Consider the following 57671-nt stretch of genomic DNA (forward strand, 5'->3'; position numbering starts at 1 on the left):
GAGCTCGTCACCGGCGGCACCACGGTCTTCCTCACCACGCAGTACCTGGAGGAGGCCGACGAACTCGCCGACCGCATCGCCGTCCTGAACGACGGGAAGATCGCCGCCGAAGGCAGCGCCGAGGAACTCAAGCGCCTCATCCCCGGCGGACACATCCGCCTGCGCTTCACCGACCCCACCGCCTACCAGACCGCCGCCGACGCGCTGAACGAGTCCACCCGCGACGACGAAGCGCTGTCCCTGCAGTTCCCCAGCGACGGCAGCCAGCGCGAACTGCGCTCCATCCTCGACTGGCTCGACGCGGCCGGGGTCGAGGCCGACGAACTGACCGTCCACACACCCGACCTGGACGACGTCTTCTTCGCCCTCACCGGCGACACCGACGCCCCGCACCAGCAGGCCCGGTCCGTCCAGCCCGCCCCGTCCAAGGAGACCGTTCGATGAGCTCTCTCTCCCTCGCCGTGCGCGACTCGTCCACGATGCTGCGCCGGAACCTGCTGCACGCCCGGCGGTACCCGTCGATGACCCTGAACCTGCTGCTCACGCCCGTGATGCTGTTGCTGCTGTTCGTCTACATCTTCGGCGACACGATGAGCGGCGGCGCGGGCCGCTCCGCCTACATCGCCTACATCGTCCCGGGCATCCTGCTCATGACGATCGGCTCCACCGTCGTCGGCACCGCCGTGTCCGTCTCCATGGACATGAACGAGGGGATCATCGCCCGCTTCCGCACGATGGCCATCCACCGGGGCTCGGTGCTCTTCGGGCACGTCGTCGGAAGCGTGCTGCAGGCGATCATCAGCGTGGTGCTCGTCGGTGCCGTCGGTGTCGCGATGGGCTTCCGCTCCACGGACGCCACCGTGCTGGAGTGGCTCGCGGCCTTCGGCCTGCTCGCCTTCTTCGCCCTGGCGTTCACCTGGATCGCGGTCGGCATGGGCATGGGCGCCCCCAACCCGGAAGCGGCCAGCAACAACGCCATGCCCCTGATCCTGCTCCCCCTCATCTCCAGCGCCTTCGTCCCGCTGCACTCCATGCCCGGCTGGTTCCAGCCGATCGCCGAGTACCAGCCCTTCACCCCGGCCATCGAGACCCTGCGCGGACTGCTCCTCGGCACGGAGATCGGCAACAACGGGTGGATCGCCCTGGCCTGGTGCGCGGCCCTGAGCGTTCTCGGATACCGCTGGTCCCGGGCGCAGTTCGACCGCGATCCCCAGTAGGCGACCAGATGCGTGGAGCGGACCGAGGACCACACGACAGAACCCCCGGGCGACGCCCGGGGGTTCTGTCGTACGGAGGCCGTGAACCGGAGCCGGCCGACAGGTCGGTGAAGGTGCCCTCCCCGGCACCTCTCGCGCCTTTGCCCGCTCTTTGCAACCCGGACCCGTGCTGCCTCGTCTCTCCGCTCGATCCACGACACAGCCCGCCGTTCCCACCGGCGGGCGGACCGACGAAAGAGAGCCACTCATGCGAACCGTCCTCAGTGCCACGGCACTTGCGTGCACCGCCGTGCTGGCGGGCGCGGTGCCCGCGTTCGCCGACGGGCCGTCCCCGGTCCCCTCGACCCGCCCCACCGTCACGTCCGCACCCGCTCCGGCAAGCACCTCGCCGAGCCGGACGCCCTCCGCCGTCCCGAGCGCCGAGCCCACGCGGGCGCCTTCCTCGCGCCAGGTGTCCGTCCGGCCGAGCGGAGCGCCCGACACCGGCGTGACGGCGGCGGGTTCGGAGCCGTCCGGAGGGCAGGGCGGGCTCATCGGCGGCGGCGTGGCCGCGCTGTTCGCCGTCGGGGGCGCGACGTTCGTCGTCGTACGCCGCCGCCGGGCCACCGGGGAATGACGGCCCTCTCCAGGCGCGCGTTCGGCGCCGCGGCGCTGGCCGCGCTGCTCGCCGGCTGTGGCGGTTCCCCCGACGGCGGTGACCCGGCCGGGGCGAACGCCACCGGCCGGAGCACCGCCGAACAGCCCGGCGGCACAGCGCCGTCCAAGTCCGGAGCCGGCAAGCCCGCCCGGGCGCTGGGCCGTTCGGTGCCGGTCGGGCTGCGGATCCCCGCCATCGGCGTCGACACCCCGGTCATGCGGCTGGGGCTGGCCTCCGACGGCAGCGTTCAGGTGCCGCCGGTCGTGGCGCACGACCGGGCCGGCTGGTACCGGCACTCGCCGACGCCGGGGCAGACCGGTCCCTCGGTGATCCTCGGTCATGTCACGGTCGGCGCGTACGGGGACGGCGTCTTCCGCCGGCTCGCGCGACTGCGCCGGGACGACCGGATCGAGGTACGCCTGGAGAACGGCACCTCGGCGGTGTTCGCCGTCACCTCCGTACGGACCGTCGCCAAGGCGGAGTTCCCGTCCGACACGGTCTACGGAGACGTGGACCGCCCGGAGCTGCGGCTCATCACCTGTGGCGGTGCCCGGACCGGTGACGGCTACGCCGACAACGTGATCGTGTTCGCGGCGCTCAGCTCCGCGAGCCCCTGACACCCGAGCGGACGCTCCTCGGTCCCCGCCGGGTGCCGGGCGGCCGTCCGTTCGTCGCACAACAGCGGCACAACAGCGGCACAACCGCAGGGTCCACCGAGGGCCCGAGGCAGGATCCTGGGCCGATGGACCGTACATCCGCGGCCCGGGATCCCGCTTCTCGCATTCCGTCACGACCATGGAGAGTGTTGAAAGGGTCCCGCGAGAAGGCAGCGTCCGAGCTGTTCGCCGCCCTCTACCCGCGCCTCGCCGGCTGGTGCCGCCGTCTCGTCGACGACGACGGAACCGCCCACGAGATCGCCTCCGAGGCGTTCACACGGCTCTGGGCGCGCTGGACGACCGTGGCCGAACCCCGGGGCTTCCTCTACGTCACCGCCGCCAACCTCGTCCGGGACCACTGGCGCAAGCTGGAGCGCGAGCGCCGGGCCGTGCACCGGGCGACCACCGAGGCGGCTCTCGGCCCGCCCAACGAACAGACCGACCCCTCGGTCCGGCTGATCGTGCAGTCGCTGCCCGAACGGCTGCGCGTCCCGATCCTGCTGCACTACTACGCTGACATGCCGATCCGGGAGGTGTCCGTGCTGACCGGGCGCAAGGAAGGGACCGTCAAGGCCGATCTCCACGCGGCCCGCGAACTGCTCCGCGCGCACCTGAGGAGAAGCCTTGATCACACACGCTGACGACGGCCCGGAGTTCGAGCCCGACGATCCGCTCGCCGTCATCCTGCGACCCCCCTCCGACCTCCTCGGACCCCCGGCCGGCCGGTACGAGGCCATCCGTCGGGGTGCGGCGCGCCGCCGGCTGCTCCGGGCGTCGCTCGGAGCCGGGCTCGCGTGCGCGGTCGCCGTGCTCGTCGCGCTGCCGCTCCGGGCGGCGCAGTCCGAGGCGCCCGCCTCACCGACGGTCCCGCTGGCACCGCCGCCCGCGAGCAGTCCGTCGACGGTGCCCGACCCGTCGCCCTCGCAGCGGAACGAGAGTCCCCGGCCCAGTGCGAGCGACCCCACCGGGCGGACCTCGGCGACCTCGGCCCCGAGCACCGTGCCCACCCCGCGCGGTCCGGCCCGTTCGTCCGATCCCGCCCGGAGGCCGTCCGCGACCCCGACCTCCGTCTCCGTCGAGCCCTCGGCGGTCCGGACCGGCGTCGGTCCGACGCCCTCAAGCGGGACTCGAAGGTAGGCGGAAGGGGTTCCGGAGGTCTCCTGAGCCGGGAGAGGGAGCCGACGGCCACGGTCGGGAGTGAGCCGGGTGGGGGTCATAAAGCGACCCTTGAACACCCATAAGGCGGCCTTATGAGGTCATAGCCCGGACCCGCCTACTGACTTAGGCTTGCCTTAGTTTAGGCTTCCCGTCGAGCCCCCTGCCTCTGCCCGAAGGGAACCTGATCATGCCTCGCCCTCTGCGGGTAGCCATTGTCGGAGCCGGCCCCGCCGGAATCTACGCCGCCGACGCGCTCCTGAAGTCCGCAGTGGCCGCCGAGCCCGGTGTGTCCATCGACCTGTTCGAGCGGATGCCGGCCCCGTTCGGTCTCATCCGCTACGGGGTCGCGCCGGACCACCCCCGGATCAAGGGCATCATCACGGCCCTGCACCAGGTGCTCGACAAGCCGCAGATCCGCCTCTTCGGCAACGTGGACTACCCGCGGGACATCAACCTCGACGATCTGCGCGCCTTCTACGACGCGGTGATCTTCTCGACGGGCGCCACGGCCGACCGGGCCCTCGACATCCCGGGCGTCGACCTCGACGGCTCGTACGGCGCGGCCGACTTCGTCTCCTGGTACGACGGTCACCCCGACGTCCCGCGCACCTGGCCGCTGGAGGCGGAGAAGGTCGCCGTCCTCGGCGTGGGCAACGTCGCGCTGGACGTGGCGCGCATCCTCGCCAAGACCGCCGAGGAACTGCTGCCCACCGAGATCCCGCCGAACGTGCACGAGGGGCTCAAGGCCAACAAGGCCCTGGAGGTCCACGTGTTCGGCCGCCGTGGCCCGGCGCAGGCGAAGTTCAGCCCGATGGAACTGCGCGAGCTGGACCACTCGCCGAACATCGAGGTCATCGTCGACCCCGAGGACATCGACTACGACGAGGGCTCGATCGCCACCCGGCGCGGCAACAAGCAGGCCGACATGGTCGCCAAGACCCTGGAGAACTGGGCCATCCGCGACACCGGCGACCGCCCGCACAAGCTGTTCCTGCACTTCTTCGAGTCGCCGTCCGAGATCCTCGGCGAGAACGGCGAGGTCGTCGGTCTGCGCACCGAGCGCACCGCCCTCGACGGCACCGGGAACGTCAAGGGCACCGGCGCCTTCAAGGACTGGGACGTCAGCGCGGTCTACCGAGCCGTCGGATACCTCTCCGACAGCCTGCCCAAGCTGCCCTGGGACGTCGACTCGGGCACGGTGCCGGACGCGGCCGGCCGCGTGATCGAGGAGAGCGGCGAGCACCTCCGGTCCACCTATGTCACCGGCTGGATCCGGCGCGGCCCGATCGGTCTGATCGGCCACACCAAGGGCGATGCCAACGAGACGGTCGCGAGCCTGCTCGACGACCACGCGAACGGCCGTCTGTCCGAGCCCGCTTCGCCCGAACCGGCCGCCGTCGACGCGTTCCTCGGCGAGCGCGACGTCCGTTTCACCACGTGGGACGGCTGGTACCGGCTGGACGCCGCGGAGAAGGCGTTGGGCGAGCCCGAGGGCCGCGAGCGCGTGAAGCTCGTCGAGCGCGAGGACATGCTGAAGGCGAGCGGCGCCTGACCCGTACGGACCCCGGGCAGGGCGGTTTTGAACGCGTTCAAGTCGGAGCGTAGGCTCCGGTCATGAGCGCCAGAGCCGCCCTGCTCAAGGGCATCCGCGCGTGGCTTGTCCTCTTCGCCGTCAGCCTGGTGCTCAGCGGCGCCACGGCCTTCCCCCTGGTGCACGAACTCCACTGGACCGAGGACCTGTTGCGGTCCCTGTCCGTGCCGGAGCACCTGCCCGCCCTGATGGACTGGATCGAGCGGGTGCGCCGCGGCCTCGACACCGCCGACGCCGACTACCCGTTCCTGCTCTACGGAACGGACTGGCTGGCCTTCGCGCACCTGGTGATCGCGCTCGCGTTCTACGGCCCGTACCGCGATCCGGTCCGCAACATCTGGGTCGTCGAGTTCGGGATGATCGCCTGCGCGGGCATCGTCCCGCTCGCCCTGATCTGCGGACCGGTCCGCGGAATCCCCTTCTGGTGGACGCTCGTCGACCTGTCCTTCGGGGTCTTCGGCGTCCTCCCCCTCCACGTCGTCCGGAAGAAGATCAAACGCCTGGAGGCCCTCGCCCCAGACCGGGGGAGCGCGCCGGTCCCGGCTACCTGAGCGCCGCCATCGCGATCCGCTCGGCGACCGGGTTCATCGTCTCGCCCTTGGCGTCGGTGGAGCCGACCGAGTAGACCAGGGTGCGGGACAGGTTCCGGGTGGCGCCGACGACCGCGCTGTAGCCGTACCGGGCGCCCGACTTGATCCAGTACTCCGTGCCCTCGTACGCGAAGCGCTGGAGCCCGGCGCTCATGTCGGCGCCCTCGATCCCGGCGGGCACGGTGAACATCTCCTTCAACTGCCGTGCCGGGACAAGTCGTCCGCGGAACAGGCGCGTGATCAGCCGCTCCAGGTCGGCGGTCGTGGAGATCATGTCACCGGCCGCCCAGCGGTCCGCCTGGTTCCAGTCGGTGACGTCCACGAACTCCGTCGTCCCGTCCGGCCGCCGCACCGCCTGGTAGCCGTGGTTGTGCGGCCCGCGGATACGGGGGTCCGTGCCGGGGAAGTACGTGTCACGCATCCCGGCCGGCCCAAGGATCCGCCGCTGCGCCTCCCGCGCGTACGCGTGGCCGGTCACCTTCTCGATCAGCAGGCCGAGGATCGTGTAGTTGATGTTCAGGTAGTCCTGCCGGGTGCCCGGCGAGAACTCCGGTCCCTTCGCCACCGCCGACGCCACGACCTGGCGCGGCGCGAGGGTGTCGAAGCGGTGCGCGTACGCGTCCGCGAAGTCGTCGCCGAAACCGTCACCCGCCTGGATGCCGCTCGTGTGGTTCAGCAACTGCCGTACGGTGACGGGCTCGAAGGAGGACGGCAGGAGCCCGGGGAGGTACCGCTGCACCGGTGCGCCCAGCCCGATCCGGCCCTCGGCGGCGAGCTGGAGGACGACCGCCGCGGTGACGACCTTGGTGGTGGATCCGGCACGGAAGCGGGCGTCGGGGTCGGCCGCCCGGCCGCTCTCCAGATCGTGCACGCCCGCGCTGCCGCGCCAGTGACCGTCGGTGCCGCCGACCCGGACGAGTGCCGCCGTCGCGTCCTGGTCGGGGAGCCCGGCCAGCGCGGCACGCAGCGCGTCGGCGTCGGGTCCGGCGGACGTGCGGGCCGGCGCGGCGGGAGGAGCAGTGGGAGAGGCGAACGCCGGGGCTCCCATCGGCCCGGCGGCGAGGCCGAGGCTGAGGGCGGCGACGAGGACAACGGCCGGGCTGCTGCGTACGGGCATCGGGTCTCCTGAGGAAGCTGCCGGAGGGGAACGTCCTCATCCTCCGGCCGTCCGTGACCCCCGTGATCCTCAGCAGGAAGGGTGCCGTCCCCAGTGTCCGGACGGGGGTCTCCCCTAGGGAGACGGGCCGTCGGCGGAGAGGAACGGGCGCCCCGCGCCGGTCACGGCACGCGGGTCGACGGCCGGCCCCCTCGGGGAGACCGGCCGTGGGTGCGGGGAGATGGGCGTCCGCTCCCGTCGCGCGGTCAGCCGTCGCGGAGGGCGACCAGGGTGTCGACGCGGTTGGTCGTGACCGAGTCGACGCCCGTCGCGAGGAGGCGGCGCATGGTGCGACGGGTGTCCGGGGTCCACACCGACACCAGCAGACCGTCCCGGTGGACCCGGGCCACGAGATCCCGGTCCACCAGCCCGAAGCGGTAGTTGAGCCAGCGCGGACGCACGGCGTCGAGCAGCGCCGGGCGCGGCGGTGCCAGCGTCGTCCAGGTCAGCGCGATCTCGGCGGCCGGGTCGACGGCCCGGACCGTGAGCATCGCCGGGGCACCGGCGCAGTAGTACACCCGCTCCTGCGCCCCGCACGCCCGCACCACGTCCACGACCTCGCGCACGGCCTTCTCGTCCACCGGACCCGGCAGATCGACCATGATCCGGTGGTCGCCGGTCGCCGCGAGGGCCTCCGCGAGCGTCGGCACCCCGCCGCCGGTCAGGCCCTTCACCTCGTCGGAGGAGAGCGACCGCAGAGGACGGTCGTGCCCCCACAACCGGTTGAGCGTGTCGTCGTGCAGCAGCACGGGCAGGCGGTCACGCGTCAGCCGTACGTCGATCTCGACGGCGTCCGCGCCCCGGCGGAGCGCGGAACGCAGCGAGTCGATCGTGTTCTCACGGGCGCGATAGGGGTCGCCGCGGTGGGCGACTGCGGTCACGGTGCGCATGCGCCCATTGTGCTCGGTCAGAGGGCCAGCCAGGTCGCGGCATACGTGTCGATCTCGGCCGCGAGCTTCGCCTTGCCGGCCTCGTCGAGGAACGACGCCTCCACCGCGTTGCGGGCGAGCGAGGCGACGCCCGCCTCGTCCAGGTCCAGCAGCCGGGCGGCGACCGCGTACTCGTTGTTGAGGTCGGTGCCGAACATCGGCGGGTCGTCGGAGTTGACGGTGACCGTCACCCCGGCCGCCACGAACTCCCTGATGGGGTGCTCGTCGAGGGTGCGGACCGCACGCGTGGCGATGTTCGAGGTCGGGCAGACCTCCAGGGCGATTCCGTGCTCGGCGAGGTGGGCGAGCAGTTTGGGGTCCCCCGCCGAACTCGTGCCGTGGCCGATGCGTTCGGCGCCCAGGAAGTTCAGCGCGTCCCAGACCGTCTCCGGGCCCGTCGTCTCACCGGCGTGCGGCGCCGACCGCAGGCCCGCCGCGATCGCCCGGTCGAAGTACGGCTTGAACTGCGGTCGCGGAACGCCGATCTCGGGGCCGCCGAGCCCGAAGGACACGAGCCCCTCCGGCCGCAGCCGGTCGTCGGTCGCGAGCCGCACGGTCTCCTCGGCGGCCTCCAGACCGGCCTCGCCCGGAATGTCGAAACACCAGCGCAGGACGACACCCAGCTCCGCCTCGGCGGCCCGGCGCGCGTCCTCGATCGCCTCCATGAAGCCGAGTTCGTCGATCCCGCGCCGGGTGGACGACCACGGCGTGATGGTCAGCTCGGCGTAGCGCACCTGCTGACGCGCCATGTCCCGGGCCACCTCGTACGTCAGCAGCCGGACGTCCTCCGGCGTGCGGATCAGGTCCACGACGGACAGGTACACCTGGATGAAGTGGGCGAAGTCCGTGAACGTGAAGTAGTCGGCCAGCGCCTCGGGGTCGGTCGGCACCATCGAGTCGGGGTGCCGGGCGGCGAGCGTGGAGACGATGCGCGGGGAGGCGGATCCGACGTGGTGGACGTGCAGTTCGGCCTTGGGCAGCCCGGCGATGAAGGAGTGCAGGTCGCGGACGTCGTCGCGTGCGGTGATGTGCTCGGTCAAGGGGTTCCTCCCCGGAACGGCGTCTCCGGACGATGCTCGGCGGGACGCGGGTGATCGGCTGATCGATGACTCGGGATCATCGTAGGCCGCGGCCCGGGGAGGCCGGGCCCGGCCCGTCCGGGACCGCCGGACCACCGCTGACGGGCAGGTCGTCGACCCGTGGAGATCCGCAGGACACGCCCGGGCCGTAGCATGACGGCACGCAGAAGAGAGGGGACTTCGCGCATGTCCGAGGACGCGAGAACGCCGGAGACTCCACGTGACACCGACGCGTGGACACCGACGGCTCAGGGGAACGGGTGGACCGCGCCGGCGGAGCGGGAGAACGCCACGCGGGCCGACGACGGAGCGCGGTGGGTGGACGGCGCGGCCGATGACGGCCCGCAGTACGCCGTGACCGGTGAGTCCGGGGAAGGCCCGGAACAGGTCCCGCCCCCGGCGGATCGGGCCCCGGCCGACGGACCGCGGTCCGCTGAGTCCGCGGCGGACCGAACCCGGGCCGACGGGCCGGGGTCGTCGGTGCCCGCCCAGGGGACCGGGCCGTTCGCCGCCCCCGGCCAGAGTCCGGCCTCCGCGTCCGCCGCAAGCCAGAGTTCCGCCTCCGCGTCCGGTCGGGCCCCCGCCCCGCAGGTCTCCCTCGGCAAGCCCGGTGCGGACCGGCGGCAAGAGCCCAATCCCTGGGCGCCGCCCGAGGAGACCGACGCGTCCGGCAGGAGTGCGCGGGGCAGCGGAAGCGCCACGCCCTCTCCCGCGTACGGGCTGCCGACGATCACGTCGCTGCCCGGCACCGGCGTCCCGCCCGGGCCCGCGGCTCCCGGCGGCCCCGTCTGGGACAACCCGTTCGCGGCTCCCGCGGCCCACACGCCGTACCCGCAGCCCGGCCCGGGCGAGCCCGTGCCTCCGCCGCCGATAGCCCCCGGCGGGCCGGGGCAGCTCCCGTACGGCTACGGCTATCCGCAGTATCCCGGCGCCGGCCCGTCCGCGTACGGGGGCGTTCCCGGCTACGGCTGGCCCATGGGGCCGCCCGCGCCGAGCAACGGCCTGGGCACCGCCTCCCTCGTCCTCGGCATCATCGCCGCGGTCCTGTTCTGTGCGTGGCCGCTGGCGATCGTCCTCGGCATCCTCGCCGTGATCTTCGGCGTGATCGGCCGGGGCAGGGTCCGCAAGGGCGAGGCGACGAACCCGGGGCAGGCGCTGGCCGGGATCATCTGCGGATCGGTCGGCATCGTGCTCGGCGCCGCGCTGATCGTCGTCATCGTCGCCCTTCCGGACGAGGTCGGCAGCGACGACTCGGACGGGTACGACGGGTTCTCCACGTCCCTGGTCACCCAGCAGAGGTAGGCGAGGTGCGGCGGGCCCGGCCGCTCGGTCAGGCCCGCGTCCGGTGCTCGTCCTCGGACGGGGGAGCCGGAGTCGTCGGGGCCGCCTCCGGCTCGCCCTCCGCGACGGCCGGTGTCCCCTTGCCCCCGGGGTGGCGCAGCGCGACCAGGTATCCGATGCCGAGCGCGATCGCCATGCCGTAGAAGACCCACTGGTTGGCCTCGGCGAAGTCCATCCGCACGCTGGACATCGCGTCGCGCGCCGCGCTGGCGGCCGGCCCGGTGCCGGTGGGTGTCCGGGCGTCGCCGTTGCCCGTGACCGCCTCGGCGATGTCCTTGGCCACCCCGTTCGCGGTGTCCGACGACACCCCGCGGGAGGTCAGCGTCGACACGACGTTCTCGGTCGTCCGGTGCGTGAGGATCGTTCCGAGGACGGCCAGGCCGACACTCGCCGCGTAGTTGCGCACGGTCTGCGTGATGCCGGTGACCTCGCCGTACGAGGCGCCGATCGCCCGGTTGACGGCGTCCGTGGAGGCGGGCGCCAGGATGAAGCCGATACCGGCGCCCGCGAGGGCCACGTAGGGCCACTGGTCGTGCATCGACAGGTCGGTCAGCTTGTTGGCCCACAGGGCGAACCCGACGGCGCCGACGATGGTGCCGATCTTCATCGGCCCCCGGGCTCCCTGCTTGTCCAGCATGCGGCCGCCCCACTGGGAGGCGATCGCGAAGCCCGCGAAGAAGTACAGCAGGTACAGCGCGGCCTGGTTGGGGGAGGCGCTCAGCGAGACCTGGGCGTAGACGGAGGCGAAGAAGAAGACGGGGACGAAGGCCAGCATGGCGAAGAACAGCACCAGCGTGTCCACGGTGAAGGCCTTGTCGCGGAACACCGCGAGGTTGACCAGCGGGTGCCGCTTGCCCCGCTCGTAGCGCCAGAACAGGACGAGCACCGCCAGGCCGCCCACGATGCAGGCCCAGGTCGCCGCGCTGTCCCAGCCCCAGGACGCGGCCTGCTGGAAGCCCAGCACGCTCACCCCCATACCGACGGCGATGAGGACGGCGCCGAGGCCGTCCAGCGACTCGTCGCGCCGCCGGTTCGGGACGCGCGCCATCATCGTCAGGACGAGGGCGACGACGGCCACGGGCACGTTCACCCAGAAGATCGCCCGCCAGGTCCAGGACGTGAGCCAGCCGCCCAGCAGCGGGCCGATCGCCGTCAGCGCTCCGGACAGCCCGAAGAACAGTGCCAGGGCCCGGCCGCGCCGCTCCACCGGAAAGACGGCCACCACCACGGCCAGTGCCGCGGGGAACAGGAGCGCCGCTCCCAGACCCTGCGTCGCCCGGAAGATGATCAGCCAGGTCTGGGCGAAGTCCCCCTTGGGGACGCAGCCGCAGAGCACCGAGGAGATGACGAAGACGAGGGTCCCGATGATGACGACCCGGCGGGGCCCGAAGAGGTCCGCGAGCCGGCCGCCGAGGGCGAAGAACGCCGCCAGCGACAGCAGGTAGGCGTTCACCACCCACTGCATGCCCGATGCGGACAGGCCCAGCTCGTTCACGATGTCCGGAGCCGCGATGGAGACGATCGTCTGGTCGATGAACGTCATCGACACCGCGAAGAGCATGGCCGCGAGGGCCAGCGACTGGTTCGAGGTCCTGGGCGCCGGTTCAGCGGCCGCGCCCCGAGCCGAATGAGTGCCTCTCACCTCTGCATTCTCAGCCGGTTCGTGGGGGGACGCATCCGCAGGACGATCATCGAGCACGCGCCGCCCGGGCCGGTGGCGGCCGCTCCCGCCCTACCGCAGCCGCTCCCGCGCCTCCATCAGCGCGAAGCCCAGCAGGTTCCCGCCCCGCCAGCGCCGGGGGTCCGAGGCGCCCTCGTCGGTCGCGGCGAGACCGATGCCCCAGACCCGGTCCAGCGGGCTCGCCTCGACGAGCACCCGGTCGCCGGTGGCCAGCAGGAACTCCCGCAGATCCGCGTGCGCCGCGAACTTGTGGACGCTGCCCTCGACCACGATCCCGAACCGCTCGCGCTCCCACACCGCGTCGTCGAAGCCGCGCACCAGCCGCCCCGCCTTCTTGGCGAGCGCCGGGTTCGCCGCGCCGACCGCCTGCCGCTCGGCCTCGGCGTCCCCGAAGAGGCGCGCCTTGGCGGCCATCATCCAGTGCTCCGCCGTAGCGTAGGCGACCCCTTCGACCACGAAGGGTGACGGCCACCACTGGCTGAGGCAGCTCGATCCGACCTGTCCGTCCGCCCGTGCGCGGTGCCCCCAGAAGTGCAGGTACTTCACGCGTGTCCCCGACTCGACCGTGCTGACCAGTGCTTCCCGCGTGGCGATCTTCCCCATGCACGCCACTGTGGCACGCACCACTGACATTCCGTCCCGCCTTTTCCAGCAGGACTCGACACCTGGTCGAAGGATTCCGTCGCGTAACCAAAAGGCAACAACGGAATCACTTGTTGGAGTCCCTTAGCTCTGTCAGGATCGGCACTCAAATCGAGCTGGAGCTACGCCGACCCCCGTTTCGACGGGGAGGGCGGCGGAGGAGAGCGACATGCACAATCCGGGCCATCGCTTCCAGGCGCAGGACCGCCTCGCCGGCGGAGCGCAGTACATCGCGGGCCGTCTGACCAAGGGCACTTCCGGCCGCACGCACGCGGTCGTCGACCCCGCCACCGGCGAAGAGGTGTACACCTACGAGCTGGCGGGCACCGCCGACGTGGACGCGGCCGTCGCCGCCGCCCGCGCGGCCTTCCCCGGCTGGTCGGGCGCCACCCCCGGGGAGCGCTCCGACGCGCTGCACCGCTTCGCCGCCGTGCTCGCCGAGCGTGCCGAGGAGTTCGCCCAGGCCGAGTCCCTGCAGTGCGGGAAGCCCCTCAAGCTGACCCGCGAGTTCGACGTGCCGGGCACCATCGACAACACCGCGTTCTTCGCCGGCGCCGCCCGGCACCTCCAGGGCCAGTCGGCCGGCGAGTACTCCGGTGACCACACCTCGTACGTACGCCGCGAGGCCATCGGGGTCGTCGGCTCCATCGCGCCCTGGAACTACCCGCTCCAGATGGCCGCGTGGAAGGTCCTCCCGGCGATCGCCGCCGGCAACACGATCGTCCTGAAGCCCGCCGAGCTGACCCCGCTCACCTCCCTGCTGTTCGCCGAGGCGGCCACCGAGGCGGGCATCCCGGACGGCGTGATCAACATCGTCACGGGCCTCGGCCGGGAGGCGGGCGAACACCTCGTCGGACACCCCGACGTCGCGATGACCTCCTTCACCGGTTCGACGGCCGTCGGCAAGCGCGTCGCGGAGATCGCCACCTCCACCGTCAAGCGCCTCCACCTGGAACTCGGCGGCAAGGCACCCTTCCTCGTCTTCGACGACGCCGACCTGGAGGCCGCCGTGCACGGCGCGGTCGCCGGCTCGCTCATCAACACCGGTCAGGACTGCACCGCCGCCACGCGCGCGTACGTGCAACGCCCCCTCTACGACGCGTTCGTGGAGCAGACCGGCGCCCTGATGGCGAGCGTCCGCGTGGGCGACCCCTTCGCGGCCGACACCGACCTCGGCCCGCTGATCTCGCACGCCCAGCGCGACCGCGTCGCCGGGTTCGTCGACCGCGCCCGGGGCTACGCGCGCGTGGTCACCGGTGGAGAGGTTCCCCAGGGCGATCTCAAGTCCGGCGCGTACTATGCGCCCACGCTCGTCGCCGACGCCGGGCAGGACAGCGAGATCGTGCAGGCCGAGATCTTCGGCCCGGTGCTCGTGGTACTCCCCTTCGACACCGACGACGAGGGCATCGCGCTGGCCAACGACACCCCGTACGGACTCGCGGCCTCCGCCTGGAGCCGCGACGTCTACCGCGCCAACCGCGCGACCCGTGAGATCCAGGCGGGCTGCGTCTGGGTCAACGACCACATTCCGATCATCAGCGAGATGCCGCACGGCGGTTACAAGGCGTCCGGCTTCGGCAAGGACATGTCCGCCTACTCCTTCGAGGAGTACACGCAGGTCAAGCACGTCATGTTCGACAACACCGCGGTCGCCAGGAAGGACTGGCACCGCACGGTCTTCGGGGACCGGCCGTAGCCGATCGACCGGCTACGGCCCTGTGGCAGACCAGGCCGCGACCACGGCCGCGACGCTTCCGAAAGGGCACCAGAGCATGGAGCAGTACGAGCCCGAACGCATGTCCCCGGTCCAACGGGCCGCCCTGCGGCGCAGCTTCCGGAACGGCAGGGCCTCCCTCAGCCGCCGTTCCCTGCTGCGCGCGTCGGCGGGCGGCGCGCTCGCCGTCGGCGGCCTCGGGGCGCTGAGCGCCTGCGGGATCCCGGCCGCCGGCAAGACGAAGGGCGGGGTCTCGGCCGAGGACCACTCGGCCAAGGAGAAGACGATCAACTTCTCCAACTGGACCGAGTACATGGACGTCGACGAGAGCGAGAAGCACCACCCCACGCTCGACGCGTTCGCCAAACGGACCGGTATCAAGGTCAAGTACACCGAGGACATCAACGACAACGTCGAGTTCTTCGGCAAGATCAAGCCGCAGCTCGCGGCGGGCCAGGACACCGGGCGCGACATCATCGTCGTCACCGACTGGCTGGCGGCCCGGCTCATCCGGTTCGGCTGGGTGCAGAAGCTCGACGCGGCCAACCTCCCGCACGCCTACACCAACCTGTCCGCCCAGTTCCGCAACCCCGACTGGGACCCCGGGCGCGCCTACTCCTATCCCTGGCAGGGCATCTCGACCGTCATCGCCTACAACAAGAAGGCACTCGACGGCGTCGAGGTCCGCTCGGTCTCCGACCTGCTCGACAACCCCAAGCTCAAGGGGCGCGTCGGCTTCCTCTCGGAGATGCGCGACAGCATGGGCATGACCCTGCTCGACATGGGCAAGGACCCGGCGAACTTCACCGACGACGACTTCGACGCGGCGATCGCCCGCCTCCAGAAGGCCGTCGACAAGGGCCAGATACGCCGCTTCACCGGCAACGACTACACGTCCGACCTCACCAAGGGCGACCTCGCGGCCTGCGTCGCCTGGGCCGGTGACGTGGTCCAGCTCAAGGCGGACAGCCCGGATGTCGACTTCCTCATCCCGGACAGCGGATACATGACGTCGACCGACAACATGCTGATCCCGAACAAGGCACGTCACAAGACGAACGCCGAGCGGCTCATGGACTTCTACTACGAGCCCGAGCCCGCCGCGGAACTCGCCGCCTACATCAACTACGTCTGTCCGGTCGACGGGGTCAAGCCCTATCTCGCGAAGATCGACAAGGACGCGGCGAACAACCCGCTGATCATTCCTGACAAGGCCATGGCCGCGAAGTCACACCCCTTCCGCTCGCTGAGCCAGAAGGAAGAGACGGCCTACGAAGAGAAGTTCGCGAAGCTCACAGGGGCGTGACCACGATGACGAATGACAACAGCGGCGACGTCCGCCTCTCCGGGATCAGCAAGACGTACGGCTCCTTCACGGCCGTGCACCCCCTCGACCTGACTGTGCCGCAGGGCTCCTTCTTCGCGCTGCTCGGCGCGTCCGGCTGCGGCAAGACCACCACCCTGCGGATGATCGCCGGCCTGGAGGAGCCCTCCTCGGGCACCGTCATGCTCGGCGACCAGGACGTGACGAACCTGCCGCCCTACAAGCGCCCGGTGAACACGGTCTTCCAGTCCTACGCCCTCTTCCCGCACCTCGACATCTTCGAGAACGTCGCCTTCGGTCTGCGCCGGCGCGGCATCAAGTCGGTGAAGAAGCAGGTCGAGGACATGCTCGACCTCGTACAGCTCGGCGAGCAGGCGCGCAAGAAGCCGCACCAGCTCTCCGGCGGCCAGCAGCAGCGCGTCGCCGTGGCCCGCGCGCTGATCAACCACCCCAAGGTGCTCCTCCTCGACGAACCCCTCGGCGCCCTCGACCTCAAGCTGCGCCGCCAGATGCAGCTGGAGCTCAAGCGCATCCAGACCGAGGTCGGCATCACCTTCGTCCACGTCACGCACGACCAGGAGGAGGCCATGACCATGGCCGACACCGTCGCCGTGATGAACGCGGGCCGTGTCGAGCAGCTCGGCGCGCCCGCCGACCTCTACGAGAACCCGAACACCACCTTCGTGGCCAACTTCCTCGGCACCTCCAACCTCATCGAGGCCGAGGTCGACTCCAGGAGCGGCGACGACATCGTCCTCAGGGCGGGCGGCGGCAAGCTGGTGCTCCCCGGGGCGCGATGTTCGGCGGACACCACGGCCGGCGGCAAGGTCCTGGTCGGCGTCCGCCCGGAGAAGATCTCCCTCACGCACGCCGACGACGCGGGCGAGATACCCGCCGGCCGCAACCGCATCACCGGCAGGATCGCCGACTCCAGCTTCATCGGCGTCTCCACGCAGTACGTGATCGACAGCGCCGTCTGCCCCGAGTTCGAGGTCTACGCCCAGAACATCGACCGGGACTCCCGGCTCGTCCCGGGTGCCGAGGTCGTCCTGCACTGGAGCCCGGCGCACACCTTCGGCCTCGACGCCACCCAGGACATCGACGCCGGTGTCGAGACGGCCGAGGAGGAGGCCGCCTGATGGCCACCGTCACCGAGGTGGAGGCGCCGCCGCTCGCGCCGCAACCCGCCCAGAAACCGCCGAGGAAGCGCGGCCGGCTCGTCCCGTACTGGCTGCTGCTGCCCGGCCTGCTGTGGCTGGTCGTCTTCTTCGCGCTCCCGCTGGTCTACCAGGCCTCCACCTCGATCCAGACGGGATCGCTGGAGGACGGCTTCAAGGTCACCTGGCACTTCCAGACCTACTGGGACGCGCTCGCCGACTACTGGCCGCAGTTCCTGCGCTCCGTGCTCTACGCCGGTGCCGCGACGATCCTGTGCCTGGTGCTCGGTTACCCGCTCGCGTACCTGATCGCCTTCCGCGCGGGCCGCTGGCGCAACCTGATCATGATCCTGGTGATCGCACCGTTCTTCACCAGCTTCCTGATCCGCACGCTCGCCTGGAAGACGATCCTCGCGGACGGCGGCCCGGTCGTGGGCGCCCTGAACACGCTGCACGTCCTGGACGTCACCAGCTGGCTCGGCTTCACGGCGGGCGACCGGGTCCTCGCCACACCGCTCGCGGTGGTCTGCGGACTCACGTACAACTTCCTGCCGTTCATGGTGCTGCCGCTCTACACCTCGCTGGAGCGGATCGACGGGCGGCTGCACGAGGCGGCCGGCGACCTGTACGCCCGGCCCATCACCACCTTCCGCAAGGTGACGTTCCCGCTGTCGATGCCGGGCGTCGTCTCCGGCACGCTGCTGACGTTCATCCCCGCCAGCGGTGACTACGTGAACGCCGACCTGCTCGGCTCCACCGACACCCGCATGGTCGGCAACGTCATCCAGACCCAGTTCCTGCGGATTCTCGACTATCCGACGGCCGCGGCACTCTCGTTCATCCTCATGGCCGCGATCCTCATCATGGTCACGCTCTACATCCGCAAGTCCGGGACGGAGGATCTGGTCTAAATGGCCTTCGTGAACTGGCTCAAGCGCCATCTCGTCGTCATCGGGGGACTGCTGACGCTTGGATATCTGCTGCTGCCCAACATCGTCGTGACGGTGTTCTCCTTCAACAAACCGAAGGGGCGCTTCAATTACGAGTGGCAGCAATTCTCGACGGACGCGTGGCGCGATCCGTGCGGGGTCGCCGACATGTGCGGCTCGCTCTCGCTCAGCCTCCAGATCGCCGTCTGGGCGACGATCGGCGCCACGATCCTCGGCACGATGATCGCCTTCGCGCTCGTCCGCTACCGCTTCCGCGCACGCGGCGCAGTGAACTCGCTGATCTTCCTGCCGATGGCGATGCCCGAGGTCGTGATGGCCGCCTCGCTGCTCACCCTGTTCCTCAACATGGGCGCCCAGCTGGGCTTCTGGACGATCCTGATCGCCCACATCATGTTCTGCCTCAGCTTCGTCGTGACGGCCGTCAAGGCCCGCGTCATGTCGATGGACCCACGCCTCGAACAGGCCGCGCAGGACCTGTACGCCGGTCCCGCGCAGACCTTCCTGCGCGTGACCCTGCCCATCGCGGCCCCCGGAATCGCCGCGGGCGCGCTGCTCGCCTTCGCGCTCTCCTTCGACGATTTCATCATCACCAATTTCAACGCGGGCTCGACCGTCACGTTCCCCATGTTCGTCTGGGGTTCGGCACAGCGCGGAACACCCGTTCAGATCAATGTCATCGGTACGGCCATGTTCCTCATCGCCGTACTGTTCGTCCTGGCCGGAATGGTCGTGGGCAATCGCCGCAACAGGCAAAAGGCATAACGCTCGATCCTTTGTAGGGAGTTGGAAATCATGGCCCCAAGCGCCATGACCCGTGGTAATCAGTGGACGCAGTCCCTCGCGGACGTCCAGCCGGTCTCGTACTGGCTGGACGACCCGGGCAGGCCCCGGCCCGAGCCCGCGCTCACCGGCTCCGACACGTGCGACCTGCTCGTCGTCGGCGGCGGCTACAGCGGGCTCTGGACCGCGCTGATCGCCAAGGAGCGCGACCCCGCCAGGGACGTCGTTCTCGTGGAGGGCCGCGAGGTGGGCTGGGCCGCCTCCGGCCGCAACGGCGGCTTCTGCGCCGCCTCCCTCACGCACGGTCTGTCCAACGGGCTGACCCGCTGGCCGGACGAGATCCGCAAGCTGGAGGAGCTGGGCGCCCGCAACCTCGACGAGATCGAGGCGGCCGTCGCCCGCTACTCCCTCGACTGCGACTTCGAGCGCACCGGAGAGATCGACGTCGCGACGGAGCCGCACCAGGCGGCCGAACTGCGCGACTGGCACCAGGAGCTGGAGCGCGAGGGCCTCGCCGAGGGCGTCGAACTCCTCGACACCGAGGCCGTCCGCGAACAGGTCGCCTCCCCGACCTTCCTGGCCGGTCTGTACGACCGGCGCGGCGTCGCCATGCTCCACCCGGCCAAGCTGGCCTGGGGGCTGAAGCGCGCCTGCCTCCAGCTCGGGGTCCGGGTCTACGAGAACACGCCGGCCCTCGACCTGAAGCCGTCCGGCGCCGGCATGGCCGTCCGCACCCCGTACGGCGCGATCGGCGCCCGCCGGGTCGCCCTCGGCACGAACATCTTCCCCAACCTCGTCAAGCGCGTCCGCTCGTACACCGTCCCGGTCTACGACTACGCGCTGATGACCGAGCCCCTCAGCGACGACCAGCTGGCCTCCATCGGCTGGAAGAACCGCCAGGGCCTCGGCGACTCGGCGAACCAGTTCCACTACTTCCGGCTCTCCGCCGACAACCGCATCCTGTGGGGCGGTTACGACGCGATCTACCCGTACGGCGGGCGGGTGCGCACCGAGTACGACGACCGCCCCGAGACGTACGCCAAGCTCGCCGGACACTTCTTCACCTGCTTCCCGCAGCTGGAGGGCGTCCGCTTCTCGCACGCCTGGGGTGGCGCGATCGACACCTGCTCGCGCTTCTCGGCGTTCTTCGGCACGGCCCACCAGGGCAAGGTCGCCTACGCGGCCGGCTACACGGGCCTCGGCGTCGGCGCCACCCGCTTCGGCGCGGACGTGATGCTCGACCTGCTGGCGGGGGAGCGGACGGAGCGCACCGAGCTGGAGATGGTGCGCAAGAAGCCGCTGCCGTTCCCGCCCGAGCCCTTCGCCTGGACGGGCATCGCCCTCACCAAGTGGTCGCTGGCGCGCGCCGACACGCACGGCGGCCGGCGCAACCTGTGGCTGAAGACCATGGACAGGATGGGCCTCGGCTTCGACAGCTGAGGGCGCGCGGGCCACTCCGTGATCCACGGGCGTACGCCCAGCTCGAGGGTGTGATCCGGCTCACTACCAACTGGTAGCCGGAACCCGCGTAATGATCGCCCCGGACCTCCCTCTCCCCTGTGACGCGACCAGCGTCGTCACGAGAGAGGGAGGTTCCGTCATGACAGGGCCCAAGACGGCGGTCGAGTGGCTGACATCCGTGGCTCCGGACCCGGAGGCCTGCCGGTGGGAGTGGGAACGCAACCCCCTGGGCATCGCGCTGCTCCCGGCGGGCCGGGCCTGGGACGTGCTCATCCTGCCCGGCGAACTCGGCTATCCGACGCTCGACGTGCTGAGCCGGGTGATCGACCAACCGGGCCCGGTGCTCGTCGACTTCGGCGACGCGCGGATGGGTTTCTTCGTACCCGCGGGCACCGCCGCCCGCTGGCTCGGTACCGGGGTGCGCACCGCGGGGCCCGGCACCTGGATCGTGGTGCCCTACCCGGGGCGCGCCACCGGCGGGGTCCGCTGGCTGGTGCAGCCGGACGGCTCGGGCACCCTCACGGATCCGGCACTGCTCGAACTGGCCATGCACGAGGCGGCGGCGGGCCTCGCCGGGAACGGGGACCGATAGCCGTACCGGCGCCGCGCGGCGGCGATCTTCCGAAGTCCCCCGCACGCAGGGGGTCTTGACAACAGAATTGGTCTGGACCAAGTTGGGCGCGCTCCACCCTCCCCATTCCCCCGTGCCCGGAGGCAGCAGTGGAACGCACCAGACGCAGCAGACCGTCCGAACACCGTCGAAGGATTCTCGCCGTGTGCACGGCCACCGTTCTGGCCGTACCCGGTCTCACCGCGCTCTCGTCGGCCGCCCGTGCGGCCGACGCGGATCTCGCCAAGAACGGCGGGTTCGAGTCGGGCCTGGCCAACTGGACCTGTACGGCCGCGAGCACCGTCACCACCCCGGTGCACAGCGGCAGTTCGGCGCTGAAGGCCACCCCGGCCGGCAGCGACTACGCCCAGTGCTCGCAGACCGTGACGGTGAAACCGGACGCGCAGTACACGCTGTCCGGGTTCGTCCGCGGCAGCTACGTCTACCTCGGCGCGAGCGGCACCGGCACGACCGACGTCAGCACCTGGACCCAGTCCGCGGCCGACTGGCAGCAGTTGAGCACCACCTTCCGCACCGGTGCCTCGACCACCAAGGTCACGATCTACACGCACGGCTGGTACGGCACCGGCACCTACTACGCCGACGACCTCTCGCTGACCGGCCCCGGTGTCGACGCGGGACAGCCGCCGGCCGTGCCCACCGGCCTCAAGACCGGCACGGTCACGTCCTCGTCGGTCGGCCTGTCCTGGACGGCGGTGCCCGGCGCGACCGGATACGCCGTCTACCGCGACGGGGTGAAGGTCCAGACGGCCACCGGCACCTCGGCGACGGTGAGCGGACTGACCGCGTCCACCGCGTACTCCTTCCAGGTCACCGCGACGAACGACGCCGGTGAGTCGGCGAAGTCGGCCACCGTCACCGCGACCACCTCGGCGGGCTCCGGCGGGGGCGGCGGAGGCTCCTCCGACCTGCCCACGCACGCCCTCGTCGGCTACCTCCACGCGAGCTTCGCCAACGGCGCGGGCTACACGCGCATGGCCGACGTGCCCGACAGCTGGGACGTCATCGACCTGGCCTTCGGCGAGCCGACCTCCGCCACCTCGGGCGACATCCGCTTCAACCGCTGCCCGGTCACCGAGTGCCCGACGGTGGAGAGCGACGCCGACTTCAAGGCCGCGATAAAGGCCAAGCAGGCGGCCGGCAAGAAGGTGCTGATCTCGATCGGCGGCCAGAACGGTCAGGTCCAGCTGACCACCACGGCCGCCCGTGACACGTTCGTCTCCTCGGTCTCGAAGATCATCGACACCTACGGCCTGGACGGACTGGACATCGACTTCGAGGGCCACTCGCTCTCCCTCGACGCGAGCGACACCAACTTCAAGAGCCCGACCACCCCGGTGGTCGTCAACCTGATCTCGGCCCTGAAGACCCTGAAGGCCAAGTACGGCGCGAAGTTCGTCCTGAGCATGGCCCCGGAGACCTTCTTCGTGCAGCTCGGCTACCAGTACTACGGCACCGGCAAGTGGGGCGGCCAGGACCCGCGCGCCGGCGCCTACCTTCCGGTGATCTACGCCCTGCGCGACGACCTGACCCTGCTGCACGTCCAGGACTACAACTCCGGGTCGATCATGGGCCTCGACAACCAGTACCACTCCATGGGCGGCGCCGACTTCCACATCGCGATGACCGACATGCTGCTCACGGGCTTCCCGGTCGCGGGCGACGCGAACAACGTCTTCCCGCCGCTGCGCCCCGACCAGATAGCCATCGGCATGCCGGCCACCACGAACGCCGGCAACGGCTACGTGTCCCCGGCCGAGGTCACCAAGACCCTCGACTGCCTCACCAAGAAGACCAACTGCGGCACGTACACGACCCACGGCACCTGGCCGTCGCTGCGCGGCCTGATGACCTGGTCGATCAACTGGGACCGCTTCGGCGGCTGGGAGTTCTCCCGGAACTTCGACAGCTACTTCGGCTGAGAGCGGCTTCGGCTACGGCTGAGAGCGGCCGTTCGTCCGGTCGAGGAACAGCCACAGGGAGTACAGCAGCACCGCGCAGAGGCACCAACTGGCCACCACGTCCAGTGGCCAGTGGTAGCCGCGCAGGACCAGACCGGTGACGACCGCCGCGTTCAGGGTCGCGCAGGCGATCAGCAGGGCGCGGCGGGCGCCGGTCGTGCGGAGCCAGGGGAGGAGGAGCAGGGTCGCCGCGCCGTAGGCGACGGCGGCCGTGGCGGTGTGGCCCGAGGGGTAGTAGCCGTTGCCGGGTCCCATGACCGGGGGGCCCGAGCGGGCGATGAGTTCCTTCAGGGGCACGATCACCGCCGGGACGACGGCCATCAGGACCGCGGCCGCCGTGGACGGGAGCCACCAGCGGTGGACGCCCGCCCGGCGGGCGCGGACCGCCGCGTACACGAGGGCGGCGGCCAAGACGGGGACGGCGACCGTGATGTTGCCGAGGTCGGCGAGGAGCTCCCAGACGCGGGCCGGGTGGACCAGCGAGTCGCTGAGGCGTTCGTCCGCGCGGGCGAGGGGGCCGTGGGCCGTCACCTGCCAGGTGATCAGCGCGAAGAGGAGGGCCGGAAGGCCGAGAAGGAGGGTCGGCCGCCCCGGAACAGGGGGGGTGGTTCCGGGGCGGCCGTCCGGACCGGGTTGTCGCGCGCCCCGGGGGGTTTGGGGCGGGCGACTGTCCGATCGGTGAGGAGAACCGGAGCCGGAAGCCCCGGGTGTGTGCGCGAGGGCACGACCAGGACGAAGCTGGGGAAGCGACGACCCGGAGTCGCCCACAGTCCCCTGTGGGCGGGGTGTATCTCTCATCTGGGTAGAACCTACGGCAGGGTGTCCGGCTCCGACAGGCACAATCGCGTCCCGTCATGCACCTCGCACACGTTCTTCACACGCTCCGACCGGGTGCGCCGCGGCGCCGGAACCAAGCGGAATCCGCTCGTGGGCGGTGTTCCGACGGTCCGGCGCCGCGGCGCGTGGGGCCTCAGATGGTGGAGAAGGCCTGCTCGATGATGTCGAGGCCTTCGTTGAGGAGGTCCTCGCCGATAACCAGCGGGGGCAGGAAGCGGAGGACATTGCCGTACGTGCCACAGGTCAGGACCAGCAGGCCCTCCTGGTGGCAGGCCTTGGCCAGCGCGGCGGTCGCCTCGGCGTGGGGCTCCTTGGTGGCGGCGTCCTTGACCAGCTCGATCGCGATCATGGCGCCGCGGCCGCGGATGTCGCCGATGATGTCGAACTTCTCCGCCATGGCGCCGAGGCGGGCCTTCATGATCGCCTCGATGTTCTTCGCCTTGGCGTTGAGGTCGAGCTCCTTCATCGTCTCGATGGCGCCGAGCGCGCCGGCGCAGGCCACCGGGTTGCCGCCGTAGGTGCCGCCCAGGCCGCCGGAGTGCGCGGCGTCCATGATCTCGGCGCGGCCGGTGACGGCGGCGAGCGGCAGACCGCCCGCGATGCCCTTGGCGGTCGTGATCAGGTCCGGGACGATGCCCTCGTCCTCACAGGCGAACCACTGGCCGGTGCGGCAGAAGCCGGACTGGATCTCGTCCGCGACGAAGACGATGCCGTTGTCCTTGGCGAACTGGCTGATGGCCGGCAGGAAGCCCTTCGCGGGCTCGATGAAGCCGCCCTCGCCGAGCACCGGCTCGATGATGATCGCGGCGACGTTGTCCGCGCCGATCTGCTTGTTGATCATGTCGATGGCCTGCGCGGACGCCTCGGCGCCGGCGTTCTCCGGGCCGGTCAGCCAGCGGTAGCCGTAGGCGACCGGCACGCGGTAGACCTCGGGCGCGAACGGGCCGAAGCCGTTCTTGTACGGCATGTTCTTGGCGGTCAGCGCCATCGTCAGGTTCGTCCGGCCGTGGTAGCCGTGGTCGAAGACGACGACGGCCTGGCGCTTGGTGTACGCGCGGGCGATCTTGACGGCGTTCTCGACGGCCTCGGCACCCGAGTTGAACAGGGCGGACTTCTTGGCGTGGTCACCCGGCGTCAGCTCGGCCAGCGCCTCGGCGACGGCGACGTAGCCCTCGTACGGCGTGACCATGAAACAGGTGTGGGTGAAGTCCTGGAGCTGGGCGGAGGCCCGGCGTACGACGGCCTCGGCGCTCGCGCCGACCGACGTCACGGCGATGCCGGAGCCGAAGTCGATGAGGCGGTTGCCGTCGACGTCCTCGATGATCCCGCCGCCGGCGCGCGTGGTGAAGACAGGGAGCACCGATCCCACACCGGCCGCGACCACGGCGGTGCGTCGGGCCTGCAGTTCCTGCGACTTCGGGCCGGGGATGGCGGTGACGACGCGGCGCTCCTGCGGAAGGGCGGTCATGAGGGGCTCCCTGAGATCGTGCAGACGGGGGTTGGCTGTGGGCGGCGGAGACGGTGGGGGTCCCATCGACTGCCCCGGCGGACGCTGGTCCTGCTTCGCGGTCCTGCTTTTCCTTCTTTCTTCGCAGGCTAGGGCCGAGGACGGGGGGTCGGCATGCTCCATGTGGGCGTTGTCGGACGATTCGCTTGTCCGTGGTGGACATAGAGCCAGGTGTGGAGCAGGACGGGGAGGCGCAAAACCGCCGGTGACCCGGCCGCGTGGCGGGCCCGGCCGTGTAAACGGTGAACTCGCCCCGCAGGGGCACTAGATTGACCCGCGGACGAAGCACGGAGCGGCTGGTCAGGGGGCAAGGGCGATGAACAGCGACGGGACCCAGGACGCGCGGGGCACGCACGCCAACCCCGTACCGCGTCCGGCAGGGCCGCCGGACGGGCGGCCCTCACCGGACATGCCCGCCGCCCCGCCGCGCCCCGCACGGGCGCCCGGCATGCCGCCGCTGCCCGACGGGTCGGAGTTCGTGGCCTGGGTGCGCGCGCCCCGGCCGGAGGCGGCACCGGGCGTGTGGCGGTTCGGCCACCGCCCGCGGCCGGAGGAGGAGCCCGAGCAGATCCCGGCCCGCCAGCTGCTCAGCGGCGCCGTCATCGCCTTCCTGGTGGGATGGCTGGTCTGGTCGCTGCTCTGGAACGGCTACCTCGGCGGCTGGTGGGTCCTGCCCCTCGAACTGTTCACCCCGGACTCCTGGCGGCACAGCGGCGACCGCGTCGGCAACGCGTTCCTCTGGTACGGCTACTACACGCTGATCGCCCTGATCATCATGGTCGTCGTCGGACGGCTCGGCCGCTGGAACGAGATCTGGCGGCGCTACGGACCGCCCGCCTGGCGAGGCACCGCACCGGTGAACGAGCGCCCGCCCGCCCCCGAGGACGACCCCGTCCAGTGGAACCAGCTCCGCGCCGCGGGCGCCACCGAGGCCGCCGACCGGCTCGCCGCCGACGCCCGCCGCGGGCTGATGCGCGACGTCGACCACGCCCGGATCGCCCGCGCCTGGCAGGGCGTACGCAGCGGACGGCACAGCCTCGCCACCTTCACCGGCGCGGTCGTGAAGGACGGCTCGGCCGCCTGCCTGCACCCCTCCGGCGCACGCGACCTGCCCGGACGCCTCGCCCGCCACGACCTGGTGACCGGGCAGGTCCGCCTCGGCACGACCGCCGACGACGCCCGCAACCCCTACGCCTACCGCGGCACCGGCCTCGGCCTCGGACCCGACCTGCTGGGCACCTCGCTGCTCGCCGTCGGACCCCCCGGATCCGGCAAGACCGGCGGGATCGTCTGGCCGCTCGCCGAGTCGCTGTGCCTGCACGCGCTCGCCGGACGCGCAGCCGTCGTCGTGGTGGGCGCCGCCGGTGCCGGGCTCGGACCCGTCGACGCGTACGACGTCGTCGTCCGCATCGGGCACCCCGACTCCGTCTACGACCTCGACCTGTACGGCGGGACCACCGACCCCGACGAGGCGGCCGCGGTGCTCGCCGAGGCGCTCGTCGGCGACCTCGCCGACCCGCATCCCGGCGGCGACAGCAGGCGCTCCACCACCGTGCTCGCCCAACTGCTCGGCCCCTTCCGGGCCGTCCACGGCAGGTTCCCCTCCGTGCCCGAACTGCGCCAGCTGCTCGACGGCGCCCGCGGCCCCCTCGACGCGCTCCGCAAGGGACTGGAGGACGCCGGACAGGCGTCGCTCCTGCGCGAACTCGACGCCCGCGAACGGCAGACCGGGCACCCCGGCGACGTCGGCGGGGTCCTCGCCGACCGGGTGGCCCTGCTCGACCGGCCCGCCTTCGCCGGCTTCTTCGACACCTCGGGCCAGTCGCGGCCCTTCTCGCTGCGGGCCCTCGACCACCCGGTGCGGGTCCGGATCGACCTGCCCGCGCGCGGGCACGCCGACGCCTCCCGGATCCTCGCCCGCCTGGTCCTCGCCCAGTTCTCGGCGAGCGTCGCGGTGCGCGAGGACCGGTCGCTGTTCGCCTGTCTGGTCCTCGACGACGCGACCGGCGTCATCACCCCCGAGGCCGTCCGCGGCATCCAGCGGCTGCGCTCCGGCAACGCCGGGGCCGTCCTCACCCTGCGCACCCTCGACGACGCGCCGCGCGCCCTGCGCAGCCCCCTGCTGGGCGCCATCGGCTGCCGGATGGCGCTGTCCGGGCTCACCCCCTGGGACGGTCAGGACTTCGCCGAGGTCTGGGGCAAGGAGTGGATCGAGGCCCGCGACGTCACCGACCGGCAGATCATCGCCGAGACACCCGCGGGCAAGGCCGTCCACATGCTGCGCCGGGTGATCACCGGGAACGCGCCGACCGCCCGCGCCGTCACCGTCCGACAGGTCGAACGGGAACGCTGGTCCGCGTCCGAGCTGGCCCACGGGGTGCCGCCCGGGCACGCGGTGCTGTCGCTGACCAGCGTCAAGGGCGAACACGCGCCGCCCCTGCTGGTCGACCTGCGCGGCTGACCCACCGCCGTGCGGCCGGCCGCACGGGCCCACGGGGGCAGGTGATCGCCGCTGAGCTGGACGTATGGGCACGGGGTCACGCGGCGACCGTACGGTGAGGCAGAATCGACACAGGTCGTTCATACGCCGCGGCCAAAAGATCACAGAGATCACACCGGACCCGACCTGAGATCACAGAGATCACACAGACCTGACCTGAAGGCCTCATGCCCCCCACGCTCGCCTCGCTCGTCCACCACTCCGCGCTGAAGCTCACGGTGCGCGCGGGCGAGGACCGGCTGGACGTGCCCGTCCGCTGGGCGCACGTCAGCGAGCTCGCCGACCCCGTCCCCTACATGGAGGGCGGGGAGCTGCTCCTGATCACCGCCCTCAAACTGGACGCGGACGACCCCGACGTCATGCGGCGCTACGTGAAGCGGCTGGCCGGTGCCGGAGTCGTCGGACTCGGCTTCGCCGTCGGGGTCAACTACGAGGAGATCCCGAAGGCCCTCGTCGAGGCCGCCGAGAAGGAGGGCCTGCCCCTCCTCGAAGTGCCCCGGCGCACGCCCTTCCTCGCCATCAGCAAGGCCGTCTCCGCCGCCATCGCCGCGGACCAGTACCGGGCCGTCACCGCCGGGTTCGCCGCGCAGCGCGAACTCACCAAGCAGGCACTGACCGACGGCCCCGAGGGACTCCTTTCCGCGCTGGCCGGACAGGTCGACGGCTGGGCGGCGCTCTACGACGCGTCCGGCGCCGTCGTCGCCACCGCGCCCGAATGGGCCGGACGCCGGGCCGCGCGGCTCACCCCGGACGTGGAGCGACTGCGGGAGCGGCCCGCGCCCGCCAGCTCGGTGGTGGGCGGCGAGGACCGCGTCGAACTGCACTCCCTCGGCACCGGACGCAGGCCGCGCGCGGCGCTCGCCGTCGGGACCGCCGCCGCCCTCGGCACCGCCGAGCGCTACGCCGTCCACTCGGCCATCGCCCTGCTCACGCTCACCACGGAACGCTCCCGGTCGCTGCAGGCCGCCGAGCAGCGGATCGGCGCCGCCGTCCTGCGGATGCTCCTCGCCGGAGAACCCGACCACGCCCGGGCCGTCGCGGGCGACCTGTACGGACGGCTCCTCGACGCGCCCTTCCGGCTGATCATCGCCGAGTCGGCGTCCGGGTCCGCCGCGCGGGCCCACGCCGACGGGCACGCGCGCGTGGGCGCGGCCACACGCTCCAAGACCGCCGTCGCCGTCCCCGACGTCAACGGCGACCCGCTGGGCGGCCTCGCCGAGGTCGTCGAGTCCGCCGCCGCCCGCTCCGGGGAGTCCGTGCTCGTCGTGCCCGAGGGGGAGCGGCTTGTCGTGCTCGCCGTGGACGGCGGCGCCGCCGTCACCGCCTGCGGGGACTACGCCGTGGTGCTGGAGGCAGCCCGAGCGGCACAGCGCGAGCAGCCCGCAGGGGACGAGGACGAACTCGTCGTCGGGCTCTCCGCCCCCGCCGGCCCGATCGCCGCGCGCGCCGCCTACAAGCAGGCCGAACAGGCGCTGTCCGTCGCCCGGCGGCGCGGCCGCTTCCTCGTCGAGCACGAGGAACTGGCCGCCGGATCCGTGCTGCCGCTGCTCGCGGACGACGCCGTGCGGGCCTTCGCGGACGGCCTTCTGCGGGCCCTGCACGAACACGACGCCACCGGCCGCGGCGACCTCGTCGCCTCACTGCGGGCCTGGCTGTCCCGCCACGGCCAGTGGGACGCCGCCGCCGCCGACCTGGGCGTCCACCGCCACACCCTGCGCTACCGGATGCGCCGCGTCGAGGAGATCCTCGGCCGCTCCCTCGACGACCCGGACGTCCGGATGGAACTCTGGCTGGCCCTGAAGACGACGGCCGCGACGGGGGAGTGAGACACCCGCTGGTGGGGGAGTGAGGCGCTCTCCGAGCGGTGAGCCCGGCGCTCTCCGAGCGGTGAGCGCGGCGCTCTCCGAGAGGGCGAGCGCGGCGTTCTCGCACGACCAGCCAATCCGGCGCACTCCGGGGCCCGACTGCTACGCGTCGGACAAACGACCCCTGCCGCCCGCGGCCCTACCGTGGACCCGGACAGGGCAAGACCGCCCGCACCACCCCCAACCACGGAAGGGCCGGGACTCGACATGACTTCCCTTCACGCCTTCTGGCTCGCCGGCCGCCAGGCCAGCGGCGAGACCACGTTCGACGTCACCTCGCCGTGGGACGGCCGGGTCGTCGGTCAGGTCAGCGTGCCCACCGAGGCCCAGGTCGAGGAGGCCGTCGCCGCCGCCTACGCCGTGCGCGACGAGTTCGCCGCCACGCCGGCCCACGTGCGCGCCGCCGCCCTCGACCACGTCTCGCGCCGTCTCGTGGAGCGCACCGAGGAGATCGCGCAGCTCATCTCCGCCGAGAACGGCAAGCCGATCAAGTGGGCCCGGGGTGAGGTCGGCCGCGCCGTCTCCGTCTTCCGGTTCGCCGCCGAGGAGGCCCGCCGGTTCAACGGCGGCGAGGCCCAGCGTCTCGACACCGACCAGGGCGGCCAGGGCCGGCTCGCCCTCACGCGCCGCTTCCCCAAGGGCGTCGTCCTCGGTATCGCGCCCTTCAACTTCCCGCTCAACCTGTGCGCGCACAAGATCGCCCCGGCCATCGCCGCCGGCGCCCCGATCATCCTGAAGCCCGCGCCCGCGACCCCGCTGTCCGGCCTGATCATCGGCGACCTGCTCGCCGAGACCGACCTGCCGGCCGGTTCGTGGAGCATCCTGCCGGTCGCCAACGACAAGATGCCCGCCCTCGTCCAGGACGAGCGCCTCCCGGTCATCTCCTTCACCGGGTCCGAGAAGGTCGGCTACGCGATCATGGACTCCGTGCCGCGCAAGCACTGCACCCTGGAACTGGGCGGCAACGGCGCGGCCGTCGTCCTCGCCGACTTCGCGAGCGACGCCGACCTGGACTGGGCCGCGACGCGGATCGCGACCTTCTCGAACTACCAGGGCGGCCAGTCCTGCATCTCCGTGCAGCGCGTGATCGCCGACGCGTCGGTGTACGACCGGCTGCTGCCGCGCATCGTCGCCGCCGTCGAGGCCCAGGTCACCGGTGACCCGTCCGACGCCACGACGGACGTCGGCCCCCTCGTCAGCGAGGCCGCCGCCGAACGCGTCGAGTCCTGGGTGGACGAGGCCGTCGCCGCCGGCGCCACGCTCCTCACCGGCGGCAAGCGCGACGGCGCCTCCTACGCGCCGACCGTCCTCGCCGACGTACCGGCCGACGTCACCATCTCCTGCGAGGAGGTCTTCGGCCCGGTCCTCACCGTGCACAAGGTCGACGGCGAGGCCGCCGCCTTCGCCGCCGCCAACAACTCCAAGTACGGCCTCCAGGCAGGCGTGTTCACGCACGACCTCCAGACCGCCTTCCGCGCCCACCGCGCGCTGGAGGTGGGCGGCGTGGTCATCGGCGACGTCCCGTCCTACCGCGCCGACCAGATGCCGTACGGCGGCGCCAAGCAGTCCGGCGTCGGCCGCGAGGGCGTCCGCTTCGCCATGGACGACTACACCTACGAGCGGGTGCTGGTCCTCACCGGCCTCGCCCTCTGACGCCGGACCGGACACGACCTCACCGAAGCCGACGGCCTGAGCCCACTGTGCGGGGGCTCAGGCCGTCGGCGTGTCCGCACCCGTGCCACGGCGGCGCGGTCGGCATTGGGCCGAACGCCGCGTGAGGGCTGGTGGGGTGACAGGGAATCGGGTACACGGGTACATACGATCGAGTAGCACCGGTCGGTAACGAATTGTCCTGTGTCCCCTATGCGCGGCGAGGTGAGCCTCATGTCCGCACCACCCCAACAGCCCACAGTCACCGAACGTGAGGCACGTCAGGTCGCCGAGGCCGCGCGCGAACAGGACTGGCACAAGCCCAGTTTCGCCAAGGAGCTGTTCCTCGGCCGCTTCCGGCTCGACCTCATCCATCCGCACCCGATGCCCGCGGACGAGGACGCCCAGCGCGGCGAGGAGTTCCTCGCCAAACTCCGCGACTTCTGCGAGACGAAGATCGACTCGGCCCGCATCGAACGCGAGGCGCAGATCCCGGACGAGACGATCGACGGGCTCAAGGAACTCGGCGCCCTCGGCATGAAGATCGACACGAAGTACGGCGGGCTCGGCCTCACCCAGGTGTACTACAACAAGGCACTCGCCCTGGTCGGCTCCGCGAGCCCCGCCATCGGCGCGCTGCTCTCCGCCCACCAGTCCATCGGCGTACCGCAGCCGCTGAAACAGTTCGGCACCCAGGAGCAGAAGGACACCTTCCTGCCCCGCTGCGCCCGTACCGACATCTCCGCCTTCCTGCTCACCGAGCCCGACGTCGGCTCCGACCCGGCGCGCCTCGCGACCACCGCCGTGCGGGACGGGGACGACTACGTCCTCGACGGAGTGAAACTGTGGACGACCAACGGCGTCGTCGCCGACCTCCTCGTCGTCATGGCCCGCGTCCCCAAGTCAGAGGGTCACAAGGGCGGCATCACCGCGTTCGTCGTGGAGGCAGGCTCCGAGGGCATCACCGTCGAGCACCGCAACGCCTTCATGGGCCTCAGGGGCCTGGAGAACGGCGTCACCCGCTTCCACCAGGTCCGGGTCCCCGCCGCGAACCGCATCGGCCCCGAGGGCGCCGGCCTGAAGATCGCCCTCACCACCCTCAACACCGGCCGGCTCTCCCTGCCCGCGATGTGCGTGGGCGCCGGCAAGTGGTGCCTGAAGATCGCCCGCGAATGGTCGGCGGCCCGCGAGCAGTGGGGCAAGCCCGTCGCCCTCCACGAGGCGGTCGGCTCCAAGATCTCCTTCATCGCCGCCACCACGTTCGCCCTCGAAGCGGTCCTCGACCTGTCCTCGCAGATGGCCGACGAGAACCGCAACGACATCCGCATCGAGGCCGCCCTCGCCAAGCTGTACGGCTCCGAGATGGCCTGGCTGATGGCCGACGAACTGGTCCAGATCCGCGGCGGCCGCGGCTTCGAGACCGCCGAGTCGCTCGCGGCCCGCGGCGAGCGCGCCGTCCCGACCGAGCAGATCCTGCGCGACCTGCGGATCAACCGCATCTTCGAGGGCTCGACCGAGATCATGCACCTGCTGATCGCCCGGGAAGCCGTCGACGCCCACCTCTCGGTCGCCGGTGACCTCATCGACCCCGAGAAGTCCCTCTCGGACAAGGCGAAGGCGGGCGCCAACGCCGGCGTCTTCTACGCCAAGTGGCTGCCGAAGCTGGTCGCCGGATCCGGCCAGCTCCCGAACTCCTTCGGCGAGTTCAAGCACGAGGTCGACCTCTCCCCGCACCTTCGCTACGTCGAGCGCAGCGCCCGCAAACTCGCCCGGTCGACCTTCTACGCCATGTCGCGCTGGCAGGGCCGCATGGAGACCAAGCAGGGCTTCCTCGGCCGGATCGTCGACATCGGCGCGGAACTGTTCGCGATGAGCGCGGCCTGCGTACGGGCCGAACTCCTGCGCAGCACCGGCGACCACGGCCGCGAGGCGTACCAGCTCGCCGACGTCTTCTGCCGGCAGTCCCGCATCCGCGTGGAGGAACTCTTCGGGCGCCTGTGGTCCAACACCGACGACCTCGACCGCACCGTGGTCAAGGGCGTCCTGTCGGGCACGTACACCTGGCTGGAGGAGGGCGTCGTCGACCCGTCCGGGGAAGGCCCCTGGATCGCCGACGCGACACCCGGGCCGAGTGAGCGCGAGAACGTCCACCGCCCCATCCGCTGACGGCTCCCGACCATCGGGTCCCTTGAACCACCGGGTCCCTCGAAGAGGGCGCCGAACCGGGCTCCCCGGCCGGCGCCGACCGTCCGAGCACCCACACCGGCCCCGACCACGCCGCACCGCCCCCGACACGGCGGACGGCGTGGTCGAAGGCGCGTTCGCCCACCCGGAGAACCCGCCCACCCGCCGGCCGCGCCCACCCGCGTGAACGGCCCGCCCACCGGAGCCGGCGCCCGGCTCCGGAAGCTGCACCCCACGCGCCGCCGCACACGCTGACCTGCGGATCAGTACGACCGCAGGGCCGAGCGAGCACCCACGCGCGACCGGGCCCCCGGCGTCGACGTCGCCACCGGACGCCCGGACTCCTCACCACCCACAGCCGGTCGCACCGGCGGAATCGGATGTGAAGGAGCGGGAAGGGGGGACGCCCTGTCCTGCCGGAGGCGCGATGCGGCCACAATGGGGGGATGAGCGACAGTCCAGCCCCCCTCGCTGATCCGCATCTCGTCTTCGACCCCGTGGACGGAGCCCGCGATGTCGTGATCCTCGGCTCCACCGGCTCGATCGGCACCCAGGCCATCGACCTGGTGCTGCGCAACCCCGACCGGTTCCGGGTCACCGCGCTCTCGGCCGCCGGCGGCCGGGTCGCCCTGCTCGCCGAGCAGGCCCACCGGCTCCGGGTGCGCACGGTCGCCGTCGCGCGCGAGGACGTCGTACCGGCGCTGAGGGAGGCCCTCGCGGACCAGTACGGCCCGGGCGAGCCCCTTCCCGAGATCCTGGCGGGACCCGAGGCCGCCACCCAGGTGGCCGCCTCCGACTGCCACACCGTCCTGAACGGCATCACCGGCTCCATCGGCCTCGCGCCCACCCTCGCCGCCCTGGAGGCGGGCCGCACCCTCGCGCTCGCCAACAAGGAGTCGCTCATCGTCGGCGGCCCGCTGGTGAAGGCGCTCGCCAAGCCGGGCCAGATCATCCCGGTCGACTCCGAGCACGCCGCCCTCTTCCAGGCGCTGGCCGCCGGCACCCGCGCGGACGTCCGCAAACTCGTCGTCACCGCCTCCGGGGGCCCGTTCCGCGGCCGGACGAAGGCCGAGCTGGCGGACGTGGCCCCGGCCGACGCCCTCGCGCACCCCACCTGGGCCATGGGGCCGGTCATCACGATCAACTCCGCGACCCTGGTGAACAAGGGACTGGAAGTCATCGAGGCCCACCTCCTCTACGACATTCCCTTCGATCGCATTGAGGTGGTCGTGCACCCGCAGTCGTATGTCCACTCGATGGTGGAATTCACGGACGGCTCGACGATCGCCCAGGCGACGCCCCCCGACATGCGAGGGCCGATCGCCATCGGCCTCGGCTGGCCCGAACGCGTCCCGGACGCGGCGCCCGCCTTCGACTGGACCAAGGCGTCGAGCTGGGAGTTCTTCCCCCTCGACACCGAAGCCTTCCCCTCCGTGGGGCTCGCCCGGCACGTGGGGCAGCTCGCGGGGACGGCCCCGGCGGTGTTCAATGCCGCCAACGAGGAGTGCGTGGACGCGTTCCTGAACGGCACCCTGCCGTTCAACGGGATCATGGAGACCGTCACGCGGGTGGTCGAGGAACACGGCACACCGCGAACGGGAACTTCCCTGACCGTCGCGGACGTCCTCGAAGCGGAGACCTGGGCACGTGCCCGGGCTCGTGAACTGACGGTACGGACGACAACCGCGGAGGCTCGTGCATGACGACCCTGATGATGATCCTCGGCATAGTCGTCTTCGTGGTCGGCCTGCTCATCTCGATCGCGTGGCACGAGCTGGGACATCTCTCGACGGCCAAACTGTTCGGCATCCGTGTGCCGCAGTACATGGTCGGCTTCGGCCCGACCATCTGGTCGCGCAAGAAGGGCGACACCGAGTACGGCGTCAAGGCCGTCCCCCTCGGTGGTTACATCCGCATGATCGGGATGTTCCCGCCCGGCCCGGACGGACGGATCGAGGCCCGCTCGACGTCCCCCTTCCGGGGCATGATCGAGGACGCCAGGTCGGCGGCCTTCGAGGAACTGCAGCCCGGCGACGAGACCCGCCTCTTCTACACGCGCAAGCCGTGGAAGCGCGTGATCGTGATGTTCGCCGGCCCCTTCATGAACCTCATCCTCGCCGTCGTGATCTTCCTCGGCGTGATGATGACGTTCGGCGTGAACACCCAGACGACCACGGTCGGCAAGGTCTCGGACTGCGTCATCCAGCAGAGCGAGAACCGCACGAAGTGCGCGAAGAGCGACGAGGCGGCGCCCGCCAAGGCCGCGGGGCTCAAGGGCGGCGACAAGATCGTCGCGTTCGGCGGCAAGCCGGTCACGGACTGGGCGGCCCTCCAGTCCGACATCCGGGCCAACCCCGGCAAGGACGTCACGATCACCGTCGAGCGCAAGGGCGAGCGCGTCGACCTGAACGCTCACCTGATCAAGAACCAGGTGAGCAAGACCGACGGCGACGGCGGCTACGTCGAGGGCAAGTACGTGTACGCCGGCTTCCTCGGCTTCACACCCGCCTCCGGCATCGTCGAGCAGTCCTTCGGACAGTCCGTGACCCGCATGGGCGACATGATGGAGAACGGCGTCGAATCGCTGGTCGCGCTGCCGGGCAAGGTCCCCGACCTGTGGGACGCGGCCTTCGGCGACGGCCCGCGCAAGGCGGACTCCCCGATGGGCGTGGTCGGCGCGGCACGCATCGGCGGTGACGTCTTCACCCTCGACATCCCCGCGTCGCAGCAGGTCGCGATGATGCTGCTGCTGGTCGCCGGGTTCAACCTCTCCCTCTTCCTGTTCAACATGCTCCCCCTGCTGCCGCTCGACGGCGGGCACATCGCGGGGGCGCTCTGGGAGTCGCTGCGGCGCAACACGGCAAAGGTCCTGAAGCGGCCGGACCCCGGCCCGTTCGACGTGGCGAAGCTGATGCCGGTGGCCTACGTGGTGGCCGGAGTCTTCGTCTGCTTCACCATCCTGGTCTTCATCGCGGACGTGGTTAACCCAGTGAAAATCTCTTAGCAAGACAGCGTTGAAGGCGGCCGGGCACCCTTGGGTGTCCGGCCGCCTTCCATCGAGTGGGTTTAGGGGCGTGATGTGCTCGGCCGCGCGCCCGTACCGTAATCTCGAAGCCGGGAGCCCACGATTCCGGGACCTTGATCCACAACTTGGGGTTGCACAGCAGATGACTGCGATTTCTCTCGGCATGCCGTCCGTTCCGACCAAGCTGGCCGAGCGCCGCAAGAGCCGACAGATCCAGGTCGGAAGCGTCGCCGTGGGCGGAGACGCTCCCGTCTCGGTGCAGTCGATGACGACCACGCGTACGTCGGACATCGGCGCCACGCTGCAGCAGATCGCCGAGCTGACCGCGTCCGGCTGCCAGATCGTGCGCGTCGCCTGTCCCACGCAGGACGACGCCGACGCGCTCGCCACCATCGCCAAGAAGTCCCAGCTCCCGGTCATCGCGGACATCCACTTCCAGCCGAAGTACGTGTTCGCCGCGATCAACGCCGGCTGCGCGGCCGTCCGCGTCAACCCCGGCAACATCAAGCAGTTCGACGACCAGGTCAAGGAGATCGCGCGGGCCGCGAAGGACACCGGCACCCCGATCCGGATCGGCGTCAACGCCGGCTCCCTCGACAAGCGTCTGCTCCAGAAGTACGGCAAGGCGACCCCCGAGGCGCTCGTCGAGTCCGCGCTCTGGGAGGCCTCCCTCTTCGAGGAGCACGACTTCCGCGACATCAAGATCTCGGTCAAGCACAACGACCCGGTCGTCATGGTCAACGCCTACCGCCAGCTCGCCGCCGCCTGCGACTACCCGCTGCACCTCGGCGTGACCGAGGCCGGCCCGGCGTTCCAGGGCACCATCAAGTCGGCCGTCGCCTTCGGCGCCCTGCTCTCCGAGGGCATCGGCGACACCATCCGCGTCTCCCTGTCGGCCCCGCCGGTCGAGGAGGTCAAGGTCGGCCTCCAGATCCTGGAGTCGCTGAACCTCAAGCAGCGCGGCCTGGAGATCGTCTCCTGCCCGTCCTGCGGCCGCGCCCAGGTCGACGTCTACAAGCTGGCCGAGGAAGTCACCGCCGGCCTCACCGGCATGGAGGTCCCGCTCCGCGTCGCCGTCATGGGCTGCGTCGTGAACGGCCCGGGTGAGGCCCGCGAGGCCGACCTCGGCGTCGCCTCCGGCAACGGCAAGGGCCAGATCTTCGTCAAGGGCGAGGTCATCAAGACCGTCCCCGAGTCGAAGATCGTGGAGACCCTCATCGAAGAGGCGATGAAGCTCGCCGAGCAGATGGAGGCCGAGGGCGTCGCCTCCGGCGAACCGTCGATCTCGGTCGCCGGCTGATCCACCCTCCCCACCGCCCGGCCCGCTTCGAAAGCGGGCCCGGGCGACGTACTCAGGGGCGTGGGGGACTGCGCGAGCAACCCCCACGCATCCGCAGTCGAACGATCCGGGGCGCCGTGCACTCCGTCGGCCGGGTTCGAAGTCCGGGCGGGCCGGGACTCCCAGGGGCGTGGGGAACGGCCCGCACCACCCACGCACCCCCTGCGGAAACGGAACCCAGTGGGGCTGGGAGCCCGGAGGGGCGCTGCCTCCCGGGGAACCCGGGAACAAGGGGCGGCGGGCCACAACCGTGGCAGGTACAGTGCGGAGATCAGCAGACCCCAGGGTGAGGCCCCCGCACGTGTTGACCCAGACCACCACCAGGGTCCTCGAACCGAGTGACCTGGACGCCGCGCTCGCCGTCCTCGACCGCGAGCCGGTGACGAACGCCTTCGTCGCCTCCCGCGTACGGGTCGCGGGCCTCGACCCGTGGCGGCTCGGCGGCGAGATGTGGGGCTGGTACGAGGACGGCATGCTGCAGTCCCTCTGCTACGCGGGAGCCAACCTCGTCCCGATCTGCGCCACCCCACGCGCCGTGCGCGGCTTCGCCGACCGGGCCCGCCGGGGCGGCCGCCGCTGCTCCTCGATCGTCGGCCCCGCCGAACCCACCGCCCAGCTGTGGCGGCTGCTCGAACCGAGCTGGGGCCCGGCCCGTGACGTCCGCGCCCACCAGCCCCTGATGGTCACCGACCGGCTGCCCGCCGCGGTCACCCCGGATCCGTTCGTCCGCCGCATCCGCAAGGACGAGATGGAGACGATCATGCCGGCGTGCGTGGCGATGTTCACCGAGGAGGTCGGTGTCTCGCCGATGGCCGGTGACGGCGGACTCCTCTATCAGGCCCGGGTGGCCGAACTCGTCGGCTCCGGCCGGTCCTTCGCCCGCCTCGACCAGGACGGCAAGGTCGTCTTCAAGGCGGAGATCGGCGCCGCGACCGCCCACGCCTGCCAGATCCAGGGCGTCTGGGTGGCCCCCGAGTACCGCGGCCGGGGCGTGGCCGCCCCGGGTATGGCGGCCGTCCTGCGCTACGCCCTCGCCGACGTCGCCCCCGTCGTCAGCCTCTACGTGAACGACTTCAACACCGCGGCCCGGGCGACCTACCGCAGGGTCGGCTTCCAAGAGGTCGGCGCGTTCATGAGCGTTCTGTTCTGACACCCGGCCCACCGGCCCGTACCGACGCCGGAGACGGGTCCCGCTGACGGCTCCCGCAGACCTCACGCGCCCCACGGTTCGCCAGGTAGTCTCCCCGCATGCTGCGCTTTCCCGGTCACGGCCACCGCAACTCCGACGACGTGGCCGTCGGCCCGCTGGATCTCGCGGCGCGCGTCGACGAGGCGCTCGCCGTGCAGGCCCTCGCGTTCGGACTCGGCGCCGAGGAGATCGCCGTACGCCGCCAGATCGTGCTGCGCCACCTCGCCTACCCCGGTGCCCACGCGCTCGGCGCCACCACCGTCGACGGCCGGCTCGTCGGCTTCGTCTACGGCATGCCCAACGACCGAGGCCACTGGTGGTCCACCGTCGTCGAGCCGTATCTGCGCGCGCAGGGGCAGGAGGGCTGGCTCGACCACTCCTTCGTCATCACCGAGCTGCACGTCCACCCGCGGTTCCAGAACCGCGGCGTCGGCCGCGCCCTGATCACCGGCATCACCGCGACCGCCACCGAGCCCCGCTCGATCCTCTCCGCGATCGACGTCGACAGCCCGGCCCGCGGCCTCTACCGCTCCCTCGGCTACGAGGACCTCGCCCAGCAGGTCCTGTTCCCCAGCGCCCCCAAGCCGTACGCCGTGATGGGCGCCCCGCTGCCGCTGCGTCACCGTTAACGGATTTCCGGGACCGGCCGCCCCCCGGCTAACCTCCTGGCATCACCCTTACGCAGCAGGAGTCGAGAATCATGGCCCAGGTCCAGCGCATGTCCCGTTTGATGGTCAAGACATTGCGTGACGACCCGGCGGACGCCGAGACGCTCAGCCACAAGCTGCTCGTCCGCGCCGGCTACGTGCGACGCAACTCCGCGGGCATCTGGACCTGGCTGCCGCTCGGCAAGAAGGTCCTCGACAACATCTCCCGCGTGGTCCGCGAGGAGATGGACGCGATCGGTGCCCAGGAGGTCCTCCTGCCGGCCCTGCTGCCCAAGGAGCCCTACGAGGCCTCGGGCCGCTGGGACGAGTACGGCGACCTGCTCTTCCGCCTCAAGGACCGCAAGGGCGGCGAGTACCTGCTCGGCCCGACGCACGAGGAGATCTTCACCCTCCTCGTCAAGGACCAGGCGTCCTCGTACAAGGACCTGCCGGTCATGCTCTACCAGATCCAGACGAAGTACCGCGACGAGGCCCGCCCCCGTTCCGGAGTGCTGCGCGGCCGCGAGTTCCACATGAAGGACTCGTACTCCTTCGACACCACGGACGAGGGGCTCGCCGAGTCCTACCGGCTGCACCGCGAGGCGTACCAGAACATCTTCGCGCGCCTCGGTCTCGACTACCGCATCGTGTCCGCCGTCTCCGGCGCCATGGGCGGCTCGGCCTCCGAGGAGTTCCTCGCGCCCGCCGCCGCCGGTGAGGACACCTTCGCGGACTGCCCCGCCTGCGACTACGCCGCCAACACGGAGGCCGTGACGTTCGCGCTCACGCCCGTCTCCGAGGAGCACGGCCCGGTCGAGGAGCTGGCCACCCCGGACACCCCGACCATCGAGTCGCTCGCCGAGCACCTCGGCGTGCCCGCCTCCGCGACGCTGAAGAACCTGCTGGTCAAGGTCGACGGTGAGATCGTGGCCGTGGGCGTGCCCGGCAACCGCGAGGTCGACCTCGGCAAGCTGGGCGAGCACCTCGCCCCGGCCGTCGTCGAACTCGTCACGGCCGAGGACTTCGAGGGCCGCGACGACCTCGTACGGGGCTACGTCGGCCCGCAGGGCCTGGAGAAGGTCCGCTACATCGCCGACCCGCGCATCGCGCCCGGCACCGCCTGGATCACCGGCGCCAACAAGGCCGACACGCACGCGAAGAACGTCGTGGCCGGTCGTGACTTCGAGGTCGACGACTACCTGGACGTCGTCGTCGTGGAAGAGGGCGACCCCTGCCCCACGTGCGGCACCGGCCTCAAGCTGGACCGCGCCATCGAGATCGGCCACATCTTCCAGCTCGGCCGCAAGTACGCCGACACCTTCCAGCTCGACGTCCTCGGCCAGCAGGGCAAGCCGGTCCGCGTGACCATGGGTTCGTACGGCATCGGCGTCTCCCGCGCGGTCGCCGCCCTGGCCGAGCAGTCGGCGGACGAGCAGGGCCTGTGCTGGCCCAAGGAGATCGCGCCGGCCGACGTCCACGTGGTCGCCGCGGGCAAGGCGCTGCAGACCGAGCTGGCGCTCGACGTGTCGGAGAAGCTGGGTGCCGCGGGCGTCCGCGTCCTGGTCGACGACCGCGCCGGTGTCTCGCCGGGTGTGAAGTTCACCGACGCGGAGCTCATCGGCGTACCGCAGATCCTGGTCGCCGGCCGTCGCTCGGCCGAGGGCGTCCTGGAGCTGAAGGACCGCCGTACCGGCGAGCGGGAGGAACTGACCGTCGAGGAGGCCATCGCCCGCCTGACGGCCTAGTCCGAACCCGGCGGCGCCCGCCCGAGTCCCGGTCAGGGAGTCGGACGGGCGCCGCCGCGCTGTTCTCCGCGCATCGGCCACGCCCGGCCCGGCGTCTCCGCGTCGGACGGGCCTGCCGCGACGGCCGACCGTGCCCTCGACGTCCCCCTGTCAGCGGAGCCGCCGGAAGGGGGCCTTGCCCGGCAATCCCCGCGACCGGCCGTGTCCAGCGCCCCGGCGGGTCGTTCATGCTCCGGTCCACGCCGCCCGGCGCGTGAGGCGAGAGCGCCCGCTCACACCCAGCCGGCGAACTCCAGGAGCAATTCGGCGTCCCGGGGGCGGCCGACCCGGCCCGCTCGTACGCCCGACTCGACCGCTCGGAACAGGGTCCAGCCGCGCAGACGTTCCTGGTCCACTTCCAGGGACTCGGCGAGGCGCTTGATGCGGCGCCGGGTGATCGAGGCTCCCGAGGGCGAGGCGATGAGGTCCTCCACGCGGTCGCGGACCAGCCGGGCCAGGTCGAAGGCGCACTCGCCGACCACCGGGTCGGGTCCGACGGCCAGCCAGGGCGTGCGCTCCCCGGCGAGCACCTTGCTCTGCCGGAAGGTGCCGTGCAGCAGGCGCGTCTCGGGCGGCTCCGCCAGCAGTCCGTCGCGGGCCGCGAGCGCCGCGTCGACCAGTGCGCCGATCTCCGCGCCGCCGTCCGCCGCCTCCGCGACCGTGGCGCGCATCGCCTCGGCCTGTCGCCCGGTCCGTTCCCCGACGGTCTCGAAGACATGGCCCGCGGGCGGCTCGACCCACAGCCGCCGCAGCGTCCCGGCCGCTTCCAGCAGGGCCTTCGCCTCGGGCAGCGTCCGCACGGACATGTCCGGGTGCAGCCGCTCAAGGAGCAGCACGCCGTGGGTGTCACCGGGGTTGAGGAGGCGTACCGCGCCCCGGCCGTCCCAGTGCGCCAGTGCCGCCCGCTCGCTCTCCGGACGTGCGCGGTCCGGGGCCAGCTTCAGGACGGCGGGCGTCCCGTCGGCCTGCCGCACCAGCACGACCAGACTGCTGCGGCCGCCCGGCGCCTGGACCCGCTCAGGGGTCAACTCGCGCTGCTCCAGCGCCTGTTGGGCCAGCTCGGGCAGCTTCTCCAGCCACGCCTCGGCCCCGTCGGCCCCCTCCGACCCGCTCCGCCTGTTCTCGCCGAGCGCCCGCAGAAGGCGCTGTGGCGGTTCGAAGACCATGCGCGAGTCCATGCGCGAGATGTTTCCTTCCAGGTCGCGTTACGCCGGCGAGGACGCCGAGGGCGTCGGGGTGCCCGCCCGCTCGGCGAGCCCAGGGAAGGCTACGCTCTCGCCGTTCCAGCGCACCGCGCGGACCGCCGCCTCGCGCAGCGCACCGGCAGCGGTGCGCCGCTGGTCGCCGGTCGTGGCGCGTACGAGGTCCGAGTACACGGCCGCCACCCGCTCCTCCAGGTCCGCCGCGAACCGGACGGCGGTGGGGGAGTCCGTCACCGGGAACGGCAGGACGTACGCCGCCGACGCGGCCTCGGGCGTTCCGCCCAGGTCCTTCACCGCCCGCACGAGCGCGTCACGGCGCGCCCGATGGGCGTCGTACGCCGCCCGGGCGTCGCTCCGCCGCTTCTCGCCGATCTTGCCGCCGACGACGCCGTAGCCGTAGACGGCGGCGTGCTCGGCGGCCAGCGCGGCCTGCAGCGCCTTGAGTTCGGCTTCCTCGGTTCTGTCCCGCTCGCTCACTTCGCCGCCTCCGTCAGCAGAAACGCGTGGGCGGCGCCGGCCGCCGCCACCGAGGCCAGCAACCTGGCCAGTTCCCCCGGAAGCTCCACCAGGGCCTGCGTCCGCTCGTCCGCGAGCGCGAGTTCGGCGGTGGCCAGCTCGGACAGGGCGTCCTTGGGCTGCGCGGCGACATCGGACGACGCACTCGCCGAAGCCGAACCGGAAGGGGAAGAGGCCGGTGAACCCGGCGCCGGGGGGGATGCCGTGCCGGAGGCCGACGTCGAGGCCGACGTCGAGGCCGAGGCGGACGGGGCCGCCGACGGGCCCGCGCTGCCGGCGCCGAACGCCCGTGCGTGCCCGACGACGTCCGCCCGCATGGGGGCGAGCTTCTTCTCCAGGTCCGGATGCGCGGCGATCACCGCGGTGTACCGGCCCGCGAGGGTCGTACTGTCGCGGGCCGCACGCGCGCGTGCCCGGTCGGCGGCCGAGGGGCGGCTGCCGCCGGTCGTGTCACCGGACGGCTCGGCGGCGGAACAGCCCGCGAGGGCGAAGGTGCCCGCGGCGGCCGCGAGCAGGGTCCTTCGGCGCGGACCCGACGGGGTGCGTGACGAGAGAGGGAACGGCACGACAGACGTCCTCGGAGGGCTCGTACGAATGTATGGGCGAGCTGCCCGTGATCACGGTACCTGCGCGGAAGCCGATCACCGTCCAGCGGCTCTCTCCCATCTGCCGACGGAGCGTTTTCCGGCCCCTGCTCCCGCACCTCCCGGCGCGGGAGCAGGGGCACCGGTGGACGGCAACACCCCCCGCGACCGGATACCCTTTGACCTGACACGCGACCAACCCACAACAGCAAACGCGGCCGAGGAGTCACCCGGATGAGCACGACCCAGAGCGAGAGGCTGCGAGAACTGCTGGATCCGCTCGTGACCTCCCAGGGACTCGATCTGGAAGAGATCGAAGTGGAGTCCGTCGGCCGGAAGCGTGTTCTGCGCGTCGTCGTGGACTCGGACGAGGGTGCCGACCTGGACGCGATCGCCGATGTGAGCCGCGCGCTCTCGGCGAAGCTCGACGAGACGGACGCGATGGGTGAGGGCGAGTACACCCTCGAGGTCGGAACCCCCGGTGCCGAGCGTGAGCTCAAGGAGCACCGCCACTACGTACGCGCCACCGACCGGCTGGTGAAGTTCCAGCTGGCGGACGGCGACGACCTGATCGCACGGATCCTGAACGTCGAGGACGACGGACTCGACGTCGAGGTGCCGGGTGTGAAGGGGCGCAAGCCCACCGCCCGCCGCCTCGCCTTCGAGGACATCGCCAAGGCCCGTGTGCAGGTCGAGTTCAGCCGCAAGGACAAGAAGGAAGAGGAGGCGTAGCCGTGGACATCGACATGAGTGCCCTGCGGGGTCTGGTGCGGGAGAAGGAGATCTCCTTCGACCTGCTGGTCGAGGCGATCGAGTCGGCCCTCCTCATCGCCTACCACCGCACCGAGGGAAGCCGCCGCCACGCGCGCGTCAAGCTCGACCGGGAGACCGGCCACGTGACGGTGTGGGCGAAGGAGGACCCCCAGGACCTGGAGGAGGGGCAGGAGGCGCGCGAGTTCGACGACACCCCGTCCGACTTCGGGCGGATCGCCGCGACCACCGCCAAGCAGGTCATCCTGCAGCGCCTGCGGGACGCCCAGGACGACGCGACCCTCGGTGAGTACGCGGGCCGCGAGGGCGACATCGTCACCGGCGTGGTCCAGCAGGGCCGCGACCCGAAGAACGTGCTCGTCGACATCGGCAAGCTGGAGGCCATCCTGCCGGTGCAGGAGCAGGTCCCCGGTGAGACCTACGAGCACGGCCTGCGCCTGCGCTCGTACGTCGTGCGGGTGGCCAAGGGCGTCCGCGGTCCGTCCGTGACGCTCTCGCGCACGCACCCCAGCCTCGTGAAGAAGCTCTTCGCGCTGGAGGTTCCGGAGATCGCCGACGGTTCCGTCGAGATCGCCGCGATCGCCCGCGAGGCCGGCCACCGCACGAAGATCGCCGTCCGGTCCACCCGGAGCGGCCTGAACGCCAAGGGCGCCTGCATCGGCCCGATGGGCGGCCGGGTGCGCAACGTCATGGCCGAGCTGAACGGCGAGAAGATCGACATCGTCGACTGGTCGGACGACCCGGCCGACATGGTGGCCAACGCGCTCTCCCCGGCGCGGGTCTCCAAGGTGGAGGTCGTCGACCTCGCCGCCCGCTCCGCGCGCGTGACGGTCCCCGACTACCAGCTGTCACTGGCGATCGGCAAGGAGGGCCAGAACGCCCGCCTCGCCGCCCGTCTCACGGGCTGGCGGATCGACATCCGTCCGGACACCGAACAGCCTGCCGACCAGCGCGGCGAGTGATCGGGGAATAGATCCGCGCCACGAGTGGCTTGGATCACGACAACAACCGTTCGATTCTTGCCCCAAAGGGGTGAGGTCGTTACGGGGAGGTAGACTTAATAGTGTCTGGCCGGACGCGAGCCCGCGCATGCCCTGAACGCACCTGTGTGGGGTGCCGGGAGCGAGCGGCCAAGAGAGACTTGCTGCGCATCGTGGCGGTCGAGGGCGAATGCGTCCCCGATCATCGCGGTACGCTGCCCGGCCGGGGTGCGTACGTGCATCCCGCCCTGGTCTGTCTCGACCTGGCGATCCGCCGCCGGGCGATCCCACGGGCGCTGCGCGCTCCGGGACCGCTCGACACCGCGGCTCTTCGCCTCCACGTCGAGCAGGCAACACCGTAAGAAGCGTCGCGCGGAACCCCCGTGCGGCCCTGGTACCCCGCGAGTTGGAAGTAGGTCGAGATTGCGATGAGCACTCGATGAGCACGCGATGAGTACGCCCATGAAGTAGCGACGGTCCGGACGCAAACCCGGACCTAAAAGGAGCGAAGTGGCTAAGGTCCGGGTATACGAACTCGCCAAGGAGTTCGGCGTAGAGAGCAAGGTCGTCATGGCCAAGCTCCAAGAACTCGGTGAATTCGTCCGTTCGGCGTCCTCGACGATCGAGGCCCCCGTCGTACGTAAACTGACAGATGCCCTCCAGCAGGGCGGCGGTGGCGGCAAGCCCGCACCGCGCAAGGCAGCCCCGGCCAAGCCGGGCGCCCCCTCTCCGGCGCAGGCCGCCCGTCCGGCCGCCCCGCGCCCGCCGGCCCCGAAGCCGGCCGCGGCGGAAACGCCCGCGGCTGCTCCGGTGACCCCGGCCGCGTCGGGTCCCCGTCCGGGTCCCAAGCCCGCGCCGAAGCCCGCTCCGGCGGCTCCGGCTCCGGCCGCGCCCGAGTTCACCGCGCCTCCGTCGGCGCCGACGACTCCCGCGGCTCCTGCGGCATCCTCCGCCCCCTCGGCTCCGGCCGCGGGTGCCCGTCCGGGCGCCCCGCGTCCCGGCGGCCAGGCTCCGCGCCCCGGCGCCCGTCCTGCCGGTGGTCCCGGCCAGGGTGGTCAGGGCCGTGGTGACCGTCCCGAGCGCGGCGACCGTCAGGGCGCTCCGCGTCCCGGCGGCCAGGCCCCGCGTCCCGGTGGCGCTCGTCCGGCGGGTCCCCGTCCGGGCAACAACCCGTTCACCTCTGGTGGCTCCACCGGTATGGCGCGCCCGCAGGCGCCCCGTCCGGGCGGTGCCCCGCGTCCCGGCGGCGGTGCCGGTGGCCCCGGTGCCCCGCGCCCGCAGGGTGCCGGTCAGGACCGTGGTCCCCGTCCGCAGGGCGGTCCCGGTGGCGCTCCGCGTCCCCAGGGCGGTCCCGGCGGTGCCCGTCCGACTCCGGGCGGCATGCCCCGTCCGCAGGGTGGCGCTCCGCGTCCCGGCGGTGGCCCCGGTGGCAACCGTCCGAACCCCGGCATGATGCCGCAGCGTCCTGCTGCGGGTAGCCCGCGTCCCGGCGGTGGCCCCGGTGGCCGCGGTCCGGGTGGCGGCGGCGGTCGTCCCGGTGGTCCCGGTGGCGGCGGCGGTCGTCCGGGTGGCGGCGGCTTCGCCGGTCGTCCCGGTGGCGGCGGTGGCGGCTTCGCCGGTCGTCCGGCCGGTCCCGGTGGCGGTGGCGGCGGTTTCGCCGGTCGTCCGGGTGGTCCCGGTGGCGGCGGTGGCCGTCCCGGCTTCGGCGGTCGTCCGGGTGGTCCCGGTGGCCGTGGTGGCACGCAGGGCGCCTTCGGCCGTCCCGGCGGTCCCGCGCGTCGTGGTCGCAAGTCGAAGCGGCAGAGGCGCCAGGAATACGAGGCCATGCAGGCCCCGTCCGTCGGCGGCGTGATGCTGCCTCGCGGCAACGGACAGTCCGTCCGCCTGTCGCGCGGTGCCTCCCTCACCGACTTCGCCGAGAAGATCGGCGCCAACCCGGCGTCGCTCGTCGGCGTGATGATGAACCTCGGCGAGATGGTCACTGCCACGCAGTCCGTCTCCGACGAGACGCTGAAGCTCCTCGCGGACGAGATGAACTTCGTCCTCGAGATCGTCAGCCCCGAGGAGGAGGACCGCGAGCTGCTCGAGTCCTTCGACATCGAGTTCGGCGAGGACGAGGGCGACGAGGACGACCTCGTGGTCCGTCCGCCGGTCGTGACCGTCATGGGTCACGTCGACCACGGTAAGACCCGCCTTCTCGACACCATCCGCAAGACGAACGTCGTCGCGGGCGAGGCCGGCGGTATCACGCAGCACATCGGTGCGTACCAGGTCGCGACCGAGGTCAATGGTGAAGAGCGCAGGATCACCTTCATCGACACCCCCGGTCACGAGGCGTTCACCGCCATGCGTGCTCGTGGTGCCAAGTCGACCGACATCGCGATCCTCGTGGTGGCGGCCAACGACGGCGTGATGCCCCAGACGATCGAGGCGCTGAACCACGCCAAGGCGGCCGACGTGCCGATCGTGGTCGCGGTCAACAAGATCGACGTCGAGGGTGCCGACCCGACCAAGGTGCGCGGTCAGCTCACCGAGTTCGGTCTGGTGGCCGAGGAGTACGGCGGCGACACGATGTTCGTCGACATCTCCGCCAAGCAGGGCCTCAACATCGAGAGCCTGCTGGAGGCCGTGGTCCTGACCGCGGACGCCTCGCTCGACCTGCGGGCCAACCCGGAGCAGGACGCGCAGGGTATTGCGATCGAGTCCCACCTCGACCGCGGCCGGGGTGCCGTTTCGACGGTCCTGGTCCAGCGCGGCACGCTGCGCATCGGCGACACCATGGTGGTCGGCGACGCGTACGGCCGTGTCCGGGCGATGCTCGACGACAACGGCAACAACGTCGAGGAAGCGGGTCCGTCGACCCCCGTCCTGGTCCTGGGTCTCACCAACGTCCCGGGTGCCGGCGACAACTTCCTGGTTGTCGACGAGGACCGCACGGCGCGTCAGATCGCCGAGAAGCGCGCGGCGCGTGAGCGCAACGCCAACTTCGCCCGCCGGGGTGTCCGGTTCTCCCTGGAGAACCTGGACGAGGCCCTCAAGGCCGGTCTGGTGCAGGAACTCAACCTCATCATCAAGGGCGACGCGTCCGGTTCGGTGGAGGCTCTCGAGTCCTCGCTGCTCCAGCTCGACGTCGGCGAAGAGGTCGACATCCGTGTCCTGCACCGCGGTGTGGGTGCGGTCACCGAGTCCGACATCAACCTGGCGACCGGCTCCGACGCCATCGTCATCGGCTTCAACGTCCGCGCTGCGGGCCGCGCGGCGCAGATGGCGGAGCGCGAGGGCGTCGACGTCCGGTACTACTCGGTGATCTACCAGGCCATCGAGGAGATCGAGGCGGCCCTGAAGGGCATGCTGAAGCCGGAGTACGAGGAGGTCGAGCTCGGCACGGCGGAGATCCGCGAGGTCTTCAAGTCGTCCAAGCTGGGCAACATCGCCGGTGTCCTGGTCCGCTCGGGCGAGGTCAAGCGCAACACCAAGGCGCGCCTCATCCGCGACGGCAAGGTCATCGCGGAGAGCCTCAACATCTCCGGGCTGCGTCGCTTCAAGGACGACGTCACCGAGATCCGCGAAGGGTTCGAGGGCGGTATCAACCTCGGCAACTTCAACGACATCAAGGTCGACGACGTCATCGCGACGTACGAGATGCGCGAGAAGCCGCGGTCGTAACGCGGTGGTGTGAGCTGGCCGGCGGTGACCTGTCACCGCCGGCCAGTTTTCCGTCTGCCCGGGCGATGTACTGCCCCGGGTGGCCGGCGGGGGCCGGTCGTACGGTTGTCCGCGTCCCTCGAGGCGCCGAATATCCGTCGAGCGGCCCCACCCGTTCGTTGTACGGTTCAGAGGTCCCTGCCAAGCGCATTGGCAGGTCGTCTATCCCGTACCGGCGGGACATCCGGTTACACATGTATGTGGGGACGCTGTCCTTCGATCTCCTCCTCGGCGATGTTCACTCGCTGAAGGAGAAACGCTCTCTCGTCCGGCCGATCGTCGCGGAACTCCAGCGGAAGTACGCGGTGAGTGCCGCCGAGACGGGGAACCAGGATCTTCACCGCAGGGCAGAGATCGGCCTGGCGGCGGTCTCCGGAGACACCCAGCATCTCTCCGACCTACTGGACCGGTGCGAACGACTGGTCGCGGGACGGCCGGAGGTGGAACTGCTGTCGGTACGGCGCAGACTCCACACAGACGAAGACTGACGAAACAAGCAAGGCGAAGAAGGAGACGGACCAGTGGCCGACAACGCGCGGGCGAAGAGGCTGGCGGACCTCATCCGAGAGGTGGTGGCCCAGAAGCTGCAGCGCGGGATCAAGGACCCGCGGCTCGGCACTCACGTCACCATCACGGACACCCGGGTCACCGGGGACCTCCGGGAGGCCACCGTCTTCTACACGGTGTACGGGGACGACGAGGAGCGCGCGGAGGCAGCCGCGGGCCTGGAGAGCGCCAAGGGCGTGCTCCGCTCGGCGGTCGGCGCGGCGGCGGGCGTGAAGTTCACGCCGACGCTGACGTTCGTCGCGGACGCCCTGCCGGACACCGCCAAGACCATCGAGGACCTCCTCGACAAGGCTCGGGCCTCGGACGAGAAGGTGCGCGAGGTCTCGGCCGGCGCGGCGTTCGCCGGTGAGGCGGACCCGTACAAGAAGCCGGGCGAGGACGACGAGGACGACGCCGCGGAATGACGGAGAAGCCCCGGACGCCCGACGGACTTGTCATTGTCGACAAGCCGTCGGGCTTCACTTCGCACGACGTGGTCGCCAAGATGCGCGGTATCGCGCGCACCCGGCGAGTCGGCCACGCAGGCACCCTCGACCCCATGGCGACGGGCGTGCTCGTCCTCGGTGTCGAGAGGGCCACCAAGCTCCTCGGACACCTGGCGCTCACCGAGAAGGAGTACCTCGGCACGATCCGGCTCGGCCAGAACACGCTGACCGACGACGCCGAGGGCGACCTCACCTCGTCGACGGACGCCTCCGGCGTGCGGCGCGACGCGATCGACGCCGGGGTCGCCAAGCTGACCGGCGCCATCATGCAGGTGCCGTCCAAGGTCAGCGCCATCAAGATCGACGGCGTGCGCTCCTACAAGCGGGCGCGCGAGGGCGAGGAGTTCGAGATCCCGGCCCGCCCGGTGACCATCTCGTCCTTCGCTGTGTACGACGTCCGTGACGCCGTCGCCGAGGACGGCACCCCCGTGGTCGACCTGGTCGTCTCGGTGGTGTGCTCGTCGGGGACGTACATCCGGGCGCTCGCCCGTGATCTCGGCGCGGATCTGGGCGTCGGCGGCCACCTCACCGCCCTGCGCCGCACCCGGGTCGGCCCCTACAAGCTGGACTCCGCGCGCACGCTCGACCAGCTCCAGGAGGAGCTGACGGTGATGCCGGTCGCCGACGCGGCCTCGGCGGCGTTCCCGCGCTGGGACGTCGACACCCGGCGCGGTGGCCTGCTGCTGAACGGTGTGCGCCTGGAGATGCCCGAGGAGTACGCGGGCAAGGGCGCCGTTGCGGTCTTCGGCCCCAAGGGCGAGTTCCTCGCGCTGGTCGAGGAACAGAAGGGCAAGGCCAAGAGCCTCGCCGTCTTCGGCTGAGGTCGGACGGCGCCCGAAGAGCTCCGCCCATGGAGCGGCGGCCACGGGGTCTCGTGCCCGCCGCTCCACGGTCCCCCTCGGTTCCCCCTCCCAAGGTCTATCCATCCCGTCGCGCCTGTTCACCCCTTCGGGCGGGCGCTCGGAGTGAACCGAGGTGTGGAAGGGGGCGCGTTCACCACGCGATCTGTCCCGCCGATCACCCCGCGCCTACCGTCGGAACGAGGAACGCGGCGGGGAGGTTCGAGCATGGCGGGACGCGGCCCGCGGACCGGGGACCTGGAGGTGCCGGCCGCCGTCCGGGAGACGTGGGACGGCGCCTTGGTGCGCGTCTGCGACCTGGCGGGCCGGCCACGCGGCACGGGTTTCGCGGCCGACCACCACGGCACGGTCGTCACCAGCCACGAAGCCGTCGACGGTCTGGTCCGGCTCGTGCTGCATGCCGGTGACCGCACCTGTGTGGTGACCGCCGACGCCGTGGTCCCGCTGCCCGACGCGGGTCTGGCGCTCGTCCGCACCGAAGGCCTCGGCCTCGACCCGCTCCCCGTCACCGTGCGGGACCGCGTCGCGACCGGTACGTACGTCAGGATCGCGGCGGGCACCTGGCGCGAGGCGCGGGTTCTGGAGACGTCCGCCGTGACGTACACGGCCACCGACCGCTTCCATCTCCTGCGTGGCGCCCTGGAATTGGCGATCGGCACGGCGGGCGCGGACGCCCTCCGGCTGGGCGGCGGAGCGGCCGGGGGACCGGTCGTCGACCCCACCACCGGCGCCGTGGTCGCGGTCCTCGGCACCGCCCTGCTTCCGCAGGCCCGGGAGGGCACCGACCCGGGGGACACCGCCGTCCACCGGGCGCCCGGCTTCGCCGTTCCCCTGCGGGGCGTGGCGGGCCCACTCGCCGAGCTGCTCGCCCGCAACGCCGCGACCGTGCCCGCTTATGGGGCCGATCTGAACCTCGCCGGCGCCCTGGAGCTGACCGCGACCTCGGTCGGCTCGGACGGACCGCGTCCACCGGGCCCGCCGGGCTCCGCGGGACCGGTGCCCGAACCCGTCGAACGTGCCGCCGTCGTCCGGGAGTTCGCGGCCTTCGAGGCGGGCCCCGCCGCCGTCCTCGGGCTGGTCGGCCCGCCCGGCAGCGGCCGTACGACGGAACTGGCGGCCCTCGCCGCACGCCGCGCCCACGGCCCGGAACCGGCCCCCACCCTGTGGCTGCGCGGCGCCGACCTCCTCGCCGGCGACGGCTCGGTGGCCGACGCGGCGACCCGCGCCCTGGAGCGCGCCGGGCGGATCGTGGCGGCGTCACGACAGAACCCCGGAGGGGAGCCGGGCGAGGACCCGCGCCGGTCCGCCGGGGCGGAGCTGCTGCCTCCCGCCGGGTACGCCGGAGAGCTGGGCGACATCGGGCCGGACCGGCTGGCCCGGCTGGCGCGTGCCGCCGGACGGCCGCTGCTGCTCCTGCTGGACGGGCCCGAGGAGATGCCGCCCGAGCCGGCCCACCGGCTGCCGGCCTGGACGGAGGCGACGGCGGCCTGGCTGGCGGAGACCGGCGCGCGGCTCGTCGTCGGCTGCCGGGCGGAGTACTGGGAGCACGCCGGAGCGGACTTCCCCGCGGAGCTGTTGCACACGCCGGGCAGCGGGAGCCCGGTCCCCCCGGGAGGTCCTGCGGCGTGGGAGGCGGGCCCGCCGCTGCCTCCCTGCGTGCGGCTGGGGGACCTGACCGAGGAGGAGGCCGCACGGGCCCGGGCGCGTGCCGGGATCCCCGAGGGCGTCCTCGCCGCCGCCGACGCCCGCCATCCATTGGTGCTACGGCTGCTCTCCGAGGTCCGCGCCGCGCTGCCGGACCCGCCGGGCGAGGCGCTCGACCGCGACGCCGTGTTCGCCGCCCACCTCGACCTGATGTGCCTGCGTGTCGCCGTCCGGCTCGCGGCGGCGAACGGCCTGCGCGGCACCGCCGTACGGCGGCTCGCCGCCCGGGTCTCCGGCCAGGTGCACGAGGCGGCGCGGCGCAGCCTGGGACCCGGGCAGGGCGAGCTGGACCGCGCGTCCTTCGAAGCCGTCTTCCCCTGGGGACCCGCACCGGGACCGCGCTTCGCCGGCACCACCGGCTGGGCGTCCGCCGTCCTCACCGAGGGTCTCCTCGTCCCCGCCGGCGACGGCTACCGGTTCGCCCACGAGGAGCTGGCCGACTGGATCCAGGGCACGCACCTCGACCTGGACGGCGCGCTGCACACCCTGGTGCACCGGGCGCGTACGCCCGTCGGCACCGACCAGGGCCCCGGGCACACGGACACCGCCGGACCGAGCCGCCGCCGTGCGCGCCGTACCCACCCGCCGGCCGCGGCCTCCCGGGCGACGGACGGCGCACCGGCGTCGGGGACCTCCCGTACGGCCACGAGGGACACGCTCCCCGTACCCCGCCACCGCGTCGGCCCCGTCGTCGAGACCCTGCTCCTGCTCGCCCGTCAACAGGGGGCCGCCGAACTGACCCTCCGTCTGGAGGACCTCGTGCGGGCGGTGGACGAACTGCTTCCGGCGGCACAGGACCCCGCGGGCGACGCGCTCTGGTGGGCCACCCATCTCTGCGCCGACGTCCTGCTCCGGGTGCCCGACGCGACGCCGTACACCGATGTCCTGCTGCTGCTCACCGAGCGGATCGTGGCCTGGCGGGAGCAGGGCCGAGCCGTACCGGCGCCGTTCGGCCCGGCGTTCTGGGCCGCCGTCCCGCTGCCGCCCGCCGCGCGCTTCGACCTGCTCAGGCGCCTGGTCGTCACCGACCCCCGCCGGACCGCGGCGGCCGCCACGGTCCTCCCCGGCGAACCGCACGCCACGCCGCGCCATCTCGACACCGTCGCCCGTCTCCTCGCCGAGAACCCCACGGCCGTACAGCCGTATCTCACCGGCTGGTTCGACGACGAGCGGGGGCTGCCCGCGATGCCCCACGCGACCGTGGCGGCTGCCGCGCAGGCGCTGCTGTACGCACACCGGCGGCGGGCTCTGGACGACCTGGCGGAGGCACTGGTGGACTGCGCGCACCGGCGGGGCGACGAACTGCTGGCCGCGCTGGCGGAGGAGGAGCCGTCGGCCGTGTGCCGGGCGGTGGACCGGTGGGCCCACGACGAACGGCCGGACCGCCGGGTCGCCGCCGTCGCGTACGGGCTGCGTGCCGCGCCGTTCGCGGCCACCGGAGCCGACCGCGAACTGCTGCGCTACGCAGCGCTCGCCGTGCTCGCCCGCCCCACCGACGGCACGCTGCACGGCGGCGCGCTCGGCATCCTCGTACGAGATCCGCGCACCCGGGAGCCCTATCTGCCGCAGGCGCTGGAGCGCTTCGCGGCCGGTGACGCGCGGCTGTCGCCGGACACCCTGGTCGCCGCGCTCGCCACCCACCCGGAGCCGGTGTTCGCGGCCTTCCGCGAGCGGCTGCGGCGACCCGGACCGGACACGGCCGAGCTGCTGCGCACCCTCGCCGACGTCACCACACCCGCACTCGCCCGCCGGGTCGCCACCCTGGTCCGCGAGGCCGTGGAGAGCTGCCCGGAGGCCGCCCCGTACATCGCCGCGTTCGTCGAGCGGCGCCTCGACCACGGCGAGGGCGCCCACCTCGTGCTCTTCCCGCTGGTCAGCGGCCTGTTGGCGGGGTGTCCCGGTGCGGTGCGGGCAGCCCTCGCGCAGGTCCTGGCCGCGCCGGACACCACGGCGTCCGCCCTGCTGCGGCGCGAACTGCTCGACCTGCTGCTGGCCCACGAACGGGACCCCGCCGTCCTCGACACCGTCCTGAGGGCCGCCGCCGTCGGCTTCGGCCTGCGCGGCGAGGAACCCACCCGCGACCTGGTGCACCGCGTCGGCCGCCTCCTTGTCCGCACCCCCGCCGGTGCCACCGGATTCGACCGGGGACTCGTCGACCTGGCCCGGCGCGTCCCTGGCTTCGCCTCCCTGATGGCCCGCTGGCTGAACGGCACACCCGACGACTGGTCCGCCGTCGTGGGCCCCAGCACCCGCCGCATGATCGAGAACCTCGCGGGACCACGGGTCCCGGCCTGAGCCCGCCGTGAGCGGCTCCCGGCGCTGAGCGATGTGTCACAGCCCGATGCCGATGCGAGCGGTGCCCGTCCGGCATGGCACCCTTAGAGCTGCGAATGAGGCAATCACGGACACGGGTTCGACAAGGAGCGGTCACAGTGCAGCGCTGGCGTGGCTTGGAGGACATCCCCGAGGACTGGGGGCGCAGCGTCGTCACCATCGGTTCCTACGACGGGGTGCACCGCGGACACCAGCTGATCATCCGGCATGCCGTGGACCGCGCCCGCGAGCTGGGCGTCCCCTCCGTCGTGGTCACCTTCGACCCGCACCCCAGCGAGGTGGTCCGCCCCGGCAGCCACCCGCCGCTGCTCGCCCCGCACCACCGCCGTGCCGAGCTGATGGCCGAACTGGGTGTGGACGCGCTGCTCATCCTGCCGTTCACCACCGAGTTCTCGAAGCTGTCGCCCGCCGACTTCGTGGTGAAGGTGCTCGTCGACAAGCTGCACGCCAAGGCCGTCGTCGAGGGCCCCAACTTCCGCTTCGGCCACAAGGCCGCGGGCAACGTCGACTTCCTGCGCGAGCAGGGCAAGACGTACGACTTCGAGGTCGAGGTCGTGGACCTGTACGTGAGCGGCGCGGCCGGCGGCGGTGAGCCGTTCTCCTCGACGCTCACCCGGCGGCTGGTGGCCGAGGGCGACGTCGAGGGCGCGCGCGAGATCCTCGGACGCCCGCACCGCGTCGAGGGCGTCGTCGTCCGGGGCGCCCAGCGCGGCCGTGAACTCGGCTTCCCCACGGCGAACGTCGAGACCCTCCCGCACACCGCGATCCCCGCCGACGGCGTCTACGCGGGCTGGCTGCACGCCCAGGGCGAGATCATGCCCGCCGCGATCTCCGTCGGTACGAACCCGCAGTTCGACGGCACCGAGCGCACCGTCGAGGCGTATGCCATCGACCGGGTCGGCCTCGACCTCTACGGCCTGCACGTCGCCGTCGACTTCCTCGCCTTCGTCCGTGGCCAGGCCCGGTTCGACTCCATCGAGGACCTGTTGGTGGCCATCGCCGACGACGTGAAGCGGTCGCGGGAGATGATCGAGGCGTACCAGGGCGAGTAGTCCCCGCCGTACGACACGTGAGCGGCCGGTGCCCTGGTGGGCCCGGCCGCTCCGTCATGTCCGTCCTGCCTCGTGCGCGGCTGCCGTGCCGCGCCCGGTCACACCTCGGGGCGTACCGCCCGCGCCCAGTGGCAGGCCACCTGGGTCCCGCCCGCACCGTCCAGCACCGCCAGGTCCTGACCGCGGCAGGCGTCCGCCACGCCTGCCCGCTCCGCCTGCCCGCTCGCCAGGACCTGGCAGCGGGCGTGGAAGCGGCAGCCTCCCGGGATGCGGGAGGGGTCCGGCGGCTCACCGCTGAGCACGACCGGATCGCCCGGAGCCTCCGGTAGAACGGACAACAGGGCCTGTGTGTACGGGTGCTGAGGTGCCGTCAGGACCTGCTCGACGGGGCCGGTCTCCACGATCCGGCCGAGGTACATGACCGCGACCCGGTCGGCGATGTTCCACGCGAGGCCGAGATCGTGGGTCACCACCAGTGCGGACAGGCCGAGTTCGTCGCGCAGCCGCAGGAGCAGCGCGAGGATCTCACCGCGGACGGAGGCGTCGAGGGACGCCACCGGCTCGTCGGCGACGATGAGTTCGGGCTCCAGGACGAGCGCTCCGGCGATGACGACGCGCTGGCGCTGACCGCCGGACAACTCGTGCGGGTAGCGCAGGAAGAACCGCTCGGGAGGCCGCAGCCCCGCCCGGGACAGCGCGCCCGCGACCGCCGCGCGCTCGTCGCCCCCGTACCCGTGGATGCGGAGCCCCTCGGCCACCGCGTCGTACACCGTGTGGCGCGGGTTGAGCGAGCCGCTCGGATCCTGGAGGACCAGCTGGACGCGTCTGCGGTACGCCTTCAGCGCGCGTGAGGAGTAGTCCAGCGGCCGGCCGTCGAAGGTGACACCGCCGCCGGTCGGCGGGACCAGACCGAGCAGTGAGCGGGCCAGGGTCGTCTTGCCGCAGCCCGACTCGCCGACCAGGGCGACGATCTCGCCGGGCCGGATGTCGAGGTCGACGCCGTCGACGGCACGGGCACGGTCGGCGCCCTGTCGGCCGGGGAAGGCGACGTGCAGGCCCCGCGCGCTCAGCAGGGGCCCGGTGGTCACGGGGGATGTCGTCGTCATGGCGTGCTCCTGACCGGTTCGGCGTCCACGGCCGTGTCCGCGTGGACGCAGGCGGCCCACCGACCGGCCCCCGCGTCCCGCAGCACCTGGTCGTCCGTCACACACGCGTCCACGACCACCGGACAGCGGGGGTGGAAGGTGCAGCCGGACGGCAGCGCCGACGGGTCGGGCGGATCACCGGGCAGGCCGCGCGGCGCGAACCGCGACCCGGCGTCGCCGATCCGCGGGAAGGCGGCCGACAGGGCCTTTCCGTAGGGGTGTCGGGCGTTCTCGTAGACCTGTCGTGCGGGGCCCTCCTCGACCACGCGGCCCGCGTACATCACGGCCAGCCGGTCACAGGTGTCGGCCAGTACGGCGAGGTCGTGACTGATCATGACGAGCCCCACCTCCTGCTCGCTGACGAGCTGTTCGATCAGCCGGAGGATCTGTGCCTGGATCATCACGTCGAGCGCCGTGGTCGGCTCGTCGGCGATGACCAGCTGGGGGTCGCAGGCCAACGCCATGGCGATCATGACGCGTTGGCGCTGTCCGCCGGACAGCTCGTGCGGGTAGGCGTCCGCGCGGGCGGCCGGCAGCCCCACCTGTTCGAGGAGTTCCCCCGTCCTCCTCCGCGCGCCCGCCGG

47 protein-coding genes and 1 pseudogene (1 of these 48 running past the window's edge) are annotated in these 57671 nt (G+C 71.9%); 36 read left to right on the forward strand and 12 right to left on the reverse strand.

The window, feature by feature from the left end:
* From AB0C62_RS31185 to AB0C62_RS31220, 8 genes and pseudogenes are all read left to right on the forward strand, one after another.
* A pseudogene (locus tag AB0C62_RS31185) lies at nt 1-444 on the forward strand (ABC transporter); the annotation flags it as partial.
* On the forward strand, nt 441-1217 hold the full coding sequence (locus tag AB0C62_RS31190) for an ABC transporter permease (protein ID WP_362978850.1): 777 nt from the start codon (nt 441-443) through the stop codon (nt 1215-1217). The pseudogene AB0C62_RS31185 and the gene AB0C62_RS31190, both read left to right, overlap by 4 nt.
* A gap of 247 nt (nt 1218-1464) precedes the next feature.
* Nucleotides 1465-1833 (forward strand): sortase-dependent protein, encoded by a 369-nt coding sequence (locus AB0C62_RS31195; RefSeq protein ID WP_362978852.1) that lies wholly within the window; start codon nt 1465-1467, stop codon nt 1831-1833.
* A complete protein-coding gene (locus tag AB0C62_RS31200; RefSeq protein ID WP_362978853.1) occupies nt 1830-2471 on the forward strand; it encodes a class F sortase in 642 nt (213 codons plus the stop codon). Before AB0C62_RS31195 ends, AB0C62_RS31200 begins: the two co-directional genes overlap by 4 nt.
* Nucleotides 2472-2659: 188 nt before the next feature.
* The gene (locus AB0C62_RS31205; protein ID WP_164371087.1) at nt 2660-3151 is read left to right on the forward strand and encodes an RNA polymerase sigma factor; all 492 of its coding nucleotides are present in this window, start codon (nt 2660-2662) and stop codon (nt 3149-3151) included.
* Nucleotides 3135-3647: a hypothetical protein gene (locus AB0C62_RS31210; RefSeq protein WP_362978855.1), complete on the forward strand. Its 513-nt coding sequence runs from the start codon at nt 3135-3137 to the stop codon at nt 3645-3647. The genes AB0C62_RS31205 and AB0C62_RS31210 overlap by 17 nt, the downstream gene beginning before the upstream one ends.
* 208 nt (nt 3648-3855) lie before the next feature.
* Nucleotides 3856-5220, forward strand: coding sequence for an FAD-dependent oxidoreductase (locus tag AB0C62_RS31215; protein ID WP_362978857.1), 1365 nt, complete (start codon nt 3856-3858; stop codon nt 5218-5220).
* 62 nt (nt 5221-5282) lie between these two features.
* The gene (locus AB0C62_RS31220) at nt 5283-5810 is read left to right on the forward strand and encodes a hypothetical protein (protein ID WP_362978859.1); all 528 of its coding nucleotides are present in this window, start codon (nt 5283-5285) and stop codon (nt 5808-5810) included.
* Here the strand turns inward: AB0C62_RS31220 and AB0C62_RS31225 are convergent.
* The 3 genes from AB0C62_RS31225 to AB0C62_RS31235 form a co-directional block, all read right to left on the reverse strand.
* Complete coding sequence (locus AB0C62_RS31225) at nt 5803-6966, reverse strand: serine hydrolase domain-containing protein (protein WP_362978861.1); 1164 nt, start codon at nt 6964-6966, stop codon at nt 5803-5805. The genes AB0C62_RS31220 and AB0C62_RS31225 overlap by 8 nt on opposite strands.
* Before the next feature lie 245 nt (nt 6967-7211).
* Nucleotides 7212-7895 carry a glycerophosphodiester phosphodiesterase gene (locus AB0C62_RS31230; protein ID WP_362978863.1) on the reverse strand — a complete coding sequence of 228 codons (684 nt, stop codon included), beginning with the start codon at nt 7893-7895 and terminating at the stop codon, nt 7212-7214.
* Nucleotides 7896-7912: 17 nt separating this feature from the next.
* The gene (locus AB0C62_RS31235) at nt 7913-9109 is read right to left on the reverse strand and encodes an adenosine deaminase (protein ID WP_362978865.1); all 1197 of its coding nucleotides are present in this window, start codon (nt 9107-9109) and stop codon (nt 7913-7915) included.
* 90 nt (nt 9110-9199) lie between these two features.
* Between AB0C62_RS31235 and AB0C62_RS31240 the strand changes: the two genes are divergently transcribed.
* On the forward strand, nt 9200-10315 hold the full coding sequence (locus AB0C62_RS31240; protein WP_362978867.1) for a DUF4190 domain-containing protein: 1116 nt from the start codon (nt 9200-9202) through the stop codon (nt 10313-10315).
* 28 nt (nt 10316-10343) lie between these two features.
* Here AB0C62_RS31240 and AB0C62_RS31245 read toward each other — a convergent pair whose 3' ends face one another.
* Nucleotides 10344-11915 (reverse strand): MFS transporter, encoded by a 1572-nt coding sequence (locus tag AB0C62_RS31245; protein WP_362978951.1) that lies wholly within the window; start codon nt 11913-11915, stop codon nt 10344-10346.
* Nucleotides 11916-12086: 171 nt separating this feature from the next.
* A complete protein-coding gene (locus tag AB0C62_RS31250) occupies nt 12087-12638 on the reverse strand; it encodes an NADAR family protein (protein ID WP_362978869.1) in 552 nt (183 codons plus the stop codon).
* A 208-nt stretch (nt 12639-12846) separates the two neighbouring features.
* Here AB0C62_RS31250 and AB0C62_RS31255 point away from each other — a divergent pair, with 208 nt between their 5' ends.
* The 8 genes from AB0C62_RS31255 (at nt 12847) to AB0C62_RS31290 (ending at nt 22616) form a co-directional block, all read left to right on the forward strand.
* On the forward strand, nt 12847-14373 hold the full coding sequence (locus AB0C62_RS31255) for a gamma-aminobutyraldehyde dehydrogenase (protein ID WP_362978871.1): 1527 nt from the start codon (nt 12847-12849) through the stop codon (nt 14371-14373).
* A gap of 76 nt (nt 14374-14449) precedes the next feature.
* Complete coding sequence (locus tag AB0C62_RS31260) at nt 14450-15697, forward strand: spermidine/putrescine ABC transporter substrate-binding protein (protein ID WP_362978873.1); 1248 nt, start codon at nt 14450-14452, stop codon at nt 15695-15697.
* The gene (locus AB0C62_RS31265) at nt 15694-16854 is read left to right on the forward strand and encodes an ABC transporter ATP-binding protein (protein WP_362978875.1); all 1161 of its coding nucleotides are present in this window, start codon (nt 15694-15696) and stop codon (nt 16852-16854) included. The genes AB0C62_RS31260 and AB0C62_RS31265 overlap by 4 nt, the downstream gene beginning before the upstream one ends.
* Nucleotides 16854-17783 carry an ABC transporter permease gene (locus AB0C62_RS31270; protein ID WP_362978877.1) on the forward strand — a complete coding sequence of 310 codons (930 nt, stop codon included), beginning with the start codon at nt 16854-16856 and terminating at the stop codon, nt 17781-17783. The genes AB0C62_RS31265 and AB0C62_RS31270 overlap by 1 nt, the downstream gene beginning before the upstream one ends.
* A complete protein-coding gene (locus AB0C62_RS31275) occupies nt 17784-18584 on the forward strand; it encodes an ABC transporter permease (RefSeq protein WP_164371066.1) in 801 nt (266 codons plus the stop codon). It begins immediately after the preceding gene.
* 30 nt (nt 18585-18614) lie between these two features.
* Nucleotides 18615-20042 (forward strand): FAD-dependent oxidoreductase, encoded by a 1428-nt coding sequence (locus AB0C62_RS31280; protein WP_362978879.1) that lies wholly within the window; start codon nt 18615-18617, stop codon nt 20040-20042.
* A gap of 160 nt (nt 20043-20202) precedes the next feature.
* The gene (locus tag AB0C62_RS31285; protein WP_081221838.1) at nt 20203-20655 is read left to right on the forward strand and encodes a hypothetical protein; all 453 of its coding nucleotides are present in this window, start codon (nt 20203-20205) and stop codon (nt 20653-20655) included.
* Nucleotides 20656-20783: 128 nt separating this feature from the next.
* Nucleotides 20784-22616 (forward strand): glycoside hydrolase family 18 protein, encoded by a 1833-nt coding sequence (locus tag AB0C62_RS31290; RefSeq protein WP_362978881.1) that lies wholly within the window; start codon nt 20784-20786, stop codon nt 22614-22616.
* 12 nt (nt 22617-22628) lie between these two features.
* Here the strand turns inward: AB0C62_RS31290 and AB0C62_RS31295 are convergent, their stop codons facing one another.
* Nucleotides 22629-23453 carry a phosphatase PAP2 family protein gene (locus AB0C62_RS31295; protein WP_362978883.1) on the reverse strand — a complete coding sequence of 275 codons (825 nt, stop codon included), beginning with the start codon at nt 23451-23453 and terminating at the stop codon, nt 22629-22631.
* A gap of 172 nt (nt 23454-23625) precedes the next feature.
* On the reverse strand, nt 23626-24960 hold the full coding sequence (gabT, locus tag AB0C62_RS31300) for a 4-aminobutyrate--2-oxoglutarate transaminase (RefSeq protein WP_362978885.1): 1335 nt from the start codon (nt 24958-24960) through the stop codon (nt 23626-23628).
* A gap of 355 nt (nt 24961-25315) precedes the next feature.
* Between gabT and AB0C62_RS31305 the strand changes: the two genes are divergently transcribed.
* The 10 genes from AB0C62_RS31305 (at nt 25316) to AB0C62_RS31350 (ending at nt 41143) form a co-directional block, all read left to right on the forward strand.
* Nucleotides 25316-27460, forward strand: a complete 2145-nt coding sequence (locus tag AB0C62_RS31305; RefSeq protein WP_362978887.1) for an ATP-binding protein — start codon at nt 25316-25318, stop codon at nt 27458-27460.
* 206 nt (nt 27461-27666) lie between these two features.
* A complete protein-coding gene (locus AB0C62_RS31310) occupies nt 27667-29325 on the forward strand; it encodes a PucR family transcriptional regulator (protein ID WP_362978889.1) in 1659 nt (552 codons plus the stop codon).
* A 246-nt stretch (nt 29326-29571) separates the two neighbouring features.
* The gene (locus AB0C62_RS31315) at nt 29572-31017 is read left to right on the forward strand and encodes an aldehyde dehydrogenase family protein (protein ID WP_362978891.1); all 1446 of its coding nucleotides are present in this window, start codon (nt 29572-29574) and stop codon (nt 31015-31017) included.
* Nucleotides 31018-31248: 231 nt separating this feature from the next.
* A complete protein-coding gene (locus tag AB0C62_RS31320) occupies nt 31249-33180 on the forward strand; it encodes an acyl-CoA dehydrogenase family protein (RefSeq protein WP_362978893.1) in 1932 nt (643 codons plus the stop codon).
* 464 nt (nt 33181-33644) lie between these two features.
* The gene (gene dxr / locus AB0C62_RS31325) at nt 33645-34901 is read left to right on the forward strand and encodes a 1-deoxy-D-xylulose-5-phosphate reductoisomerase (protein WP_362978895.1); all 1257 of its coding nucleotides are present in this window, start codon (nt 33645-33647) and stop codon (nt 34899-34901) included.
* A complete protein-coding gene (locus tag AB0C62_RS31330) occupies nt 34898-36202 on the forward strand; it encodes a site-2 protease family protein (RefSeq protein ID WP_362978897.1) in 1305 nt (434 codons plus the stop codon). Before dxr ends, AB0C62_RS31330 begins: the two co-directional genes overlap by 4 nt.
* Nucleotides 36203-36365: 163 nt before the next feature.
* Entirely contained in the window at nt 36366-37523 is a 1158-nt protein-coding gene (gene ispG / locus AB0C62_RS31335; RefSeq protein ID WP_362978899.1) for a flavodoxin-dependent (E)-4-hydroxy-3-methylbut-2-enyl-diphosphate synthase, read from the forward strand.
* Between the two features lie 340 nt (nt 37524-37863).
* The gene (locus AB0C62_RS31340; RefSeq protein WP_362978901.1) at nt 37864-38712 is read left to right on the forward strand and encodes a GNAT family N-acetyltransferase; all 849 of its coding nucleotides are present in this window, start codon (nt 37864-37866) and stop codon (nt 38710-38712) included.
* Between the two features lie 98 nt (nt 38713-38810).
* The gene (locus tag AB0C62_RS31345) at nt 38811-39380 is read left to right on the forward strand and encodes a GNAT family N-acetyltransferase (RefSeq protein WP_362978903.1); all 570 of its coding nucleotides are present in this window, start codon (nt 38811-38813) and stop codon (nt 39378-39380) included.
* 71 nt (nt 39381-39451) lie between these two features.
* A complete protein-coding gene (locus AB0C62_RS31350) occupies nt 39452-41143 on the forward strand; it encodes a proline--tRNA ligase (RefSeq protein ID WP_362978905.1) in 1692 nt (563 codons plus the stop codon).
* A gap of 272 nt (nt 41144-41415) precedes the next feature.
* On the opposite strand, the gene AB0C62_RS31355 is transcribed toward AB0C62_RS31350, so the two are convergent.
* From AB0C62_RS31355 to AB0C62_RS31365, 3 genes are read right to left on the reverse strand one after another with little or no spacing between them, the layout of a single operon-like run.
* Nucleotides 41416-42348 (reverse strand): aminoglycoside phosphotransferase family protein, encoded by a 933-nt coding sequence (locus AB0C62_RS31355; RefSeq protein ID WP_362978953.1) that lies wholly within the window; start codon nt 42346-42348, stop codon nt 41416-41418.
* Nucleotides 42349-42387: 39 nt separating this feature from the next.
* The gene (locus tag AB0C62_RS31360) at nt 42388-42861 is read right to left on the reverse strand and encodes a ferritin-like domain-containing protein (protein ID WP_362978907.1); all 474 of its coding nucleotides are present in this window, start codon (nt 42859-42861) and stop codon (nt 42388-42390) included.
* Nucleotides 42858-43466, reverse strand: a complete 609-nt coding sequence (locus AB0C62_RS31365) for a hypothetical protein (RefSeq protein ID WP_362978909.1) — start codon at nt 43464-43466, stop codon at nt 42858-42860. The genes AB0C62_RS31360 and AB0C62_RS31365 overlap by 4 nt, the downstream gene beginning before the upstream one ends.
* Before the next feature lie 252 nt (nt 43467-43718).
* Here AB0C62_RS31365 and rimP point away from each other — a divergent pair, with 252 nt between their 5' ends.
* The 9 genes from rimP to AB0C62_RS31410 all read left to right on the forward strand — a co-directional run bounded on the left by rimP (nt 43719) and on the right by AB0C62_RS31410 (nt 55942).
* Nucleotides 43719-44216, forward strand: coding sequence for a ribosome maturation factor RimP (gene rimP / locus AB0C62_RS31370; protein WP_164371084.1), 498 nt, complete (start codon nt 43719-43721; stop codon nt 44214-44216).
* A gap of 2 nt (nt 44217-44218) precedes the next feature.
* Nucleotides 44219-45217, forward strand: a complete 999-nt coding sequence (nusA, locus tag AB0C62_RS31375; protein WP_362978911.1) for a transcription termination factor NusA — start codon at nt 44219-44221, stop codon at nt 45215-45217.
* A gap of 101 nt (nt 45218-45318) precedes the next feature.
* Entirely contained in the window at nt 45319-45597 is a 279-nt protein-coding gene (locus tag AB0C62_RS31380) for a YlxR family protein (RefSeq protein WP_164371085.1), read from the forward strand.
* 148 nt (nt 45598-45745) lie between these two features.
* The gene (infB, locus tag AB0C62_RS31385; RefSeq protein ID WP_362978913.1) at nt 45746-48901 is read left to right on the forward strand and encodes a translation initiation factor IF-2; all 3156 of its coding nucleotides are present in this window, start codon (nt 45746-45748) and stop codon (nt 48899-48901) included.
* A 233-nt stretch (nt 48902-49134) separates the two neighbouring features.
* Nucleotides 49135-49428, forward strand: a complete 294-nt coding sequence (locus AB0C62_RS31390; RefSeq protein WP_362978915.1) for a DUF503 domain-containing protein — start codon at nt 49135-49137, stop codon at nt 49426-49428.
* Nucleotides 49429-49461: 33 nt separating this feature from the next.
* Nucleotides 49462-49911: a 30S ribosome-binding factor RbfA gene (rbfA, locus tag AB0C62_RS31395; RefSeq protein ID WP_362978917.1), complete on the forward strand. Its 450-nt coding sequence runs from the start codon at nt 49462-49464 to the stop codon at nt 49909-49911.
* Nucleotides 49908-50813, forward strand: coding sequence for a tRNA pseudouridine(55) synthase TruB (gene truB / locus AB0C62_RS31400; RefSeq protein ID WP_362978919.1), 906 nt, complete (start codon nt 49908-49910; stop codon nt 50811-50813). The genes rbfA and truB overlap by 4 nt, the downstream gene beginning before the upstream one ends.
* Before the next feature lie 321 nt (nt 50814-51134).
* Nucleotides 51135-54851 carry a trypsin-like peptidase domain-containing protein gene (locus tag AB0C62_RS31405; protein WP_362978955.1) on the forward strand — a complete coding sequence of 1239 codons (3717 nt, stop codon included), beginning with the start codon at nt 51135-51137 and terminating at the stop codon, nt 54849-54851.
* 137 nt (nt 54852-54988) lie between these two features.
* Nucleotides 54989-55942 carry a bifunctional riboflavin kinase/FAD synthetase gene (locus tag AB0C62_RS31410; RefSeq protein ID WP_362978921.1) on the forward strand — a complete coding sequence of 318 codons (954 nt, stop codon included), beginning with the start codon at nt 54989-54991 and terminating at the stop codon, nt 55940-55942.
* Between the two features lie 98 nt (nt 55943-56040).
* On the opposite strand, the gene AB0C62_RS31415 is transcribed toward AB0C62_RS31410, so the two are convergent.
* Both AB0C62_RS31415 and AB0C62_RS31420 read right to left on the reverse strand, forming a co-directional pair.
* A complete protein-coding gene (locus AB0C62_RS31415) occupies nt 56041-57048 on the reverse strand; it encodes an ABC transporter ATP-binding protein (protein ID WP_362978923.1) in 1008 nt (335 codons plus the stop codon).
* A protein-coding gene (locus AB0C62_RS31420) for an ABC transporter ATP-binding protein (protein WP_362978925.1) crosses the window boundary here: on the reverse strand, nt 57045-57671 show its 3' portion. It continues 408 nt past the right edge of the window; 627 of the gene's 1035 nt are visible here — the last part of the coding sequence; its start codon lies off the right edge, out of view — the gene reads right to left on this strand; its stop codon occupies nt 57045-57047. Before AB0C62_RS31420 ends, AB0C62_RS31415 begins: the two co-directional genes overlap by 4 nt.

Source organism: Streptomyces sp. NPDC048643 (assembly GCF_040650615.1).
Classification (GTDB): Bacteria; Actinomycetota; Actinomycetes; order Streptomycetales; family Streptomycetaceae; genus Streptomyces.

Bases quoted from the DNA above. Each gene is read 5' to 3' on its own strand.
- AB0C62_RS31310 (WP_362978889.1), top strand. From the start codon at position 27,667: ATGCCCCCCACGCTCGCCTCGCTCGTCCACCACTCCGCGCTGAAGCTC.
- AB0C62_RS31330 (WP_362978897.1), top strand. From the start codon at position 34,898: ATGACGACCCTGATGATGATCCTCGGCATAGTCGTCTTCGTGGTCGGC.
- AB0C62_RS31320 (WP_362978893.1), top strand. From the start codon at position 31,249: ATGTCCGCACCACCCCAACAGCCCACAGTCACCGAACGTGAGGCACGT.
- AB0C62_RS31270 (WP_362978877.1), top strand. From the start codon at position 16,854: ATGGCCACCGTCACCGAGGTGGAGGCGCCGCCGCTCGCGCCGCAACCC.
- AB0C62_RS31280 (WP_362978879.1), top strand. From the start codon at position 18,615: ATGGCCCCAAGCGCCATGACCCGTGGTAATCAGTGGACGCAGTCCCTC.
- rimP (WP_164371084.1), top strand. From the start codon at position 43,719: ATGAGCACGACCCAGAGCGAGAGGCTGCGAGAACTGCTGGATCCGCTC.
- AB0C62_RS31295 (WP_362978883.1), bottom strand. From the start codon at position 23,453: ATGAGAGATACACCCCGCCCACAGGGGACTGTGGGCGACTCCGGGTCG.
- AB0C62_RS31285 (WP_081221838.1), top strand. From the start codon at position 20,203: ATGACAGGGCCCAAGACGGCGGTCGAGTGGCTGACATCCGTGGCTCCG.
- AB0C62_RS31250 (WP_362978869.1), bottom strand. From the start codon at position 12,638: ATGGGGAAGATCGCCACGCGGGAAGCACTGGTCAGCACGGTCGAGTCG.
- AB0C62_RS31260 (WP_362978873.1), top strand. From the start codon at position 14,450: ATGGAGCAGTACGAGCCCGAACGCATGTCCCCGGTCCAACGGGCCGCC.
- AB0C62_RS31240 (WP_362978867.1), top strand. From the start codon at position 9,200: ATGTCCGAGGACGCGAGAACGCCGGAGACTCCACGTGACACCGACGCG.
- AB0C62_RS31345 (WP_362978903.1), top strand. From the start codon at position 38,811: ATGCTGCGCTTTCCCGGTCACGGCCACCGCAACTCCGACGACGTGGCC.
- AB0C62_RS31275 (WP_164371066.1), top strand. From the start codon at position 17,784: ATGGCCTTCGTGAACTGGCTCAAGCGCCATCTCGTCGTCATCGGGGGA.
- AB0C62_RS31215 (WP_362978857.1), top strand. From the start codon at position 3,856: ATGCCTCGCCCTCTGCGGGTAGCCATTGTCGGAGCCGGCCCCGCCGGA.
- AB0C62_RS31355 (WP_362978953.1), bottom strand. From the start codon at position 42,348: ATGGTCTTCGAACCGCCACAGCGCCTTCTGCGGGCGCTCGGCGAGAAC.
- truB (WP_362978919.1), top strand. From the start codon at position 49,908: ATGACGGAGAAGCCCCGGACGCCCGACGGACTTGTCATTGTCGACAAG.
- AB0C62_RS31350 (WP_362978905.1), top strand. From the start codon at position 39,452: ATGGCCCAGGTCCAGCGCATGTCCCGTTTGATGGTCAAGACATTGCGT.
- AB0C62_RS31415 (WP_362978923.1), bottom strand. From the start codon at position 57,048: ATGACGACGACATCCCCCGTGACCACCGGGCCCCTGCTGAGCGCGCGG.
- dxr (WP_362978895.1), top strand. From the start codon at position 33,645: ATGAGCGACAGTCCAGCCCCCCTCGCTGATCCGCATCTCGTCTTCGAC.
- AB0C62_RS31305 (WP_362978887.1), top strand. From the start codon at position 25,316: ATGAACAGCGACGGGACCCAGGACGCGCGGGGCACGCACGCCAACCCC.
- AB0C62_RS31195 (WP_362978852.1), top strand. From the start codon at position 1,465: ATGCGAACCGTCCTCAGTGCCACGGCACTTGCGTGCACCGCCGTGCTG.
- AB0C62_RS31315 (WP_362978891.1), top strand. From the start codon at position 29,572: ATGACTTCCCTTCACGCCTTCTGGCTCGCCGGCCGCCAGGCCAGCGGC.
- AB0C62_RS31390 (WP_362978915.1), top strand. From the start codon at position 49,135: ATGTATGTGGGGACGCTGTCCTTCGATCTCCTCCTCGGCGATGTTCAC.
- AB0C62_RS31255 (WP_362978871.1), top strand. From the start codon at position 12,847: ATGCACAATCCGGGCCATCGCTTCCAGGCGCAGGACCGCCTCGCCGGC.
- ispG (WP_362978899.1), top strand. From the start codon at position 36,366: ATGACTGCGATTTCTCTCGGCATGCCGTCCGTTCCGACCAAGCTGGCC.
- AB0C62_RS31190 (WP_362978850.1), top strand. From the start codon at position 441: ATGAGCTCTCTCTCCCTCGCCGTGCGCGACTCGTCCACGATGCTGCGC.
- AB0C62_RS31200 (WP_362978853.1), top strand. From the start codon at position 1,830: ATGACGGCCCTCTCCAGGCGCGCGTTCGGCGCCGCGGCGCTGGCCGCG.
- gabT (WP_362978885.1), bottom strand. From the start codon at position 24,960: ATGACCGCCCTTCCGCAGGAGCGCCGCGTCGTCACCGCCATCCCCGGC.
- AB0C62_RS31245 (WP_362978951.1), bottom strand. From the start codon at position 11,915: ATGCTCTTCGCGGTGTCGATGACGTTCATCGACCAGACGATCGTCTCC.
- AB0C62_RS31230 (WP_362978863.1), bottom strand. From the start codon at position 7,895: ATGCGCACCGTGACCGCAGTCGCCCACCGCGGCGACCCCTATCGCGCC.
- AB0C62_RS31220 (WP_362978859.1), top strand. From the start codon at position 5,283: ATGAGCGCCAGAGCCGCCCTGCTCAAGGGCATCCGCGCGTGGCTTGTC.
- AB0C62_RS31225 (WP_362978861.1), bottom strand. From the start codon at position 6,966: ATGCCCGTACGCAGCAGCCCGGCCGTTGTCCTCGTCGCCGCCCTCAGC.